The sequence below is a fragment of the Rhodococcus sp. T9N genome (assembly GCF_024436645.1).
GTDB lineage: Bacteria > Actinomycetota > Actinomycetes > Mycobacteriales > Mycobacteriaceae > Rhodococcus_F > Rhodococcus_F qingshengii.
The window spans coordinates 56,237-112,959 of record NZ_JAMSKS010000009.1; the positions used below are offsets into that span (position 1 = coordinate 56,237).

Below are 56,723 nucleotides of genomic sequence, written 5' to 3' on the forward strand. Positions count from 1 at the left end.
GACGTCCTCGGAACTCGCGCACGGTTTCGTCAACGCTTTGCCGTACCGATCGAATCCGGTCGATCGGCCACCGCGGCGACCAGGCTTGCCGCGGTCATCGATCCCTTCATTCTGCGCAGAACCAAAGACACAGTGGCCAAGGATCTTCCGCCCAAGCAGTTCTCCACGGTCTCGTGCACTCTGACGTCGGAACAGGCGCGCATCTACCGGTCGGCAGTTGCCGATGCGTTCGACTCCGGATTGGGCACGGGAATTGCCCGGCGTGGCAACATCCTTGCGCTTCTGACCACTCTCAAGCAGGTATGCAATCACCCGGCGCAGGTCACCGGCGATACGGACGACCTCTACGGAAGATTCGGAAAGCTCGACCGCGCAACGGAAATGATCGCCGAGATCGTCGACGACGGCGATCGCGCGCTGATATTCACGCAGTACCGGACGATGGGCGAGATGCTCTCGCGACACCTGGGAGCCGAACTGGGTATCGGTGCCGTGCCTTTCCTCCACGGCGGCCTGAACACCGACAAACGAGACGCGATGGTCGACGCGTTCCAGAACGAGACGGATTCACCACCGGTTCTGATTCTGAGCTTGCGCGCCGCCGGCTTCGGCCTCAACCTCACGCGCGCAAGTCATGTCGTGCACTACGACCGGTGGTGGAACCCAGCCGTCGAGGATCAAGCAACCGACCGGGCACACCGCATCGGCCAGAAACGCACCGTCAACGTCCACACCTTGGTGACGGGCGGTACCGTGGAGGATCACATAGCAGCGATACACGAGTCCAAACGAGCTGTGGCCGATGCTGTCTCCGGGAACGTCGAGGCCGCGCTGGCCGATCTCCCCGACGCCGAACTGCGTGAACTTCTCGAACTCGACGGCGCGGTGATCATCTGATGGCCAACGAATTCGGCGTCACCGCTTGGGGTCGAGCGTGGCTGCGCACGGTGGAGCGGACAGCGGCATCCGGTCCGAACCCGTCCCTGCCGACGGCTCGCACCCTGGCACGCAACGGTTCCGTGGAGTTCACCGTCGTCTCGTCGGGGACCGTCGTCGCCGAGGTGAGCACCAAGGCAAAAACTTCGTCAGTGACGATTGGTGTCCCGCTCTGGACCAAATCCGAGATCGCTGCAGTGAAGAGCCTTCTCCGTTCGGCTGGAAAGGCGAACAGATCCGTCTCCACCGGCGAACTGCCGGACAGCGTCGTCACCGAACTGCAGGCTCGAAATATCGCAGTAGCCGTTGATCTTTCGGAGTGCACTTCCAGCTGCGACTGCTCAGGTCGACGCTCGCCGTGCGTTCACCATCTCGCCGCGATCTACGCCCTCGCCGGGCGAATCGACGAGGAACCTGCACTTGCGGTGACGTTACGGAGTGCACCGGTCAAGGCTGGAAAGAAGTCGACATCCACACATTCGCCGGAGTGGATCCCTTTGAGTGATATCGACATTCGCTCGTTCTACGGGGACTGACCTTCTCAGTCGGTACCGAGCGGATCGATGGTCAGGGCGAGCGTCGCGATCAGCACACCCATAACGCCCATCGCCGCAGTGTCGAAGACCCTTCCACGCACCGCGAGCAACCCCACACGGTTCTCGGGAACGAACCACCGAGCGGCAGCTCCGATGATGACGGCAACACCGAAGACGAGGGCGCCGCGGCGCCACCGGTCGGCCAGCACGAGAACCACGGCCGCCGCGATCACGGCGAGGACCGCGAGCATGGGCAGATTCTTCTTCGCGAGGCCGACCAGTGAGGACATCGGACTCAGACTCCGGCCAGAACCCGCTCGGCGCGCTCGACCACGTTGGTGATCAGGAACGCGCGGGTCAGCGGTCCGACACCACCGGGGTTGGGTGAGACGAAGCCGGCGACCTCGTTGACGTCGGCTGCGACGTCGCCGCGCAGGCCGTCGTCGGTGCGACTGACGCCGACGTCGAGGACCGCTGCCCCGGGCTTGACCATGTCTGCGGTGATGAGGCCGGGAACGCCGGCGGCAGCGACGATGATGTCGGCGCGGCGAACCTCGGCCGCGAGATCGCGGGTACCGGTGTGGCAGAGCGTGACCGTCGCGTTCTCGCTACGACGCGTCAGCAGCAATCCGATCGGGCGACCGACTGTGACGCCTCGTCCGACTACCACCACGTGTGCGCCTGCAATAGGGACCTCGTAGCGGCGCAGGAGATGCAGGATTCCACGCGGGGTGCACGGCAGCGGGGCTTCCTTGCCCAACACCAGTCGACCGAGGTTGACCGGGTGCAAGCCGTCGGCGTCCTTGTCGGGGTCGATGCGCTCGAGGGCTGCGTTCTCGTCAAGGTGCTTGGGAAGCGGCAACTGCACGATGTAGCCGGTGCACTCGGGATTGGCATTGAGCTCGTCGATCGTCGCATTGAGCTGCTCCTGCGTGATGTCGGCAGGCAGGTCGCGTCGCAAAGAATTGATACCGACCTTGGCGCAGTCGTTGTGCTTGCCGCGCACGTAAGCCGCGGATCCGGGGTCGTCGCCCACCAGGATGGTGCCCAAGCCGGGTGTGATGCCCTCTGCCTTCAGAGCGCTCACCCGCACCTTCAGGTCTTCGAAGATTTCGTCGCGGGTAGCTTTGCCGTCGAGGATCGTTGCAGTCACGGCGACCATTGTTCCAGGTTAGGGTCGATGAGTGACAACGGCTCCGGAACTACGCGGCCCGAGGGTGCTCCTCTCCCCCGTCGCGCCCGATCATCACGCCCGTCTGCGGGCAATTCACCTGCACCCGGACGTCGTGCACTGGTGGCAAAATCCCGACGACGACTGGCCTGCAGCGCCGGAGGCTGGCACCACGCGCTACAGCATCTTCCACGGCGACCACCTGATCGGCTTCATCCAGTGGTATGAGGCGGAGGACAACCCCGACTTCCGCCACGCCGGGCTCGACTTGTTCCTCGATCCCGACTTCCACGGCCGAGGGTTCGGTCGCGAATCGATTCGCGTGCTGTGTGCCCACCTGATCGACGACCTCGCATTCCACCGTCTGGTCATCGACCCGGAAGTCGACAACTCCGTCGCCATCGCGTGCTACCGATCGGTGGGGTTCAAAGACGTCGGGGTGATGCGCGAGTATTCGCGAGATCGCCATGGTGTGTGGAAGGACGGACTGCTGATGGATCTGCTCGCACGGGAATTCATCCGCTGATCGACTGGGACGAGTTCGAAAGGACCGACATCATGTTGCTGGACAAGGAATTCACGGCCACCCTGCAGAAGAGCGACGCCAAGGGCGGGTGGACTTATGTGATCTGGCCGGAGTCCGCCGAGTTCTTCGGCACCCGCGGCCTGGTCAAGGTACGCGGGACGATCGACGGACATCCGTTCCAGAGTTCGTTCATGGCGTTGGGAGACGGTAACCACAAGCTGCCGGTCAAAGCCGATCTTCGCAAAGCCATCGGCAAGGAGACCGGCGAGCTGGTGACGGTGCGCCTCGAGGAGCGCTTGGAGAGCTAGGCGCTGCTACTTCATGTCGACGACAAGACCGTGCGCCGACGCGTACGCCACCGCCTGCATCAACTCGATCTGCGCGTTTCCGACGGACGCGGACGTCCACAGGCTCGGATCGATCCGCGCACCGCGCAGATCTGCACCTTCGAGTTTGAGTCCACCCGTACGAGCACCGGACAGATCCGCCGACGCCAGCACCGCGCCCCGCATGTCGGCCCGAACCAGGTTCGCTTCACGGAATCGGCATGAGGTGAAGTCGATCTTCCTCAGGTCCGCCCCACCGAGTGAGGTCAACGAGAAGTCGACTTCGTCGAGCGTCAACGGCCGGATGCGGCAACCGTCGAACGTCGACCCGAGCAGACTGCAGTTTCGGAACGTGCTGTGCCACAGGCTGGTCCGAGCAAAATTGCACGAGCGAAACGCAGTTCCCGTGTGCACGGACTCCCCCAGATCGGTGCCGGTGAAATCACAGTCCGTGAACACCACCGACTCCGTCGTGAGTCCCGTGAGATCGGCATCTCGGAAATTGCAATTGGTGAAAGTGCGCTGACGCCACTTCTGCCCGGCCAGCCGCGCGTCTGAATAATCTTCGCCGACGACATCGTCGGATTCTTCGGGGAGCATGCCGTCCATACTGCCCCGCCGCACCGACACCGGTTCGATCGCCTAGGTCTCGCAGGCCACGCCGTCACCGTCACGATCAAGCTTGGACGAATAGCCGGGATCGCCGCGGTAGATCGGGGCAGCACCGGCCGCTCGCACGGCTGCACAGTTGGCGTAATACACCCCCGCGTCAGGCACCTTGGCCGGCGGCGGAACGTACGCCGGTTCCGTTGTCTTCGGCGGTGTGTACGCCGGAGCGGGCGGAACATACGGCGTAGTCGTGGTCTCCGGGACCTGCGGAACCAGCGGCACTATTGCCACGGTGGTTGTCGTCGGTGGCGGCACGATCGTTGTCGTCGTCGGCAAGAGGGACGAAGTCGTGGTCTTCGTCGTCGACGGGACCGTGCTCTTGGTTGTCGTCGCTGCAGCTGTCGTCGAAGAGGTCGCAGCAGGCGTCGTCGATTCTTCCGACTTGCCCGCTCCCGTCGCCGCGGCGATGGCAACCAGCCCCACGACTGCCGCGCCGGCGATCCACGGCCACTTACGCCGCGTCTTGCCTTCCTCGGCGCTAGTGTCCGGCACCGCCGATCCGGGTGCGCCGAAGACCTGCGTGGGAGTGCCGAAAGCCTGAGTGGGTGCGTCGACGCCCTTGGGCCGTGTCTGCGCGGTCCACTGCTGGCCGTCCCAGTAACGGTCGATCGTGGGGTCGAAGGGGTCGGGGTTCCAACCGGCGGGAGGGTTCATCAAAATGTCCGTTCTGCGAAGAGTGCCGGAAATAGATTCGCACGGACTGGCCGGTTTGTTACCAATTCGCCCACACTTCCCGACCGGGTCTTCTCACGGACGTGGGCACCGATACGTCGCCCGGTACAGTTCCTCGAGTGTTCCGAGTGATGTTCCACGAGCCCCGCATCCCACCCAACACCGGAAACGCGATCCGCATGGTCGCAGGCACCGGTTGCGAACTCCACCTGGTCGGCCCTCTCGGGTTCGACTTGTCGGAGCCGAAGCTCAAGCGCGCAGGCTTGGACTACCACGACCTGGCGACTGTCACGGTCCACGAAAACCTGACCGCTGCCTGGGAAGCCGTCACCCCCGCTCGCGTGTTCGCCTTCACCGCGCACGCGACCACGTCGTATGCCGATATCGCCTACCAACCCGGCGACGTCCTGCTGTTCGGGCCCGAACCCACCGGACTGTCCGAAGAAGTATTGGCGGACGAACACGTCACCGAGCGCCTGCGTATCCCGATGCTGCCCGGACGCCGGTCCCTCAACCTGTCCAACGCTGCCGCCCTCGTGACGTACGAGGCCTGGCGTCAGCACGGGTTCAAGGGCGCTGTCTGATCGACGTCAGTAGACGTCCCGGACATAGCGCTTCTCCGCCGAAAGAGCCTTCACGTATGCCTCGGCACTGCGAGGAGCCAGTTTTCCGTGTTGAGCGACCACCCCGTTGAGGGCACTGTCGACGTCCTTGGCCATCCGGTTGGCATCGCCGCAGACGTAGAAGTGCGCTCCCTTCTGCAACCACTCCCACAGCAGCGCACCCCGCTCACGCATCCGGTCCTGCACGTAGACCTTGTCGGCTTGATCCCGGGAAAACGCGAGGTCGAGTTCGGTGAGGAATCCGTCTTTCCGCAATTCTTCGATTTCTTCGCGGTAGTAGAAGTCGGTCGCGGCGTGCTGTTCTCCGAAGAACAGCCAGTTCGGGCCCGTGTGCCCCAATGCCCGCCGCTCATGCAGGAAGGCACGGAACGGTGCAATGCCAGTCCCCGGACCGACCATGATCATCGGGGTCTCGGGATCGGAAGGTGGCCGGAAGTGGGTCGACTTCTGCACGTAGATACCGATGTCGTCATCGTGAGCGTGGTCGGCGAGGTAAGTCGAGCACACTCCACGCCGTGGGACACCCGCAACGTTGTATCGCACCGCGGACACCGTCAACTGCACTTCGCGTGGGTTCTCCTTCGGACTGGAAGATATCGAATACAGCCGCGGCTGAATCGGTTTGAGCAGCGAGAGCCATTCGTCGGTCGAGGCACGAACGGGCGACTGCGCGAGAATGTCGACGGACTGTCGTCCCCACGACCAGTCTTTGAACGTGGAGACATTCTCCGGCTTCAACAACTCGGCCAGGTCCGAATCGCGGGTTCGTTGATGCACGAATCGAATCATGTCGGTCGAGATTCGAGTGATCTCCAGGCGCTCGGTGAGCGCGGTACGCAGCGTCATTTCCCCGTACTGCCCCAGTTCGACGGTCTCGTCACCGTCGAGGCCAGTAAGGGTGAGCCACTCGTCGACGAACGGAGAGCTGTTTCGGGGCCAGACTCCGAGAGCGTCGCCGGCTTCGTAACTGACCGTGTCACCTGGAAGGTGAAAGCCCAACTGCCGCACGTCTTTGGAAGAACCCGGACGGTTGAGCACGACATTGCGCGTCAAGGCTGTGGTCAGTGGCGCCTTCTTGTTGTATCGCAGCGGCGGCGACATCGCCGGTGAAATCGGCGCGGCTGCAACGGTTGTCCCAGAATTCTTCTTTGCAACGAGGACGTCGGTCGTCTCGCCGGCCACCGAGCTCCGAAGCTCAGCCGTGACCGCCTCCAGCCATCCAGCAGCGGTGTCCTCGAAATCGGGCTCGCAGTCGGCGCGATCGACGATACGACTGGCTCCCAGTTCGGCAAGGCGGGCGTCGAGCTTTCGTCCGTGTCCACAGAAGTCGGCATAGTTCGAGTCGCCGAAAGCGATGACTGCATAACGTGTCTCGGACATGCGGGGCGCCGTGTCAGCAGACAACGCATCCCAGAAACCGCTGCCGTTGTCCGGGGATTCGCCGTCACCGGAGGTACTGGTGATCAGCAGGACCTCTCTGGTAGCTGCCAGGTCGGCGGCGGGGAACTCGTCCATCGCGTGCATCACCACGGGTAAGCCGATTCCCCCGAGACGAGTGGCGCACTCAGCAGCGAATTCTTCCGCGTTTCCGGTCTGCGATGCCCAGAGCACCACGATCGGCGCGCGCTCGGATCCAATACTCGGACTCGATGACAACGCAAGCCCGTCGGTGTCAGGAAGTGAGATCCGCGAGTACAGGCCGGCCAGAACACCGTCGACCCACATCCGCTTTTCGGCATCGAAGGGTGCCGTCGACGGCAAGGTAGGTACCCCGGCAGTGCGATCGGCGTCCGCACGCAACGCAGCGAGAAGGCCGGCCAGGTAGCTCTGTTGGAGCGCATCGAATACCACTGCAGGTGTTCCTGTTTGACCGAGGACGCCCGCGAGGACATCGGTTCGCGACAAAGCCCGATCAGCTGGCGCGGGAGCCACCAGCGCCGCCTCGGCGAGCACTGTTTCAGGTGTGTTCACGGCGACCTTCGTCATAGTGACAGCGCAGGCTTTGAACTCCGGTTGCTGCGAGGCAGGGTCGATGGCGTCGTTGGTGACGGCGTTGATGGACAGATATTCACCGAAGGCGTCGTTCCAGTGAAATGGGGCAAAGCAGTTCCCCGGACGCACTCGGTCGGTGACAACAGCCGGAAGCACAGCGCGACCGCGACGTGAGGCAACCTCGATCGCATCCTGGTCGACGATGCCGAGCCTGGCGGCGTCGTCGGGATGGATCTCGACGAAGGGACCTGGGTTGAGCTTGTTCAACTTGGCCACCTTGCCGGTCTTGGTCATGGTGTGCCACTGGTGCGCGAGACGACCGGTGTTGAGCAGGAAGGGGTAGTCGTCGTCGGGCATTTCGGCGGGAAGCATGTGCGGCCGTGCGAAGAACATCGCACGGCCAGTGGCGGTGGGAAATGCGAGCCGCGGAGTGCTGCCGTCCTCGCGGATCAGGAGCCTTTGACTGACACCGTCATTGACGTATCGGATGGGATGACGGTCCTGATCACTGTCTGGCGGGCATGGCCACTGGATCGATGTCTTGCGGAGGCGCTCGTAGGTGACGCCGCGTAAGTCGTAGCCGGTCTTCGGATTCCAGAACTGCTTGATCTCTTCGAACACCTCTTCGGCACAGGTGTAGGTGAACGCTTCGGCGTACCCCATCTCGCAGGCGATCCGGGCGATGATCTGCCAATCAGGCAGCGCCTGCCCGACCGGATCCAGTGCCTGCTGAAAGAGCGTCAGGTTGCGTTCGGAATTGATCATCACTCCGTCGGACTCTGTCCACAGCGAAGCAGGCAGCAGAACATCGGCGTATTCGTTGGTCTCGGTGCCCAGGAAAGCATCCTGGGTGATGACGAGGTCGGCCTTCTCCAAGCCGTCGATGACGGTCTTGCGGTTGGCTACCGTTGCAACGGGATTGGTGCAGATGATCCAGCACGCTTTGATGTCGCCCGCCGCCATTCGGGAGAACATGTCGATGGTGCCACCGCCGATGTCGGTGCGCAGCGAGCCCTGCGGGATCCCCCATCGCTCCTCGACGAAGTCGCGATCGGCGTCGACCATCACGGCGCGCTGACCTGGCAAACCTGGCCCCATGTAGCCCATTTCGCGCCCACCCATGGCGTTCGGCTGACCGGTCAACGAGAACGGACCGCTGCCGGGCTTGCAGATCGCACCGGTCGCAAGGTGAAGGTTGCAGATGGCGTTGGTGTTCCACGTGCCGTGGGTGCTCTGGTTCAGCCCCATTGTCCAACAGCTCATCCAGTTGGCGGCCTCACCGATCCACTGCGCTGCAGTGCGGATGTCGGCCTCGGGGATACCGGTGATCTCACTGACCTTCTCCGGGGTGTACTCCGCGAGGAAACTGGGCATCACCTCCCAGCCTTCGGTGAAGTCGGCGATGAAGTCCGGATCTGTGTGGCCGTTCACGACGAGCAGGTGGAGTAGTCCGTTGAGTAGCGCGAGATCGGTGCCGGGAGCGATCTGCAGGAACAAGTTCGCCTTGTCGGCGGTGGCGGTGCGTCGAGGATCGACGACGATCAACTTCGCGCCTGCCTTGATCCGCTCCTGCATCCGCAGAAAGAGGATCGGATGGCAGTCCGCCATGTTCGCGCCGGTCACGAAGAACACGTCGGCGTGTTCGAAGTCCTGATAGGAACCGGGCGGTCCGTCGGCCCCGAGTGACTGCTTGTAGCCGGTGCCGGCACTCGCCATGCACAAACGGGAATTCGATTCGATCTGATTGGTCCCGATGAAGCCCTTGGCCAGTTTGTTCGACAGGTACTGAGCTTCGAGTGACATCTGCCCGGACACGTACAACGCAAACGCGTCGGGACCGTGCTCGTCGACTATTGCCCGCAGGCGCTGGGCGGTGTCAGTGATGACTGCGGCCATGTCCGCCGCTTCGATCGCATCACCTCGGCGCGGACGGCGATATGCAGATTCCATGCGCCCCGGGCCGGCGAGCATGTCTGCGGTCGTGGTGCCTTTGGTGCACAGACGCCCGAAGTTGGTGGGATGTGTCTTCAGACCGGAAGACTTCGCAGCCTTCCGACGCCCCGTCTCGGGATCGGTGATGATGTCGAGGACAAGACCACAGCCCACCCCGCAGTATGCGCAGAGTGTGTCGACACTGGTGGTGGTGAGTTGAGCGCCCATCGATTCATGCATCCCTTCGACCGAGGATCAAGGTCGACTTCTATCTTCGGATGCAGTTGTTTCGGGAGTTCATGCCCGATGTTGCGTATCAATCACTCTTTCCTCACCGCGACCTTCGGACCGATGTGCGGTCCTGGGACCAGCGGTCGTCGACGTGCAGCTGTACGCGAATGCCCAGTTCTACGCTCTGCCGCCGAATCGAGCGATGTAGTGCCAAACCTTCTTGACGTCCTGCGGATCGAAGGATGCACCCCGTGCGAGCCCCAGGACGGCAGGCGTCAGCCGCCTGCCGTGCGCAATTTCTCGGGCAAGGTCGATCACGGCCGCTCCCCGGTATTCGGGATGTTCGGCTATCTCGTCGACATCGACCGCGTATCCCTCGTGCCACAGCACCGGGCACGTGAGCGAGTGGGCGATCTCTTCGATCCGTGTGCCCCGGTAACTCGGATCCAGAACGAGCGCCTCGACGTCCGTCCCGATGTCGACGACGCCGTGAACGTGCGCCTCGATGTAGTGGTCGAGCGGATCGTCGAGCTCGGCAGCCCGTGCGGCGCCGACCAAGCTCATCGCTTCGGCCGTTCCGAAATGATCAGGCTCGAAGACGCTGTCGGGAAAGCAGAAAGTGGTGCGGTCGAGCGTGTGCTCGGCAAGCCGGAAGTAGGACGAGCCGAACCGAGGGGATGCCCCGTAGGGATCGGCGGAGAAGTTCAACGATCCGTACTTCGGCCGTTCCGAGGGCTCTCGCTCGTCGTAAGCTCCGCCGAATATCCGACTCTCCCAACGCCAACGATCGCCGCCGTGATGCGCCGTCAGTCCGCCGTTGCTCGTTCGAGACTCGAACTGGGTCACAAAGGTGCCTTGACGTGCGATCGAGGCCAGTGTCAGACCACGTTCAGACGGGAGGTCCGGATGAAAGTGCAACGTCACCCGGTGATTTCGATCCAACGGGCCGCCCTTCGAGAGACCGCTCACGTGCGCAATCGCGGCAGACCAAGGAGTGGAATCAACAGGCATTCGCCCATTATCCGGATATGGAAGCAGCGCCGGTGAAGAAATCGACCAGTGAATACGGTGCGCCTTCACCGAGGCAGAGATCAAGGATCACGTGCGAGTCCGCGGCCTCGGATGCGCTGCGCACGAACATCGCTTCTTCGTACTCGGCGAGTGCCCCTTCGATGTCGTCGGGGTGCGCGGCGATCGCCTTTCCCAGTTCGGCGCCGTCGAACATGGCCAAGTTCGCACCCTCACCGGACGGGGCCATCAGGTGCGCCGCGTCACCGAGGAGCGTCACCCCAGGCCCTCGATCCCATCGGTGCTCGTCGGGAAGTGCATGGATCGCGCGCGGAATCGGAGCGGTTTCGCCATCGGTGATCAGCGCCGTGAGTTCCGGTGCCCAACAGTCGAACTCGGCCGCGACCCGCGCTGTCGCAGCGGCGGCGTCGGTGAAATCGATACCGGCAAACCACTCCGCCGGACGGTTCAGCTGAACGTAGGTGTGCACGATGTCTCCCGCCTCTCGATGCGCGGCGATCGCTTTTCCTGGTGCGGGCGCGTACATCGCCCCGTCCCCGACGGCTTCGGCTGCAGCCGAATGCTTCTCGTCGACGTCGTAGAGGTAGGTCTCGACGAACGTGGTGCCGACGTATTCCGGCTTCGCATCGGAGAGCAGCGGCCGGATCTTCGACCAGGCACCGTCTGCACCGACGAGAAGGTCGGTGGTCACTGTCGAACCGTCGACGAAGGTCAACTCGTGGCGATCATCTCCGAGCGAGCGCACAGTGTCGACTTTGCGTCCCCATTCGATCGTGTAGTCCGGAAGGGAATCAATCAGGATTCGACGGAGGTCGCCGCGCAGCACCTCGGGACGTGTTCCCGTGCCGTCGTCGGGTTCGTCGAGGAGCACGGCGGCGTGTTGATCGAGTACGCGCGACGCGGCGCCGCCCGCGTGGATGATCGCGCGGAACTCGTCGGTAAGGCCGGCGGCGTCGAGCGCGGCCTGACCGTTGTGTTCGTGGATGTCGAGTTGACCGCCCTGCGTGCGAGCTTCTGCCGACAGTTCCGCCTCGTAGATCTTCGACCGAATTCCATGAACGTGAAGGACACGTGCGAGGGTCAGACCGCCGAGGCCCGCCCCGATGATCGTTATCGAGTTGCTCATGTTTGTTTCCTTTCAGGCTTCAATTGGAACGTCGTTCCAATGACATCTTGGAACGGCGTTCCAGATATGTCAAGATGGTTCGCATGGCGACCAGGAATCAGCGGACCGAACGACGTACGGATGCGCTCTCGAAGGAGCGAATCGTCGAGGCTGCGATCGAGATCCTCGACGACGAGGGCGAAGCCGCGCTGACATTTCGCGCACTCTCCGCACGCCTGGCAACAGGTAGCGGGGCGATTTACTGGCACGTTGCCAACAAGAGCGAACTGCTCGCCGCGGCGACCGACGACGTCATCGCCCGCGTGACAACCGGTGCAACCGAAGGCGCAGCCCCACGGGAGGCGATCCGGACCATCACCCTCGGCGTGTTCGACGCGATCGACGCGCACCCGTGGGTCGGCACCCAACTCTCTCGCGAGCCATGGCAATCAGCGGTGATGCAGATCTTCGAAAGTCTCGGCGAGCAACTCCAGGCGCTCGGCGTTCCCGAATCGGCACAGTTCGACTGCGCGTCCGCGCTCCTGAACTACGTGCTCGGTCTCGCCGGACAGTACGCCGCGGGCGCCCGTCTGCTCCCCCGTGAGACAGATCGGTCCGCTTTCCTCGCGGGCGTCGCCACGCGATGGGAAGAACTCGACTCTGCGAAGTACCCGTTCCTCAATCAGGTGACGGCGCAGTTGCGCGACCACGACGACCGAGAACAGTTTCTGGCAGGCATCGAGCTCATCCTCGCGGGGATCGACACCGTCCGATAGCGGCCGTAGCCGTCAGCGTGAATGAACAGCGGTGTTGGATCCGAGCGCTATGTCGAGGAAATCTCTTGCCGCACCGCGCAATCCGCGATCGGGATCCCAGACGGCTTGGAGTCGACGCGGCATCCGCAAGCCGTCGACGTTGACCGCGACCAGTCGGCCGTCCGTCAGGTCGGCGGCAACTGCCAGCGACGACAGAACAGCCGGGGCGTTGCCTGCCACCACCGCAGCCTTGACAGCGGTACACGAGGTGAGCTCGAGCAGCGGCGGCACACAATCGGGAACAGCATTCTCGAGCGTCAGGCGCGTACCGGACCCTGACTCGCGCTGAATCAGCGGTGTGCGTGCGAGTTCCTCGACCGGAACGGGCACACCATTCGCCCAGTCGTGTCCCGGCGGCACAACCACGACGAGGTGATCACGCGCTACTTCGCACGACGCAAGCGCCGACGGCACATCCGGCCCTTCGACAAATCCGATATCGGCCTGGCCGGCCTGAACTTGAGCAGAGACGTCCGAGGAATTGTGCAAGCTCACCGACGCCACGACGTTGGGGAACTTGTGCCGCATCGCGACCGTCCATCCGGGAACCAGATACTCGGCGATGGTCATGCTGGCGGCAACCGTGACGGCAGCATCACGTTCACCGCGAAGTGCGGCAACTCCCGATGCCATTTCCTCGGCACTGACGAGGATGTGACTTGCCCACTCGAGAATCAGACCGCCCTCGGCGGTGGGACGAACACCGGTCGCCGCTCGATCGAACACCTTGATTCCGAGTTGGCGTTCGACCGAACGCACCCGGGCGCTGACCGCCTGCTGACTGAGTCCGTGCTCCCGGCCGGCAGCACCCATGCTGCCCAGACGCCCTACGGAAAGGAGGACGTCGAGGGCACTGAGTTCCGGCACCCGAGGAGACAACGACATAGTCCCAAGATTAGACCCACAAGGCGAGTTTGTGGGCATTCAAGAACAACCGGTCTACCGGTACGGACCGGATGAGACGACAGTGAAATACATGACCACCACAACGAGTTCCACCTTCGCCCACATCACTCCGAACTGGTTCGCGGCAGCGATGGGAACGGGAATCGTGTCGGTGGCCGCCGCTTCGCTCGAACCGGAGATCGAGGGCTTGAAACTGGTCTCCGAGATCTTCTGGGTTCTGGCGGTTCTCGTACTGTGCGCCTTGATCGGAGCATTTGCCACCCATTGGTCACAACATCGATGTCAGGCCCTCGCCTACCTGCACAGCCCCGCGATGTTCCCCTTCTACGGCGCCGTCGCAATGGCACTGCTGACCGTGGGATCCGCAACCGGCATCACCGGCCCGGACTTCCTCGGCCACGACGTGGCGATCACCGTGTCGCTGACACTGTGGACACTCGGCACGGCACTCGGCCTGGTCACCTACGTCGTGATGATGATTCGACTCGTTCGAGATGCCGGGATGGCGACGGCAATGCCGTTCTGGCTCATGCCCGTCGTACCTCCGATGGTCTCGTCCACCACCGGCGCAGCGGTCAGCACCCACATGCCCGAAGGCGCTCCACGCATCGCGGTACTGGTTTTCTGCTACATCCTGTTCGCTCTGGCGCTGACCGCCGCCATCGGCATTCTGGTAGCCGTCGCCAGGCAGTTCGCACGCAACCGTTCGGCCGGCGTCGACGTGATCCCGTTCAATGCCATTCCCTCACTGTGGATTCCGTTGGGCGTGATCGGACAGTCGATCGCGGCATCCAACCTGTTGGCCGCCGCCTCACGGCATGCACTCAGCCCCGAGCATGCCGACACCCTGCACGAATTCGGGATCGCCTACGGAACCGTCGTCGGAATCATCGGCGTGATCGCGTTTGTCACCGTCACCGTCGTCACCATCCACGCACTGCGCCGCGGCTTGGACTTCTCGCTCGGCTGGTGGAGCTTCACCTTCCCCATCGGAGCATGTGCCGTCGGAGCGAATGCCTTCGGAGTCGCCACCGATTCCACCCTGATCCTGGGAATCGCACTTGCCCTGCTGACCGTACTGATCCCCATCTGGGCAACCGTCGCGGTCAGGACCGTCCGGTCGATCCGCAGTGGAGTTCTACCGGCGGCTGCATGAATTCGCACCGATGAGTTTTGGCTCGCCGTACGGTCTGTACTCACGTAGACCATTGTCGAGAGCAGGAGTACACGGTGAGTCAGTTATTGCGAGTGCAGAATTTCGGCGTTTCGAGTGACGGAATAGCCTGCGGTCCGGACCAGAGCTTCGAGAGCCCGTTCGGCCTGGACCACGGTGAAATGTTTGCGTGGGCAGGAGCTACGGCCAGCTGGCCCAATCGCACCGATCCCGGCGGCAGCCGAGGCCTCGACGACTATTTCACGCGGGACTTCTCCAATAACATCGGCGCCGAAATCATGGGCCGCAACAAATTCTCACCGTACCGCGGCCCTTGGGAGAATCTCGAGTGGCAGGGCTGGTGGGGCGACGAGCCACCGTTCCACACCCCGGTTTTTGTCTTGACCCACCACGTGCGGCCGTCGTTCACGCTATCGGACACGACATTCCACTTCGTCGACGCCGACCCCGCGACGGCCCTCGCGCAGGCACGTGAGGCAGCGCAGGGCAAGGACGTTCGACTCGGCGGCGGAGTCAGCACTATCCGTGAATTCCTCGACGCCGATCTGGTCGACACGATGCACATCGCTGTCTCCCCGATCGAATTCGGATCCGGTCTACGACTGTGGGAGACACCTGACGAGTTACTCGACCGCTTCAACCTCGACGTTGTGCCGAGCCCGAGCGGCGTGACGCACCACCTGTTCTGGCGGAAGTGACGTGTTGGGGCAGCTCCGTAAACGGGAGCTGCCCCAACAGTTACGCGCTATTCGCCGGTCTCGACCTGGCGCCCCGACTGGTACCACGCCATCGTTCCACCGGCCACCGAAACGGCATTGATGCCGCGAGCCTGCAGATACTCAGCGGCTTGCAAGCTCCGACCACCGACGGCGCAGATGATGTACACCGTTTCCGCGTCCGGAATTTCACCCACGCGAGAGACGAATTCGCTGAGCGGAATGAGCGTCGCACCGGGAACTCGGACCTGAGCGAACTCGTCGGCCTCACGGACGTCGATCAACGGCTCACCCGCTGCCAAAGCCGTGTCCAGTGCATTCAAATCGACTTCCAACATTTCTTCTGCGCCTGCCTTCGTGTTCGCTGCTGTCCGAATAGACGGTACCCGCGCGTTTTCGTGCAGCTCCCTTTACGATCTGACAATGACCAATACGGTTCCCGAAAAGTCCGGTTTTTGGAGTCGCCCCACCGTGTGGAAAGTGCTCCTGCTGATCGTCGTCTACCTGGCGTTCTATCTTGCTGTCGGGCAGGTTACCTCCAGGGTTTTTGCAGACCAGATCGACACGGACAATGTCGTGGCAAGCGCCTCCAGCATCCTCCTCGGCGTCGCATTGCCCATCGCGATCGGCGGGATCGCCCTGCTGGTTTTCACGACAAAGGTCGGCTGGCTGCGCGGCGTCTTCGGCCCACAACCCATTCGTGGGCGCGGTTGGATGTGGATCGGTCCGATCATCGTGGTCGCCGCCATTGTTGCGCATCTGGCGGGAACCGATTGGAGCGCCTGGACCACCGGCGAGGTAATCGCCCTGCTGGTGCTCGGTGCGTGCGTCGGCCTGACCGAGGAATTGGCCACCCGTGGCCTGGCAGTGAAGATGCTGCGCGACGCCGGCCACCGCGAGCGCTTTGTCGCCGTCGTGTCTTCACTGGTGTTTGCACTCATGCACACGGTCAACCTGATCGCCGGGATGAAGCCGTCGACCGTCCTTGTCACCGTGGTCTACACCTTCGGTTTCGGTATGTGCATGTACCTGACAATGCGTGTGACGGGCACGATCTGGGCCGCAATCGTGTTACACGGCCTCACCGACCCCACCACAATTCTCTCGACCGGCGGGCTGGACACTTCGGTGACCACGGAAGTGAGCGGCGCCGCCGCCATCACCTCTCTACTGACGGTCCTCTTGGTCGTCTTCGGGGTGATCGCCGTCTTCCTCATCCGAGATCGAATCGGCGAAGAACGGCACACACCCGTCTCGGCCTGACCGACCGCGACCGTACAAGACATACTTGTGCCCATGCCTTCTCGAACCAAGTACTCGTTCGCCGTCGTGACTGCATCGTGTGTGCTGGCACTCTCCGGTGCCGTCACTCATGCCACCGCGGGGGTTCCGACAACTCCCGAAGTCGCGACCACCGAATCCATCGCGTCGGAATCGATCAGCGATCTGTATGCAGCCAAGGGTGTGCATGAAGTGGCTGCCGATTCAGTTCCCGGGTACCAACTGTTCTACCCAGCCGACTTGTCGTCTGATGGCAATCGGCATCCCGTCATCACCTTCGGCAACGGCAGCTACGCGACTTACGAGGAGTACGAAGCGCTCCTGCAACATCTCGCTTCTTGGGGTTTTGTCGTGGTGGTGGCCGACAGCAGCGTGACCGGCGACGGTACCGAGATTCTGGGTGCCGCCCAGTACGTCGTCGATCAGAACACCAACGCTGACAGCATTTTTCACCAGAGGATAGACACCGAAAACATTGCCTCGGTCGGCCACTCCCAGGGGGCAGGCGGCGCGATCAACGCTGCAACTCAGTCGGCGAATCTGATCACCGCCACAGCGGTGCTCGATTTGCCGGACCCGTGGTGGGCCTCGCGACCTGTCGACGTGATCGACGTGGCCCAGTTGACCGGACCGACGTTCTTCATGACCGGCGCCGACGACCCGGTCTCCACCGCCGATCCGCAAGCTGAGTACTTCGACAAAACCGCCGGACCGGCGGTCCGCGGCAGACTGCTTGGCGTCGGCCACAATTGGGCCGCAGATGGCGAAGGATTCCGGGGCTACCTCACCGCGTGGCTGAGATTCACCCTGAGCGGCGACCAGACTGCCGCACGTGCATTTGTCGGCGACTCGGCGGAAATCCTCACCGATCCCCGTTGGGACCGGCAAGCGATCAAGGGTTTGTGATGACGATCTTGCCGTAGGCCTGCCCGGATTTCTGCTGCTCGAAAGCGTCAGCGAGGCGGTCGAGGCTGTAGGAAGAATCTATGACGGGACGAAGCGCCAGGCTCTCCAGCCCGGCGACCATCTCCTCCTGATGTGCACGACTGCCCACCAGAACACCTTCGATGGTGACCTGTTTGGTCAGTAGCGAAGTCAGGTCGATCGACGACGAGGGGCCGTTCATGATGCCAAGCGCGCAGATTCGCCCGCCTGGTCGGACTGCCGCCAGAGATTGGCCGAGGGTGGACGGCCCGCCGACGTCGAGGACGAGGTCGATTCCGCCGCTGAGCCGCATCGCCTCCGATCCCCAGTCCGGGCGCTCGCGGTAGTTGACCACGTGATCGGCACCGAGTTCGGCCAATCGAGCCATCTTGTCGGGTGCCGACGAGGTTGCGATCACCTGGGCTCCAACAGCTTTGGCCAGCTGGACGGCAAACAACGCTACCGTGCTGGTCCCAGGGATCAACACCGACGACCCTGGGATGATCGGGACTCCGGCAAATAGTGCGCGCCACGCTGACAAACCTGCGGTGGGCAAGGTAGCGGCTTCCTCGTAGGTGTAGTTTCGCGGCATCACTGTCACAGCAGATACCGGCACGGTGACGGTGTCGCGGGCGAACCCGTCGACACCGTCACCCGGCGAATTTCCGAATCCGTCGAAATCCGGTGTGCCGCTCCGCCAATGCGGCAAATAGGTGCTCATCACGCGATCTCCGACGCTGAACTGCGTTACGCCGTCTCCGACCGCAACGACCTCCCCGGCAGCATCGGACAACAGGATCCGCGGACCGTCGGTCGCTATCTCTCCGGTCGCCACGAGGTAGTCATGGTGGTTGAGCGAATTAGCGTGGATCGCGATCGTCACCTCACCCGCACCCGGGCCCGGAGTCTCGATCGTCCTCGATTCGAGGTTGTTCAATCCTCCAGGCGGGAGTACGTACACGGCGCGGTTGGTCATGGTGTGGATCCTCGCACGAATGGTGATCGGGTGACGTTCGAAAAGGGTTCTGCTGCTCAGAGGAGAGAAGCGGTGAACCCTCCGTCGAGAACCAGGCTGCTGCCGTTGCACCACGACGACTGGTCGCTCGCAAAGAACACTGCGGCGGCGGCAACTTCCTCGGTCCGGCCATAGCGCGTCTGCTTCGTGACCATCAAGTCGTCGAATCCCCCGGACTCGAGGCCGAGGGCATTCTCGAAATCCTGCTGGTGACTCTTGACCAGGTCGGTATCGATGAATCCGGGCAGCAATGCATTCGCGCGGATTCCGTGGAAGCGAAGTTCGGCTGACAGGGTTTCGGTGAGATTGCGAACTGCTGCTTTGGCTGCGGCATAGCTGCCGATCAAAGGCGAGCCGGTGGTCGACGAGATCGACGAGATGTTCACGATCGAACCGCCACCGGATGCGACGAGAGCGGGCAGCGAATGACGCACTGTCAAGAACACTCCATCGAGGTTGACCGACATCACTTTCCGCCAGTCCTCGAACGAGGTCTCGATCAGCGGGGTCGTGGTGGCGATACCGGCGTTGGGTACTACGACGTTCAGTCCGCCGAACTCTTCGACCGCTCTGGCGACGAGATCCTTGACCTGCTGTTCGTCGGTGACATCAGTTGTGACAGCGATAGCTCCGTCGATCGAGTCCGCCACTGCCTGTGCTCCGCCACCGTTGATGTCGGAGACCACGACCCTCGCGCCCTCCGCCCCGAACGCCCGGGCAATGGCGGCGCCGATTCCGGCACCTGCGCCGGTGACAATTGCAACTTTGTTCGCGAGAAGATCGGACATGTCAGCGTTCCCCTTCAATTCTCGGTCGGGACGTAGAAAAGCAATTCGGGTCCGGTGTCGCCGGTGGTCGCGATGGCCTCGGACATGTCGAGAGTTCCGTCGCCCAAAGCACTTCCCAACGCCTGCGCGGTGCCCGCGAGATCTTCCGTGTCGAGTTGATAGATGCTCAGGTAGCGGCGCGCGGGCAATGCATCCTCGGGCAGCAACTGCACATCCGCCAGGAAGAATCTGGAGGCGGAGACAACTCCGGGCACTCGTTCGACGACCTGCGGAATATGCACGTCGTCGTACCAACGGTTGAACGCATCCTCCGAAGACGGATCGGCGGGGTGTACGTGTGCGACGAGAATCGCTGTGCTCATGAAGTTCCTCTTCGACTCGAAGTGCTTTTGGTTCAGCGCGTTTGGAAGGCGACGATATTCACGCGCAAGGCAACTGACCGCGGCTGCGTGTGGTGAATCGATCGCGCTCAAGCGACAACCCTAGGGAGCAAATGTGACCCGCACCATATGCTCGGAGGTCAGAGTTGAGCTCCACATTTGTCCTCTCGGCACAAAACTGTCTCTCGGCACTAACACGGTGGCCAGAATCAGGCGTTAACGGAAGTCTCGCGATTTGGCCGTTACTCGCAGATCCATCAGCTGCATCCGGTCTGCCACGACGGTGACAGCGCCTTCTGCATTCTGCACCTTCCCTCGAATAAGCAACGCCGGCGCCGTATTTGCCAATTTTCGGTACTTTGCCCACAACCCCACCGAACACACGACGTTGACCATGCCGGTTTCGTCCTCGAGGTTGATGAACGTGACGCCCGCAGCTGTGGCCGGACGCTGCCGGTGTGTGACTGCTCCCCCCACCAGCACACGGTCACCGTCCGGGATGTCGAGAAGTCTCGACGCCGGCACCACGCCGAGCGCGTCGAGCTGTGGGCGGAGGAATTGTGTCGGGTACGTGTCGGGAGATACTCCTGTCGCCCAGACATCCGCCGCCGCCAATTCGACGTCGCTCATGCCGGGCAGGGTGGGAGCTGTGACCGACGCACCGATACCGGGCAAGCGGTCGGGGCGCTCCCCCGCCGCAGCGCCCGCTGCCCACAGCGCTTCTCTACGCGAGATACCGAAGCTGGCTAGCGCACCGGCGGTCGCCAGCGATTCAGCTTGTGCGGTAGTCAGTTCCACCCGCCCGGTCAGATCGAGAAACGACGTGAACGGTCCACCGAGGTCGCGCTGTTCGACAATTTTCTCGGCGAGTGCATCGCCGATGTTGCGCACTTCCCCCAGCCCCAGCCGAACCTCGAATCCACCTGCCTCGACGGTGGCATGCGCGAGGCTGACATTGATGTCTGCACCGTGTACCTGCACTCCGTGCCGGCGCGCATCGGCAACCAAGGACTGCGGCGAGTAGAAACCCATGGGCTGCGCGCGCAGAAGTCCGGCGCAGAACGCAGCGGGATGATGAAGTTTGAACCACGAGGAGTAGAAGACCAGCGCGGCAAAACTCTGTGAATGGCTTTCCGGGAAACCGAAATTAGCGAATGCATACAGCTTCTCGTAGATCCGGTCGGCAACCTCGTCACCGATGCCGTGTAGGTCTCGCATGCCCTGATAGAACCTCGCGCGCAGTTGTTCCATCTTCTCGGTGGAGCGTTTCGATCCCATTGCCCGACGCAATTGATCGGCCTCGGACGGCGTGAAGCCCGCAACGTCGACGGCCATCTGCATCAACTGTTCCTGGAACAGCGGAACCCCCAACGTGCGTTCGAGTGCCTTCTCGAGCGACGGATGGTCGTAGGACACAGGTTCGAGTTTGTTGCGCCGACGAATGTACGGATGCACTGATCCGCCTTGGATCGGCCCCGGACGGATGAGCGCGACCTCGACTACCAGGTCGTAGAAGTTTCGAGGCTTCAGACGCGGCAGTGTCGCCATCTGCGCACGTGATTCCACTTGGAACACACCCACCGAATCTGCCCGCTGCAACATCTCGTACACCGCTGTTTCCGACAGATCGAGTTGCGCCAAATCGACTGTGATGCCTTTGTGTTCGGCCACCAGATCCATCATGTAGTGCAAAGCTGAGAGCATGCCGAGGCCGAGCAGATCGAACTTGACCAGCCCAGCGGCAGCGCAATCGTCCTTGTCCCATTGCAGGACACTGCGATTGGCCATCCGCGCCCACTCCACCGGGCAGACGTCGGCGATGGGACGATCGCAGATGACCATGCCGCCCGAGTGGATACCGAGGTGCCGCGGATAGCCTTCGATCTGCGCCGCCAGTTCGAGTACCGGACGCGGAATATCGGTATCCGCATTCTTGTCGATACCACCCCACCGGCCGACCTGCTTACTCCACGCATCTTGCTGGCCCTGCGAAAAGCCCAGCGCCCGAGCCATGTCCCGCACCGACGACTTTCCTCGATAGGTGATGACATTGGCTACCTGCGCGGCATACGTACGCCCGTACTTCGCGTACACGTGCTGGATCGCCTCTTCCCGGCGATCCGACTCGATGTCCACGTCGATATCCGGCGGGCCGTCACGTTCGGGCGCAAGAAACCTCTCGAACAGCAGTTTGTTGCGAACCGGATCGACATTGGTGATGCCGATCGCGTAACACACCGCCGAGTTCGCAGCGGAACCTCTTCCCTGACAGAGGATGTCGTTGTTCTTGCAGAACGACACGATGTCATGCACCACCAGGAAATATCCGGGAAAGTTCAATCCCTCGATGATGGCAAGTTCATGTTCGAGCTGTTTGTATGCCTTCGGTGCACCTTCCGGCGGTCCGTAGCGTTCCAGCGCCCCCACCATGGTGAGCTCACGCAACCACGACGCCTCGGTATGCCCGGCTGGCACGTCGAACGGTGGCAATTTGGGCGCGATGAGCTTGAGATCGAAAGCGCACTCACGACCAAGATCGGCGGCACCACTGACAGCCTCGGGATAGAGCGAGAACAGTGCCGCCATCTCCGCGCCGGACCGCAGGTGCGCTCCGCCGGTAGGGGCCAACCATCCTGCTGCCTCGTCCAAGCTTTGACGCGACCGTACAGCCGCCATTGCCATGGCGAGGCGTCGACGCGGAGGAGCGGCGAAGTGCGCGGCGGTGGTCGCCACCGTACGTAGTCCATGCTCTCTCGCCAATTCGGCCAGAACGGCATTGCGCTCGTCGTCCTCCGCCAACCCATGATGAGTGAGTTCCACCGACACTCGCTCCGCCCCGAAACGCTCGACCAGATCCCCCAAGGCATCCGCCGCTGCTTCGCGACCACCCGACGTCAAGGCTTGCCGCACATGACCTTTCCGGCACCCGGTCAGGATCTGCCAGTGGCCACCGGCCGCTTCGGTCAGCACGTCGTAGTCGTACTGCAGTTTGCCCTTCTCGCCGCCCGCCAGATGCGCGGCGGCGATCTCCCGCGAGAGCCGGCGATACCCTTCCTGCCCACGGGCAAGTACCAGGAGGTGCGTTCCACCGGGATCTGCCGTGCCGGTTCTGGGTACCGAATCCAGAGACAACTCGGCCCCGAACACGGTGCGCATTCCCCATTCACGTGCGGCTTCCGCAAACCTCACCACGCCGTAGAAGCCGTCGTGATCGGTGACGGCGATAGCTTCGAGCCCGAGACGCACTGCTTCCTCGACCAGCTCTTCCGGCGGTGATGCACCGTCGAGGAAACTGAAGGCCGAGTGAGCGTGCAGTTCTGCGTAAGGAACTACACCGACACCACGGGTGAGCTCGCCCGCGTGGTACTCGCCGCGCTTTCTTGACCAGGCGGGGCTGTCGCTTCCATCGCCCGGAAACAAATCCTCATGTTCCACACGGCCGGGTCGTCCGGAAAGCACCCGTTCCATCTCGGACCACGTCGGCGGCCCATTTCCCCAACCCACACTGACCTCGCACCTGATCGAGTCGGCCGTCAGGGACGACCGACTGCTCGAGGATGCCGAAAGGGAAGACGCACCACATGCATCGAACTGATGTTCGATGCAGATTCAGTCTGACAGGTCACTCACCCACAGTCAACAGAGCGAATCTCAACCCTCACCGTCTCGTCACATTCAGATGTACGCATGTCTGCACTCCGTTCACTTTCGCCCCAGATCATTAGCGGCGTTCATAATCTCCATCCATACTGTTTCCAGGAGTACTACTCGTATGTCGTTCTCGCGCAACACACGTAGGTTGACGGCCGTCGCCGGCGCCGTCGCCGTTCTGGCCGCTGCCGGCTGCAGCAGCAGCGCCGACGAGGCCACCGGCTCGAACGGCGCGACCGTCGATCGCGCCGCGACCGGCGAACTGTCCTCGAACGGTGGCGCTCGTCGCATCGACGGTGATCAGTCGGCCGCAGTGCGCGACGCCGTCAATGCCTCCGGCGCGAAGAACGTCATCCTCCTGATCGGGGACGGCATGGGCGACTCGGAGATCACCGCCGCACGCAACTACGCCGAAGGCGCTGCGGGCAGCTTCCCCGGCCTCGACGCCCTGCCGATCACCGGCCAGTACACGCACTACGCACTGACCAAGGACGGCAAGCCCGACTACGTCACCGACTCCGCAGCCAGCGGATCGGCATGGTCCACCGGCACCAAGACCTACAACGGCGCGATTTCGGTCGACATCAAGGGGCAGGCCCAGTCGACCGTCCTCGAGATCGCCAAGGCGAACGGCAAGGCCACCGGCAACGTCTCCACCGCCGAGGTGCAGGACGCCACCCCCGCAGTGCAGGTCGCGCACGTCAGTGGCCGCAAGTGCTACGGACCGGAGGCGACGTCCAAGTCCTGCCCGGAGAACGCCCTCGAGAACGGCGGCAAGGGATCGATCAGCGAACAACTCCTCGACACCCGCGCCGACGTCACCTTTGCCGGCGGCGCCAAGTCCTTCGCCGAGACTGCGAAAGCCGGTGACTGGCAGGGCAAGACACTCAATGAGCAGGCCGCCGCCCGTGGCTACCAGCTGGTGAAGAACGCCGCCGAGATGAACGAGGTCGGCAAGGCCGATCAGGATGCACCCGTGCTCGGCTTGTTCGCCGACGGCAACATGCCCGTCCGCTGGGAAGGATCCGTCGCCACCCGCGACGGTTACCTGCAGCCCGCCGAAACCTGCGTCGACAACCCCAAGCGAACCTCCGACGTACCGAAGCTCGCGGACATGACTCAGAAGGCCATCGACCTACTGAAGGTCAACGACAACGGATTCTTCCTCCAGGTCGAAGGTGCCTCGATCGACAAGCAGGATCACGCAGCCAACGCATGCGGTCAGATCGGTGAAACCGTCGACCTCGACGAAGCTGTGCAGAAGGCACTCGAATTTGCGAAGACCGACGGAGAAACCCTGGTCATCGTCACAGCCGACCACGCTCACACCAGCCAGATCGTCACCAATGTCAGCGCCGACGACATCGCCACCATCGCCAAGGACCAGAACATCCCGGTCGAGCGCGCCCAGGAAATCGTCTACCCCGGCCTGACCCACAAGCTGACCACCAAGGACGGCTCGGAGATGACGATCAGCTACGGAACGTCCGAGGATCCGGCCGTCGAGTCCGAAGGACACACCGGAACTCAGTTGCGCGTAGCAGCTTTCGGCCCGCATGCGGCCAACGTCAGCGGTCTCACGGACCAGACCGACCTGTTCTTCACGATGACCGACGCGCTGGGACTCGACCGTTCCAAGGTCGCAGCTCACTGACCTGACAACACCCGACCCGGTAAAAGCCTGGGTCCAGTCACACCAGAGCAGCCAAGGCGCGCACCCGATCTTCGGGTGCGCGCTTCGGGCAACTGGTGCACTTACCTTCACCGGGCACCTCGTAAATCAGGCAGCACGACGCGCGCTGCGTGAATCTGCGTCGCCCGGATGCCACCGGTGTCAACGGATTAGAAACGCGCACAACACTTTCATTGCGGCCGACATCGACGAAACGCGGAACCGGAATGCCCGGGTTCTCACCGCGGAGAACATCGATCAGGCCGGCAGCAAATGCACTTCCGCGTTCCCTCGCGCTACCGGCGGCGTCGAGGCTGCGATTGGCGATGGAGTCCGTCGCGATCGCCCACAGCGCCTGCTGCCGAACGCCGGACACCTCGGCGAGTACCTCGATCACGGGACTGAGTGAGCGGAACATCGCGTGGCCCAACTCCGCCACACTCCGCGAGATCGGAATGACCGATCCGGCAGCAAACCCGCCCAGATAGCCGTTGTCACGCAAGAAGATCCGCCCACCGTCCAACGATGGATCGGCCGCGAACCCGGTGACCATCCCGGTTCCGATCGGAATGCCGGTCAGCGTCGAGCTGGCCGAGTACCACCACAACGTGCCGTTCACTCGACTGTCCGCACTCCCCCATCGCTCTGCCGTATCGGCGACACGTGCTGCCAACCACTGGGGGTCGGTCATCAACACCGCGGGCACCGTATCCGGATACGCGCTCAGGTTGTCGAAGAACGGCACAGCTACTGCCATACGGGCGTAGATCCCGGCCACCGATTCCGTCATGCCAGCCCCAATATCTCCATCCGCGGACGTACTCCGCGTTCGACTCGCGCCCTGATGCCGAAAACCTCGGCCAACAACGGCTCGTCCAACACCTCGACCGTAGACCCACACGCGCGGAGTTCACCTTCGGTGAGCACGGCAAGGTTGTCGCAGTACTCGACTGCCAACCGTAGATCGTGCATCGTGACCACAACTGCGAGCCCCGCCGACGCAAGTTCGGTAAGCAGTTCCATCACGATCAACTGGTGACGAAGATCGAGATGATTGGTCGGCTCGTCCAACAACAGAACCTTGGGCTCCTGAGCCAATGCGCGAGCTATCGAGACACGTTGCCGCTCACCACCCGACAGGGTCGATACGTCTCGTCCGGCAAGCTCGACCAAACCGACCTGCTCGATGCACCGGTCCACGATGGCGGTATCGCGCTCCGTGCTTCGGTCCAACCAGCTGCGGTGCGGAGTTCGTCCGAGCGCGATCGATTCACGAACCGACAGTCCTGCCGAGACAGTGGGTTCTTGAACACTTGCCGAGACAGTTCGGGCGATGTCCTTACGCGAGAGCGTCGTCGAGTCGACTTGATCGATCAGAACTGCGCCACCTGTCGGCGTCAAAGCGTTGTAGCAGCAGCGCAGCGCCGTCGTCTTGCCACTGCCGTTCGGCCCGACCAAGCCCAATATTTCACCGGACTTGACTGCGAAAGTGATGCCGCGCAACACTTCGCGATTTCCGAGCCGCGCCCGGGTCTCGACGAGTTCGAGCAGGGGCGCAGTTTCGGAGTCTTTCGGGAGTGTCACTGTTCTGGTCTGTGTCACTGTTCTGGCCTGTGTCACTGTTCTGGCCTGTGTCACTGTTCGAGCCTCCGATACTGCCGGTAGAGCATCCAGACGAAGATCGGTGCACCCACGAGGGCCGTGATCACTCCGACCGGAACTTCAGTGGATTGTGCCACCGAGCGCGCAGCGGTATCCGCGGCAACCATCGCGACGGCGCCCAGCAGGGCTGCAGCAGGGAGCAGTCGAATTGCTCTGGTGCCGACGATGAAGCCGGCCAGATGCGGGATCAGCAGACCGATGAAACCGATTCCACCGGCAACGCTGACTGCTGCGCCCGCGAGTACGGAGACCGCGAGCAAGGACAAGACACGGAACCGTCGGACGTTCATACCGAGTGCAGCGGCCCCGTCGTCACCGGTCTGCAAAACGTCCATCCATCGCGAACTGAACAGAAGGGCTGTGCCGACGACGGCGAGTGCGATCGTCGGGAAGATCAGCGTCGACCATCGTGCATCACCGAATCCGCCGGCAATCCAGTGCATCACCGACGTCACGTGCCGATCATCGGCCAATACCAGGATGCAAAAGGTGATGAGCGCCGAGAATATCTGGGCGAGCGCGACACCCACCAAAATGATCGCGGTCGGCTGCGGATACCGGCCGCCGATCAGCAGTGCGAGAAACAACGGGATCATCGCCCCGGCGAATGCTGCGACCGGAATCGTGAAAACCCCGAGGAGGCCGGCGCCGAAACCCAGCACCGACACGAGCACCACCATGAATCCCGCGCCCGACGAGACTCCGAGCAGATACGGATCGGCAAGCGGATTACGGGTGACAGCTTGAGCAACTGCACCTGCCATGGCCAACGAAGCACCCACTACCGCGGCAGTGAGTGCACGTGGCAGGCGGGAGTCGATCACGATCGACTCCCGCGCCGCGGTCCACCACGTCTCGAAAGTCCCTGGCGCCAAACGGGCTCCGACTATCGCCCAGACGTCACCGACGGGAATGCGAACCGATCCCAAGGAGACGGCCAACCCCAGGACGATCGCCAAGGCGACCGCCAAGCCGACAAGCAGGGCGCCGTACCCGTAACGCGTGCGGGTCACTTCGCCGCGTCAGCGCCTGGATGGAAGGCTGTTGCGATGGTCTGTGCCGAACGCACCAACCGTGAACTCTCGAACAGGTCAGCGAGAGGAACCACGACGAACCGGTTCTGCTGCACAGCAGGGGTGGTCGCCATCAACGGCTGGGCACGGAGGAAGTCGATCTTCTGCTCGGCTGTCTTGTCGCCGTAGTCGATGACCACGATTGCCTGGGGTGCACGCTCGGCAACAGCTTCCCACGATGCGTCGATGTAGGGCTTTGTCCCTTCGGCGAAGATGTTCGAGACGCCGGAGTATTCCGCGACCAATTGACCGACGCCGACTCCGCCGATGGTCGTCGGAACCTGGTCACCGCTGTCGTAGAAGAAGGTCGGTACCGGCGCCGCGTCTCCGACCGAAGCGCGGACGGAATCGAGACCATCGCTGATCTGCTCTGCGACCTCGCGGGCGGAATCTTCGACGCCCAGGACTCGACCGAGTTGCGTGTAGTCGTTCTCGAGCAATCCGATGTCGGGGAAACCGGTGCCACAGTATTCCGAGAAGAGGAAGGTGTTGATTCCGCGCTCGCCGAAAGCGTCTCGGGAACGGCCTTGCTTCTCGTTGAAGGCACTGGTCATTCCTCCGACCACGAAGTCCGGATCGACGTCGAGGACCTGCTCCATGCTGGGGAACGTATCGGAAAGGCTGGGAATCTTGTTGAATACATCGGCGGTCTCGGCAGTTGGCGGGTTGTCGCTGTACGCCCGCCCGACAATCCGATCACCCGCGCCGATCTCGATGAGGGCTTCGGTGACGTGTCCGTTCAAAGACACGATGCGCTGCGGCGGCGAATCGAAGGTCATCTCGCGATCGCAGTTGGTCACGGATACCGGCTGTGCGAAGGATTCCGCAGCAGACGCCGACTCTGATTCCTGACCTTTGGAACAACCTGCCGAAACCAAGGCGACCGCGATGAGAACAGCGGCGGCGCGGGACGGGGAGAACTGAAGTGACACGGGGACCTCGTAAGGGCTCTGAGCCACGAATGAGAATCCGACAGACAACTCCGCCCGCACGCTGATCCTCGGCCAGAGCTCCTGCTGGACTTCCTTTTCGTAGACCACGACGAATGGATGTCGCACACCGCGCGGCGGGTAATCGGGCTTGCCGACACTCGGTGACTACCGAGAATCGACCTACCGTTGCGGGTCAGCGCCGGATTCGGACCGGCTTCCCCCACACGCGTGGCTTGCAAGTGCTTCGAGCAGTATGCATGACGTTTCCGATTCAAGACCAAACGCCCACTACAGTCGATCTGGCCAGACGCCCCCACACACCGGAGTTGATACATGACACGCTGGGCCCAAACCGTCGTCGCCCGGAAATGGTGGGTACTGAGCCTCGCGGTTCTGATAGTTCTCATCAGTGGGGTGTGGGGACTCGGAGTGTTCGGCAAGCTCAGCCAGGGCGGCTTCATCGATCCGGGCAGCGACTCCGCGAAGGTCGCCGACATCATCGAAGACAATCTCGGACCGCAGACCCCGGACATCATCGCGATCTACTCGCCCACGGACGGCAAGACTCTGGACGACATCGGGCCGGCAGTGACAGCCGCCGTCGACCAATTCAAAACCGAAGTGCCGACCGCTTCGGTGAAATCGTATTGGGGAACAGACGCCGCAGCGAAGGCCAGCCTGCTCTCGAACGACGGATCCATGGCGGCCGTTGCGATCACGTTGGCACCGGACTCGGGCGTCACGCCCGCCACTTTCGCCGATCTCCTGCCGAAGCTCGAAGTCGAAGGTGCCGAGGCACAATTCGCGGGTAACACCGTCGTCGGCGTCGCATTCAACACCAAGCTCGAGAAGGACCTGGTGGTCGCCGAAGCCATCGCCATTCCGATCACTCTGGTGCTGTTGGTCTTTATCTTCGGCGGCATCGTCGCCGCTGCCGTGCCCGTGTTCGTGGGTGTACTCAGTGTCCTGAGCGCTTTGGCCGTTCTGCGAATCCTCACGCTGATCACCGATGTGTCCTCGTTCTCGATCAACGTCGCTTCTCTTCTCGGGTTGGGACTTGCCATCGACTACGGACTGTTCGTGGTCGGTCGGTTCCGTGAAGAACTGAATTCGGGCTCGGACCCGGGAGCGGCTGCTCAGCGGACAGTTCTGACGGCGGGTCGCACCGTCATGTTCTCGGGTCTACTGCTGATCTGTGCGTTCAGCGGCATGCTCGTATTCCCCCAGGCCGTCATCCGGTCTCTGGGCTTCGGCGCGATCGCCGCAGTATTGAGCGCGGCCGTCCTGTCGCTGACCGCTGTGCCTGCGCTGCTTGCCATTCTGGGGCATCGCATCAACGCCCTGACGTGGCGCAAGGATGCGGCGCAACGCGGCGAGGAACGCTCGCGCAAGTTCTGGGGCCGCGTCGTCACGTGGGTGATGAAGCGTCCGGTCGCAGTCTCGGTGACGATCGTGGCTGTGCTGCTCGTGATGGCCTCGCCGCTGCTCGGCGCCCGGCTGGGAGAACTCTCGTACACCGCACTACCGGACAACGACCCCGCTCGCGTCGCAATGGACACGTTGGTCAACGACTTCCCGCAAACCGGAAACGGCGCAACGATGATCCTTCAGGCCGAGGACGGGAACACTCTCACCCCGGCCGAAGGTGCAGCGATCGCCGAGTCCGCCGGTCGAGTCGAGGGCATCGGTCAGGCGACCGTCGTCGCGAGCACCAATCAACTCGTCGCGGTTCAGGCTCTCTACAGCGAGGGCTCTACACCCCAATCACAGAGCGCCGCAGTGACAGATCTGCGTGCGATCTCCGCTCCCGACGGAACGGTGCTGCTTGTCGGCGGCGGTCAAGCCATGGTCGACGACGGCAACAACGCCGTCCTGCACTGGCTACCGGTGATGATCCTCATCATGGTCGGATCCACCCTGATCCTGTTGTTCCTCGCGTTCGGTTCGGTGGTGCTGCCGATCAAGGCGGTGCTGATGGCAGCCCTGAGTCTCGCGACCACCTTCGGTGTCCTCACCTTCGTCTTCCAGGACGGACACGGCGTCGAACTCCTCGGGGTCAGTCAAACTCCGCTGGAGGCTACGTTTGTCGTGCTCATCCTGGCGGTGGTCTTCGGATTGTCCACGGACTACGAGGTTTTCCTGATGTCACGGATGGTCGAGGCCAAGAACGCGGGAGCGACGACAGAGGAAGCGGTCAAGTTCGGAACCGAGCGCACCGGCCGCATCGTGACGGCTGCCGCCTTACTCCTGATAGTGGTGACGGGGGCCTTCGCAATGTCAGGGCTGTCAGTGATGAAGTTCCTGGGCGTCGGCATGATCGTCGCGCTGATCGTCGACGCGACCATCATCCGCATGTTGCTCGTGCCCTCGCTCGTGAAGTTGATGGGCGAAGCGAACTGGTGGGCTCCTGTGTGGATGAAAAAGGTTCACGCGAAGGTCGGCATCGGCCACTGATCGCGACTGGATCATGTCGCTGAAGAGTGCCTGGGATCCTGCGGAGAGCCGTGTTCGACTAGGGGTCGTGGATGACTTACCTGAGAGTGTTGTGGTCGGCTCAGCAGTGTTTTCGCGTGTCGACTCGGACGATTCGTTGGCGTGCTGGACATCGATCATCGATGTCCAGGGGGTCGGTGACTCCAGGCCGGTGAGTCTGGTTATCGAGCCGGCCACCGTGCCGGAGTCTGCGGTGTGTGAGCTCGCTGCGACCGTGATGGCCCGGTTCGGTGAGTTTGCCGAAGTCGCCGCCGATTACCTGCGTCAACAGCTGCGTGGGCCACAGTTCGGCCTCCGCCACTCCGAACTCGTGGAGTTGGACGCCACGGAGTCACTGTTCGGCGAACCTGAGGCGGTGATCTGGGCTGACGGAACCTGGCTGCTGCGGTTCGCTGAGTCAAGGCTCGAGATGGCCGATCCTTTCGGGATCGGTGTTCTGTTCGAAGGAACGACTCCGTATGCGGTCGAGGACTTGTCGGGCGCTGAACCGGCCTAGGGTTTGCCGGCCTGTCCACGCCATCGCCTCGACGATGGTGCGCCGGTCTACTGGCGGACGGCGCATGGCCTTCACACCCTCGGAACAACGGCCGCCCACATCTCATCCGAAATCACGTCACGCGACGCAAGGACGAGCGCGCACCCCACTGCGCCCGAAACTCTTCAGCAACAGACCTAGTGGATTTCCCTGATCGGGCAGTCGTCCTCGAGGATGACTGCCCGATCGTCTAAATCGCTCCGCAGGGCGATGTTCTCCGAAGCTGATTTCGTCAGACTTGGAGCATGACAATTTTCGAATGGATCCTTGCAATCCCCGCTCTTGCGCTTGCCGTCGCGTTCTTGTTCTCCGGAATCATCTCCGCGGGCATCGACTTCGACGCCGAGGATGGTGTCATGACGCACTGATGTTCGTTTCCCTCTAGCCGCTGATCTTACTTTGGAGTAAGTTACCGACTATGGCCACATACATCGTCACTGGCGGTACCGGATTCCTCGGACGAGCTGCACTGCCACTCCTGCTCGAGCGTGATCAAACTGCTCAGATCCATGTGCTGGTCAGAGCCGGTTCTGTAACCAAACTCGAAGAACAGGTGTCGGCAATTCCCGGCGGCGATCGCGTGCATCCACTCATTGGAGATCTGACCGAGCCGGGGCTGGGCATCGACTCTCCCCCGCCTGCCGACCACGTCCTTCACCTCGGCGCGATCTACGACATCACCGCCGGAGACGAGCAGGCTTCGACGAATGTCGAGGGCACACGCTCCGTGGCCGACCTTGCCGCACAGCTGGGAGCCACCCTTCATCACGTGTCATCAGTCGCAGTTGCGGGCGACTACCCGGGAACCTTCAGCGAAACCGATTTCGATTGCGGTCAAGGCTTTCCCACTCCGTACCACCGAACCAAGTTCGAGGCCGAGAAGCTCGTTCGAGAACGAGAAGGCCTCACCTGGCGTGTTTATCGACCGTCTGCCGTGGTCGGCAACTCCGTCACCGGGGAGATGGACAAGATCGACGGTCCGTACTACTTGTTTCCAGGACTGGCGCTACTCGCGAAACTACCTGCAGCACTCCCCGTCCCGATCCCCAACCTCGGCGCAACCAATGTGGTGCCCGTCGATTACGTAGCCGCCGCCCTCGTCGAATTGATGCACGCGCCCGGCCACGACGGCGAAGCATTCCATCTCGTGAATCCGAAACCTCAACCGGTACGCGAAATCTATGCCGGACTCGCCAAGGCCGCCGGAGCGCCCCGGCCCGCACTCAGCCTGCCGGGCGTGATCGCCAAACCCTTTGTCTCGCCATTGCCGATGGATTCGGCAGAATCGGCGCGGAAGGTCTTCCTCGATCGCATCGGCATGCCTGCAGCACTACTCGACAACATGACGATGGCGCCGACATTCACCTCCGCGAGAACCGTTGCCGCCCTGGCCGGATCAGGACTGGCGGTCCCCGAGTTCGGGTCGTACTCCACTGTGTTGTGGAAGTACTGGCGCGCAAACCTCGATCCCAATCGCGCACGACGTAACAGTCCCGAAGGACCACTCGTGGGTCGGATCGTTCTGATCACCGGAGGCTCTTCCGGAATCGGCAAGGCATCGGCCATTGCCGCCGCTCAGAAGGGCGCCACCGTTCTCCTGATCGCACGCCGCACCGACGAACTCGATGCCGCAGTACAGGAGATTCGATCAGCCGGGGGCAAGGCATTCGGTTATCCCTGCGACATCACGGACGACGAATCGGTCCAGCACACGATCAAAAGCATTCTGACAGAACACGATCACGTAGATATGTTGGTAAACAACGCCGGCCGATCCATCCGGCGCGGCATTTACCACTCCACTGATCGTTTCCACGACTACGAACGAACGATGGCCGTGAACTACTTCGGCGCTGTCCGATTGGTGCTCGCCTTGTTACCGACCATGCGTTCTCGCCGCTTCGGCCACATCGTGAACATCAGCAGCGCGGGAGTCCAGGCGGCAACGCCTAGATTCTCGGCCTACGTGGCGAGCAAGGCCGCCCTCGACGGTTTCTCGGACGTAGCCGCCTCTGAAACCCTGGCGGACGGAATCACTTTCACGACCATCCACATGCCGCTGGTCGAAACACCGATGATCGCTCCGACCGGCGAATACAACAACGGCCCGATCACCAGCCCGGAAAAGGCTGCGGCAATGGTGATCCGCGCGCTGATCGACCGCCCCAAACGCATCGACGTACCACTCGGAACCCTGGGTGATCTGGGAACCCTGTTCGCACCGCACACCAAGGACCGAATTCTCAACCAGATGTACCAGGCATTCCCCGACTCTCCGGCGGCAAAGGGTCAGGTAGACAAGGAAACTCCGGCAGACGCTCCGGCAACACCGACGCGACAGCACCACTCGCGCTCGCGCATCCGCAAACTCGGCCGTCGTGCCGCCCGACTCGTGCCCGGTACGCACTGGTGACCGGTGGTGTGACTTCGCCTCGGAGCGTTTCGGCCAGCGGAACGAGTCTGCAATGCTAGTCATCAGAATCTATCCAGACCATGGTCATCCCAGTTCGCTGTGGCCGTCGAAGGAATTGATTGTCATCCCGCCGCAACGGTTCCCGCAGGCATACGTTCTCCCGAGCCAAATGGGGATCGACGACGAACTCGGAGAGAAGATACTGGCGTGGACTAATCGCTTCCAAAAGTTCTTTGTGACCGAGATCGACGGCTTCGCGAAACGACCGCGGTGGAATCCAGGGATCAACGTTTTCGACTGGTACGACGAGGGCTATCAGATCGTGGGCAAACTTCGGGCACAGTTTCCGGACGTGCACGTCAAGCCTGAATTTGCCCAGTACGTCTTTTCGGTCAACGAGCGTCGGGAAAGCATGGGGCTTGTGCCGGTCAGCCTTCCGAACGAACCCAAGGCCGGGCATATGAGCATCACTGAACTCCTGCACCCCAAGTGAGTTTCAGAGCCATGGCGATGAATGCGATCGATACTGCGGCAGTGATCGAGTTTTCCCATCCGAGGGCGAAGTAAACTGCGGAAGAATCGAAATCCACTGCCTTGCAAGAGGCTACGGGAAACGGGATCCAAGCCCATCCTGCTTCTTCGAGCAATCCGCTTCCATGCGAACTTGATCTACCAAGCTCCGATGCGGACGCTGGGAACCCCCAACGTGAGGTCACTCCGAAACTTGCGATCAATCCAATGACCCCGACTACCAGCATGAGTGCGGGAACATTGCGAGTGATAGGTGACTTGTCTCGGGGTGAAGTCATTGGAACACCGTACTTCGGCTTTCCGTCAGTTCGCTGACACTGCACATTGTTCCGAGTACGAGATGAATTAGCCGACGAACCTGCGGATCTCACTCTCGGAGGCATTGGCGCCCGTGCAGACAACAGCAACGCGCTTGTCAGCGAAGGTGTTCGGATGCGAATAGACCGCAGCAAGTGCGGCCGCACCAGCACCTTCGCTCAAAGTGTGAGCGTCGTAGAGCAACGCCCGCTGCGCGAGGGTGATGTCGTCATCCGTGACGAGCAGGAAGCCTCCTAGCCGTTCACGCAAAACACGTTGTGTCAGTGCGAACCCGGCACCGGTCGCAAGCCCCTCGACACGGGTGGTGTTCGGGCGCTCGACGCACGTGCCGGAACTCCACGAGTCATGTGCGGCTCGTGCGGCCTCAGACTGCACTGCGAACACCTCGAGGTGCGGTGCAAGCGCACTGGCGACGAGACACGCCGCCGCCGCACCGCTGCCGCCACCGACTGGGACCACCACCGCGTCCAGATCAGGTTGTTGTTCGAGGAGTTCGACGTAGGCCGTTGCAACACCGGCGAGGATTGCCGGCTCATTGGCGGCGCTCACGAGACGCAGGCCGTCACGTTCGCTGATGAAATCGGCGTGAGCACGTGCTTCGTCGAAGTTCACACCGTGCTCGATGAGCTCGGCTCCGAGCATGCGGACAGCGTGAGCCTTGACTGGATTCGCCCCAACCGGCATGACGATCACACACCGCACGCCCGCACCCGCCGCGGCATACGCCAAGGATTGAGCATGGTTTCCGGTCGAGTAGCCGACAATCCCCCGCGCCCGCGTCGCCTCATCCAGTCCTGCCACCAGGTTCAGTCCGCCGCGAACCTTGAACGCACCCGTGGGGTGCACGTTCTCGTGTTTGACGAACAATTGGCTGCACGAGCCCGCACCCAAGGTCGGGTGCGATATCAGGGGCGTGACCGGTAGATGCCGACGGACGACCTGACTGGCACGCTCGATGTCTGCCCATACGGGTGGATGTAGCTGGTTTGATGCCGTGAGATCAGATGCCGGTGCCATGTGATTCACCCTGCCAAACACCGATTCATAGATCCAATACGTGTTTTCGTCCAAAGCATCGAAATCTTCTATGATTTTGGCATGCTCGATCTAATTCGGCTGAGGGTCCTGGTCGCTGTTGCACAGGAAGGGTCGGTGACAGCCGCCGCCGATTCTCTCGGTTACGCGCAGCCCTCCATCAGTCACCACCTTCGACAGCTCGAATCGGAAGTCGGGGTTCCACTGTTCCAGAGAGCGGGTCGTGGACTGCGCCTGACGGACGCCGGCGCAGTGCTGGTTCGGCGAGCCACCGAGATCCTCGGCCACGTCGACGCAGCGGTAGCCGAAGTCCAGACGTACGCAGGACTGAGGGCCGGGCGGGTACGACTGGCCGCATTCCCGTCAGCCCTGGCGAGTTTGATTCCGCAGGCGATGGCAGCGTTCACGTCCCAGTACCCCGATGTGTCCATCAGCCTCGTTGATGCAGAACCACCCAAAGCACTTGCACTGCTTCGTAACAACGATGTCGACGTAGCTGTTGTCTTCGCGCACGAGGACACCCCTGAAGTCGGGCTCAAGCATGTCGCGCAGACGACTTTGCTGGAAGATCCGTTGTACCTGATCACCTCTACGCGGAATGCAGATGCCGCCAACGAGATCACGGACTACGCCGGTGAGACCTGGATTGCCGGTTGCCCGAGCTGCCGAGCCCACCTCCTCACCGCTTGCAATCGAGCTGGATTCATTCCGCGGATCGAGTTCGAGACCGACGACTACGTCGCCGTCCAAGCCCTGGTCGCCTCCGGAAGCGGGGTAAGCACCCTTCCGGCCCTCGCCCTCCAGGCACATCAGAACCCGAGTATCCGCGCACACCGCATTCCCGGCGAGCGACGCACTGTCTCCGTCGCAGCCTACGGCAAACCTCCACTTGCTCCCGCGATCGACGCGTTCGTCAGAACTCTGACAGCGATATCCGAATCCATGCGTGAGCGCGTCGAATTGGATGGGCACCAAGATAACCGGTGACCTCAGGTCCGGCCGACCACCGCGACTATCAGTGCGGCAAGTTCGCTTCGAGCATCGTCGGGCGAGAGCGCTCCCGCTACCGCCGCATGCGAGAGTGCCTCTGCAGCACCGAATATTGCGGTCATCGAAGGTTGCGCAAGTCCTCCGCCCGCACCAAAGGGAGTCAGCACCTCCCGACATCGTTCGGAATAGGCGTGTTCCGATTCACGCTTGACCCGCTCCAGCTCGGGCGAACCCTCAAGCGCTGCAAGCACACCCGTCAGTTCACGCCCCTGCGCCAGCGAACATCCGACGTAGGAGTCGGCGATGGCATTCGCGCGTCCGTTCAGAGACTCATCCGCGGCATCGAGATACTCCTCGAGCATCACCGTCTGACGATCGTCGAATTCCTTGAAGAGCGCTGCCAACAACGCGGCGCGAGAGGCGAAATGGCTGTATACAACTGGCTTTGCAACGCCGGCACGTTCAGCCAACCGACCAAGGGTCAGCGCGTCCGCACCCTCCTCTCGCACCAATGCCCACGACACCTCCACGAGTTGTTCGTACCTGCCGGCTCGCGACAGTCTCGTACGTGCCATCGGACACCTCCTTGCGTTATATACCAATAGTAACCTACTCTTAGTACATAAGCGCACCATCTACCGAAGGACGCTCATGACCACACTCGTCGTAGTCTCCCACCCCGATCCCCAGTCACTTACCCAGCATGTCGCCCGTTCTACCGCCGACGCGATCCGCGACCTGGGCGGCGACGTCGACTTCGCGGACCTACATGCCGAGAGTTTCGATCCCCGATTCGCCGAAGCCGATGTGAACCTGTTCCGCGGCAAAGGGACTCCCCCGGCCGACGTTGTAGCCGAGCAGGACCGAATCGATCGTGCAGACGATCTGATTCTCGTGTTTCCGATGTACTGGTGGTCGATGCCCGCACTACTCAAAGGTTGGATCGATCGAGTCTTCGTCAGCGGATGGGCGTACGAATTCACCCCGGGAAGCGAATTCGTGAAGAAACTGGACCGACTCACCGTCCACCTGATTCCAGTCGCAGGTGACGACGCCGAGAGTTTCGACCGACACGGCGTGTACGAGGCCTTCCGGACACAGATCGAACGCGGAATCATCGAATATTGCGGTGCCACACTGGGATCGACAACCTTCGTTCACGAGTCGGACACGAAGAGCCGAGACGTCCTCGCCGCAGAAATCCACGACCTCAGCGAAAGCATCGCGTCCCGTGTCGCCTACCCTGCGACCGCGACTTCCCGTTGACGGTCAAAAACGGTCAACTGGCGCTTGACCGGCCCGTGGCCGCCCAGTAGCGAAGCGTGTCTCCCGAATGGCCGAGGTTGCGCGACAACTGATCAGCTGGGCGCACGCTATCGAGAAGTCCCCCACACCCTTCGATAACATTACGCGAACCCGCGTTCGTTTCGTCGCAGGTAATCAGGACGCGACTGAGCCCCCACCGGGTCGCCGGCATACGTGAGCACTTCCCGCAGAGCAGCCGACGCTATCCCTTTCCGCCGTTCCGACGGCCGAATCCCGTAGCCGATATGACCACCAAGATCAGCCAAGAACTCATTCAAGCTGTGTCGCAACTGGATAGCACCGAGATACCTGCCGTCTCGCACGATCCACCAGTTGGTTGCCGGGACAATGTCGGGCCCCGGCAACGCCTCGGGCTGCGCCAACAACTCCTGCACCCAGTGCCCGAACCCATCGCGGGAGGCAAGGTCGAGATCCAGACGTTGCGCAACTCCCAACGCCGAACCGGGCTGATCCGCCTGCGGTCCACCCCACTCGTCACGCGACTCCAACCAGGACACCCACAAGGCCTCGTCAGGCGCAACCAAATCGACTGTCATAGCAGCGATGCTACGTCGCACCCGCAATGGTCGAGACTTCGGCTCAATCCATCGCAAAAGCACATAGTGTCGATGTATGAGTGGACGATTCACAGCTGGGGTCTTTATCGTCGTCGTCAGTGTCGTCGCCGTTGCGTTGGTTTGGACCGGCGTTCGAGACTATGAATCTTTCACTCCACCGGTCGCGACGGCGGTCGATCGGGCAGACTGCCTCGCCCCTGATATCACCGCCGCGCTCGTAGCCCCCGAGGCACGCGACAGCAGCATCGCACTTCGCCCCGAGGGAAGTGGTTACCCGCCTCCTGATTTCAGCCCCGTTGCCGTTGTTCGATGCGAACGCGGAGAAACGTCCGACGGTGGGTTGACCATCGACTCCATACGCCTTGAGGGGGACATCCACGCGGTGGACGATGCATTCCGCGAACAGTCTCGTCGATTTCCTGCCAACGTCCGGGCCGACTGCGCGTACCGTCTCGTCCCGCCAGCCGGTTTGTGGCTGGTAGACGAAGCAGGAGCAGCCATACGCCCTACCTGGCCGACCGCGCCCTGCGGACTGCAAGAGAAACCACACGCAGCCCTGAGCCAACTACATGAGATCAGCCGCGCGCAGCATCCGGTCGACGGCATCTCCTCCGATGACGCCGGAACCTGCGCGGAGTCGATCGGACAACCGTTCGCGACGACCACTGAAGCTGACATGAGTCGCATGGCAGAACACGAAGACACTCACGCGCGCCCACTGACGGAAACAGCTTTGGCTACACCGATTTCCGACGTCGGCAGACTACTGGTGTGCCGCTATTCCACCGAACCGCCGCTGCCCGAGTCCCGAATCCGCTTGTCACGCCAGCAGAGTACTGATCTGATGGAGGTTGCATCCACCGCGCCACCTGCAGGCCCATGCGATCTCGTCGCCCATCACATCGCTTCGATCGACGTACTTCGTCCCGACGGATCGGGCGGCACGCGGATGGCAGTCGAACTCGACGGATGCCAACGCGTAAACCTCCTCGGACAACGTCAATTACCGCCCGCAGTCATTGCGCTCCTGTTGCAGTAGCGATGACCCACACCCGAGTTCATCGAGACTGATCGTAGAAAACCGACGATGAAATCACAGGTCTCGAATCGACGCGACGACAACCGGCCTGACCGGCTTGGGCGCCGCGCCGCAACTCGGTGGACGCGGCGCGAGTTCGGAGACTGCAGTCTCCACGGCCCATCGCCGGCCGTCCACATGTGCGACGACGCATGTCCCGTCACTCGCCTGCTCGATGACAGCCAAGTCGTCGATTCCGCAGGTTATTTGCTGTCGCACAGCAATTTCCGAAGCCTGCCCCGCAGGAGACCAACAACTTCGTCCACGCAGGCCTGGCAAATGCACCTGATCTCGGGAAGCCACCTCCACGGCCGTGACACTCTCACTTGCCGACAGACGGCCGTACGTATTGCCGCTCGGCAACAGGATCATCGACGGCGCAAATCGGTGCCCGCCGGTATGCGAACACTCCCACACCTGGGGTCCGAAGGACGACATCAGCGCTGCGGCGATCGGCCTGCCGAATACAGCGCAGCACTGGTCGCGCTTGCCGTGCGCGCAGACCAATACGACTGGCTCGGTCACTTGCTCGCCCAGTCCTGGTGGCGGCCCATCCAACAAGAAGAAATCGACGTCGAGTAATTCCATCGGCGAATCGATGTGCAACCTTTCACACCATGAGTCGCTCGGATCGGAGCGCGCAAGCAGGACGGTGTGTCCATCAGTCATCGGATCGGTACGCCCGGGTCGCCGAACGAACATGATTCGTACGTTCGCTGCATCGGCTCGGCCGCTCAGCTCGGCGGCAAGGTCCTCCCCCAAGGCCGTACCGTCCAACACGTCACGACCCCACGCGGCATTGAATTCGAGGCATACCCAGCCCCGCACGACGGCAGCGCTGCCTGCCAGCGGTTCATCGACAGCAGACAGTGCGGAACAGGTTTCGGCTTCGATCACGAGGCCCATTGTGTCAGCCTCGCTGGGTGTCGATTCGCAAGTCCCTGTGGCCCAGTGACGCGGCAGCTCAATAGAACTTCTTGCCCTCCGCAAGCTGGTTCACGAACTTCTCGATCCGCCTGGCTCGCGTCTCCGGACGCTTTGCCTCCTGCAGTCGGTACGCGATGGTGAATCGGTTGGTGGAATTGAGCGTCGCGTAGAACTCACGAGCCTTCGGGTTTTCCGCGAGCGCATCGAGAAAGTCTTTGGGGACCTCGGCCTTGGCTGATCCCTCGTACGCGCGATCCCATCGACCGTCGGCCTTGGCCTTCTCGATCTCGGCGATGCCGGAAGGCTCGAGAAGTCCCGCAGCGTCGAGGCGGGCGACTATCTCGACGTTGCGTTTGGACCACGGACTCCGCGCGGTGCGTCGCGAAAACTTCTGTACGAAGAAATCGTCGTCGATTCGCCGTGCGAGGCTGTCGATCCAGCCGAAGCACAGGGCAACGTCCAACGCTTGGTCGTAGTCGATCGAACTGTGCGACGAGGTCTTCTTGGCCATTTTCAGCCAAAGGCCGGGGACCACCTCGTGGTTCTCGGACAGCCATCGACGGAACTCTTCTCCGTCAGCGAAGTATTCGGTGCCGAGTTCGACTGCCATCAGTGCTCCTCATTTTCGCGATACCCATACTCTGACAAAACCCTGCGACAAATATCCGAGAGTTCCGAGTGCGAGCACCCATTTGGCAATACTGACGGTCGAAGCGGCGCGAACCCTCGAGTCGGTGATCCTGTCGCGATGATCGAGGAAATGGAGTCCGACCACGTTCTCGACGTAGTCGCCGGCCGCCGACAGTACCGGCACTACGGCAAGGGCGCGCCGAGTTGCCGGGGAAAGGGGAACCCGCTCCCCGAGCCTCGTGCCCGCTGACCGCAAAGCCATCGCGTAGATCGCGGGATGTACGAAGTCGGGGTAGTAGTGACTACGAAATCGTGCCGTGGCCTCGTCGTCCATGGAGTCCAAGATCTCGACGTACCGGCGAGCGGAGAACGCCGTCTGCACTTCCAATACTTTGGGAGCCACCGGCCCGAGTAGGCGAGCAATATTCGCTTGTGAGACAACAAAAGCGGTGGTCCACAGTGCCATCGCCTTCGCAGGTCCAGTTGGTGCCATGTCGTCGATCATTTCACTCTTGAATCGACGCCGACGACAAGTGCAACCAGTTTGTCGATATCGATACGAGGCTCTGTGCTCTGGGAAATCGCGGCCAGACGGATCGGCGAAGCTATTGCCGCGAGAACAGTGTCTGGATCAGTACTGTCCGGGACCTCGCCGCGCTCGATTCCGCGGTTGATCATGACTGCTGCCGCATCGAATCGGGTCCGCCAGAACTGTGCGCGCGCAGCCAGGACTTCCGCGTCATCAGTAGGCATCACACCCGTGCGGGCCAGTGCCAATCCGGTGTCTGTCGCGAGCCAATCTTGCAGACGTCGAGCAAAAGTTCGAAGATCACCGACGAGTGTTCCGGTGTCGGGTATCGACAAACCTGCATCGGTGAACTCTCGGAGTGCATCGACGACCAGCAAGTCGACCGTCGCCCATCGACGGTAGATCGACGTTGGATGAACGTCGGCTTCGACCGCTATCGCGGCGATCGTCACCGACTGCGGTCCCAGTTCAGCGACCTTCCGCACAGTCGCTTCGATCACGGCCGTTCGGACCGCTCGACCCCTTTGCTTCATAGCCTCATTGTGCCAATCGCGACACCCAGACATATCGCAACTACTACTTGCGATATGTTCGATACTCGAGCAGTTTTCTTCACCAGTGAGGTGGCAATTGACATGGTTGTGTTCTTCGAAGTGCTTTTTGTTCTCGCGTCGGTCGCGATGGCATGGTTTGCCATGTACGTCATTTACCGCCTGATCACGGACGACCGACAATGACGTCTGCCTTGGATCTGATCGCCGGTGAATGAGGTTGTAAAAAGCGGGCATTCCGTATCGATCATCGGTCCGATAGCGGGGAGCGCGCATGTCGCCCAAGTCCAACCCGACTGTTCTGTTCATCCACGGACTTTGGATGCACCCGACCACCTGGGACCCCTGGGCGCAGGTTTTCAGCGCGCAGGGATACCCCACGATGGCGCCGGGGTGGCCAGGGGACGCGTCGACCGTGGGTGAGACGCGTGAACACCCGGAAGACATCGCGGGACACGGCATCGAGGACGTGACGGATCACTACGCCAAGGTGATAGCCGATCTCGACGAACCACCGATCGTGGTGGGGCATTCGTTCGGAGGTTTGATCGCGCAGAAACTTCTGGGCCAGAAGCTGGCGACCGCGGCAATTGCCATCGACCCGGCTCAGCCCAAAGGGGTGTTGAAACTTCCCCTCGTTCAACTGGGCAGTGTTTTCCCGGTCCTGTCCAACCCCGGGAACTACCGGAAGGCGTACTCACACAACAGAGAGTCGTTCCACAAGTCCTTCGCCAGTGCCGTGTCCAAGGACGAGTCCGACGCATTGTTCGAGCAGTATGCGATTCCCGCCCCTGGTCGGCCGTTGTTCGAGGCAGCACTCGCCAACTTCGCGCCCCACAGCCCCGCTGCAGTAGATTTCAACGCCCGCCGCGGGCCACTCCTGATGATCGGCGGCGGCAAGGATCGCACAGTCCCGAAAGCCAGTTCGGACAGCTCGTTCAAGAAGTACGCCAAGGCCCCGACGATCAACGAATACAAGGTCTTCGGCGATCGAGGTCACTCGCTGACCATCGACCACGGCTGGCGTGAGATCGCGGACTACAGCCTTGCCTGGCTCGACAAGCAGGGCATGAGCCCGCCGCAAGGCAAGCACGAAAGTCAGTCTCAGCCGAAAGCTTGAAAACGACGGCGGTACACCTGCGGCGAGATTCCGAGATGCGTCGAAAATGCTCGTCGTAGGGATTCCGAACTGCCGAATCCCGCCAATTGCGCGGCTTCGGTCACCGAGTGGCCGGCATCGAGGAGCGCTTTCGCGGAGTCGAAACGGATCAACTCGACGTATTTGGCCGGCGTCGTACCGAGTTCTTCCCGAAAGAGCCTCGTCAGATGCCGTGGGCTCAGGTGCGCCAGGGCAGCCAGTTCGTCGACCGAGTACTCCCCCGCCGGATCGGCGGCCACCGCCTCGACCACTGCGCGAAGCGCGGGCACCCGGGGCCGCGGCCCGCTCAACGACGGCGAGAACTGTGACTGCCCACCTGGACGTTGGAGAAATACCACCAGAAGCTGTGCGACACGTCGGGCCATTTCTGCACCATGATCTCGCTCGAGCAATGCGAGCGCGAGGTCGATCCCGGCGGTCACACCCGCAGACGAGAACACCGTGCCGTCCTGGATGAAAATGGCGTCGGGAACTACCGTGATCTGCGGATAGGCGCGCGCCAGCGTTGCCGTGTGTTGCCAATGCGTCGTTGCGCGGCGTCCATCGAGCAGTCCACTCGCCGCCAGGATGAATGTCCCGGTACAGATCGAGGCAACCCGACCCGAACGTCTCGCAAGATCGCTCGCTGCCTCACGCAATTCCGGACTCACCGGCATCGACGGGAACACGTCGCCACCCATGACCAGCAACGTGTCGAAGGAACCGGAATCTGCGACGTCACAGTCGACCGGAATGCGCATGCCGGTCGACGAGTCGACATCGTGTCCACCCACCGAGCAGATCACCAACTCGTAGTTCGCTCCGCCGCGATTGGCCTCTGCGAACACCTCGCTCGGACCTGCGACGTCGAGCAGTTTGACGCCGTCGAACACCAGGACGGCAACTCGATGCACTGCGGTCACGATCGCTCCCCTTCGTCCTGATCTGTGGACAGTATGGCCGAGATCAGGGTGCGCCCGCGTGCGTGCTCGACCGACACTGGGACAGACCGAGAAATTCGCAGCAGCGACGAGCAGAGCAGGTACCGATGAACACGATCATTGCCGGTGTGAAAATCCCCGATTCGAAGATGGCTGCCGACGCCACCGAACTCGTCCGAGATACGGCGTCCGAGTTACTGTTTCACCACTCGCGACGCGTCTTCCTCTTCGGATCGCTGCAAGGCGCGCGTTTGGGACTGCACGCCGACCCTGAATTGCTCTACGTCGGCGCCATGTTTCACGACCTGGGGCTCACCGAGAAATTCCGGGACAGTACGGCGCGATTCGAATTGGACAGCGCGGACGAAGCGCGGCGATTCCTCACCGGCTACGAAGTCGACGAAACCGACATCCGCAAAGTGTGGGAAGGCATCGCTCTACATACGACGCCCGAGGTCCCCTCGCGGCTGGAGCCCGAAATCGCCTTGGTGACAGCGGGTGTGGAGACCGATGTACTCGGAATCGGATACAGCGAACTCGACCAGGCCGACATCGACGCCGTCACCGCGGCCCACCCCCGTCCGGATTTCAAGAATCAGATCTTGAAGGCCTTCACCGACGGCTTCAAGCACCGTCCCGAAAGCACGTTCGGGACGGTGAACGCTGACGTACTCGAACATTTCGTGCCGGGATTTCGGCACATCGATTTTGTCGAGGTCATCCAGAACTCGGCTTGGCCCCAATAGAATTCGCAGTCATTTGGCCGCCTCACTCATCGCAGCGGCATCTTCTGCCCCGAACTTTTCCTCGAGGGTCTCCGGCGAATAGTCGAGGTCGATCTCGGCGACGTCGCGCCCGCGTGCAGACTCGATCGCCGAAAGTCGGCGCTGCGCACGGTCTGCGGCATACTCGAGGAACTCCTGATTGTCCAAACCGAACGGCTGCACCTCGAATTGATCGTTGACCCAGTTGATCATTCCGAGGGCCATGGGCATGAGTTCACCCATCCGCTGCTGGACGACGTCCCAGTTGTGATCGTCGGCGGCGACGTGCCTTCGGCAGGTGAACGTCCCCCAAGCCATGTGCCGTCGTTCGTCGTCACCGATCTTTCGCACCAATTGCTGCATGCCAGGGAGGATTCCGCGCGTCGCACAAACTTTCTGCCAGGCGTAGTAACCCGTCAGCGCCAGACTGCCCTCGATGACGTGGTTGTACGTGACGCTGGCACGCACCTGGTTGACCGGGCTGGGGTCGGTCTCGAGAATGCGTAGCGACGACGGCAGCTCCTCGTAGAACAGTTGCCGGTAGTACGGATTGTCAGCGACGTAGGAATGCAGGTCACTGGTCAATCCCACTTCGTCCATCCACAGCCGAAACACCTGGGTGTGCTTGGCTTCCTCGAAACAGAACTGCGTCAAGTACATCTCGTCGCCGAATCGTCCCTCGGTCGACATTGCTTTCATGAACGGTTGAATGTCTTCGGTGACGGCTTCTTCACCGGCGATGAACTGCGCACACAGGAAGGTGGCGCTGCGCTGTTGTTCGCTGGTCAGCTCCTGCCAGTCACGGGCATCCTGCGAAAAATCGAGGTCGGTTGGGTTCCAGAATTTGGCGTTTCCCTTGGTGAACAATCGGAGTGGGAACGAATCCCAGTTCAACCCTCCCGACCGAAGAGAACTGAAACCTTCTCGCCCCGGCGAGGTGACAGTCATGACATTCCTTCTTCCCGAACCGAAGACAGATGCCCCACCAGCATGCCCGCAGAACTGAAACGTGAATCAGTTTTGACGAAATTCGATCTATTCCTTCAGGGAAACCCCCTTGGTCTCCATCACTGCGAAGAGCTTGGCGTTCATCTGAGCTGCCAGATCCGGCCGATACGAGCCGATGTTGAGCGGATTGGCGAGATTGTTCAGTTCCAAGGGGTCGGCTTGTAAGTCGTACAGTTCGTATTGCGGCGCAGCAACTCCCGCAGGATCGAAGTACATCGTGTACTTCCAGCGACTCTCGCGTATGCACCGAATGTGGTTGGGCTGCGTGACGATGTTCTGACCGTCGGGCGTCGCACAGTTCTGATCGTCGTAGGTGAACAGAATCGTGTCCTGAACCTGCGTGCTGGGACTTTGCGGATAAGCGGCAGCGTCGACGATGACCGGTGTCAGATCGGTACCCAGGAAGTTCCACGATTGACGCGCAGGCGCTTGGGCGAGCGTGGCGAGAGTGGGCATCACGTCGATCAACGACGCCAGGGCGTCGGTGCGAACGGGTTCGGGAAACAGCAAGGGGTTGCTGATGACCAGTGGAACGCGCAGTGTTTCCTCGTAGGCGTTGAACACTTTCTGCCGCAAACCTCCGTGGCTCATCCCCATCTCCCCGTGATCGGACATCCGAACGATCACCGTGTCGTCCAGCATCTGTGGAGTGGCTTCGATCGCGTCGAGCACGCTGCCGATGTGTTCGTCGACCACCCTGTGCATATAGGCGTAGAAGTTGATGTAGTTACGCGCCTGATCGGGTCCGAGCAGCGGCCCGAGCCCGGCTGCCAACAGCAGTTCCGACTGAACCTGGGCTGTCGGTTTGTGATTGAGCGCCAGGATCTCGTCGAAGGTGGGCGGCAAGTCGATACCCTGCTCGAAGGCGCCTGGCGCGTCCGATCCGTAGTTGTCGCACGTGCCGTTCATCGCGTTCCACGTCTGGGGGTACGCGAGGACATCGTGCGGGTTCACGAACGAGACGATCAGCGCCCAAGGCTGTCCGGATGCGACTGCGGGTCCGGAGAGAAACTCGACAGCTTCCTCGGCGACACGGCGATCATGGTCTGCGCACCCGCCACCGAAGTGATCCGGATTGGTGTCCTGGCCCGCGTCCGGCGGAATCCACCCCTCGAAGCCGAATCCTGCCACGTCCGCGCTTGTCGGATCACCACCCTCGACGCCTTTGCTCAGATGCCATTTCCCCCGGTACTGGACGTTGTAGCCGGCCGACGCCAGCAGCTTTGCCATGTTCTGTTCGGAGACCTGCAACTGTGGCTCGGTGGGTGAGACAGTGCCACCTTCGGTGAGCGTTCTGGTGACCCCGTGCTGCGCGGGGTAGAGGCCGGTGAAGAACGTACTGCGACTGGGCGAGCACATCGCGGTGTTGCACACTGCCTGGTCGAAACTCAGCCCGTGATCGGCAATCCTCTTGCGGTTGGGCAGATTCTGTTCAGCCCAGCCTTGTGGCCAGTACATCGGCCGGCGTTCCTGATCGGTGATGATGACAACGATGTTGGGTTTCTGCGGAAACCGATCGGCGGGTGCTGCTTGTACCGGCACCGCGCTCACCGCGCCGGCCGCGACGTCTGCCACTCCCGCGAGGACAAGGGCACCGACGCCACCGAGGAACGTCCGGCGCGGCAATGAATGACAATGCGGGGCTGGAACGTTCTCTGGGTTCACGGGCGTCGTCCTCTCGGAGGCGTTGTCGCCCCAGAGTTGACCGAATCACTCTTCGCTACACATGCGCGAGCAAACTGCCCGTGCGCTGATCAGTTCGATAACCCGATCCGCACAGCGCAGCGGATCCGGTGTCCGGCCGATACCGAGGGTGTCGACTATCGAAATCGTCCTTCGCACATCAGCCTCCTCGACACCCCACGACCAACCGAAGTCGTGATTCCAGAGCAGAACTGCGTTCTTCCCCGGATGGTTTCGGGCATGAACGGGGAGAACGATCACCGCATCCGTGCTCGGACCCTGCGGCCATCGAACTGTCTCACCGTGAACGGATCGTGCTACCGCGTCGACGTATTCGTGTGCGGACCAGTCGTTGCCGTTGGTATGCATGGAAGTACATTCGGTGCCACACACGTTTCGGATGGGTTCGTGGCATCACCGATCGAGTATTGCGCTTTCAGGAAATGAACGGCAACACAACGGATTCGAATTGGCGATGACCGTCGCGGTGGACACTGTGGCCGGTACGGAAAGAGACCAATTCGCAGCGTGCGACGGTGGCTGCAACAGCGTCGAGGCGAACAGGATCCACCATCCCGCCCAGACCTCCACGCAGGAACAACACGTCAGCCTCGATGAGCGGCAACCGATCCCACCACTGCGGATCCGGTCGGCGGAACTGCTCGAGCGCGGACCGCGTCATCGAGCGATCGAACGTCAACGCGGCTCGCGGATGCCGCACCAAACTTGTTGTGGCATGCCACAGTTCTGGGACACTCGGCAATTTCCTCGCGAACACCTGTTCCGGGTCACCCGCACGTAGTGGTAACGGCGCTTCCTCGATGACCAACTTCCGCACCGCAGTGGGACGTTTCTGCGCGATCAACGACGCCGCGTGCCCGCCGAGCGAGTGGCCGACCAGGTCCACCTGCTCGAGTTCGAGATGATCACACACGTCCATGACGTCGTCCGCGAACTCCTCGAACAGATACGACGACGCACGAGCGCTCCGGCCGTGGCCGCGAAGGTCGACCGAGACAACTCGCCGGTTGCGTGATCGCAAGGTCCGCGCGAACTTGTCCCAGGTACCGCTGTCGCCGCCCATCCCGTGCACGAGGACTACCGGAGGCAGATCGGCCACACTGGGATGCGAGCCGGAATCGCGGTAGCTGATCTGGACCCCGCCGGCACTTCGTACGTTAGCGACACTCACGAGTTCCCAGGATAGACCCGTCCTCGCGGATTGCTGACGCGGTCAGCCGAGGCTGCAACTCCCCTGGTCGCGTGACCTCGTCGTAGCGACCGAGTCCGATCCTCGCGATGTTTCGCAGCGACTCGCTTGCATCGGCGAAGTAGCCGCAATGCCCTCGAACGGCTCCGGTACCGAAAACAATGGCTCCGTGCTGCGCCCGAACTGGAGACGGGCCGTGGCCGATGCGGCCGATCTTGACGCGTGGGAAATAGCGGATCCAGTCCGACGGACCAAGCGCAGCCCAGAGATTTCCGGCAAAGCACAGGTCTTCGCGCGAACTGGTCCCCATCCCCGGACTACCCAGCACCACGCAATCGTCCACTCGCGCCGACGGGAGAGCGAGTCCGCACACCACGGCCCCGTAGCTGTGTCCGACGAGCGTCACATGCGCCGATCGCGGCAAGATACGAGTCAACCGCGCCAGATCTATCGCACCAAGTTCTGCAAGTGTCCGGGAGAACGACTCGAGAAATCCCCACGGCGTCCGATAACCGACCCACACGATCACCGCGACGCGGTCGTTCGGCCCGAGCGTTCGGAGCATCCTTCCCAGTGTCCATCCGCTCGCGCGTGGTCCTGTCGGACGGTTCTCGTCGAAGTAGTTTCCCAGTCCGTTGTCGTTGCCCGGCACGAAGATCATGATGTGCTCGGCTGTGGCGACATCGCCGAACACCTCCACGATCCGGCCTTCGCCGGTCTCGTCGTACGCCAGAAGTTGTGCGTCGCGTAGCTCCATCGGCTCGTAGTGAAGTCGATCGGTTCCGGAAACGTCAGCTCGACCCGCCGTTTTCATGACACTCCTCGCGAAGAGTTGCAACGACGAGAATCATTGCAACAGTGAGTTTTTGAATGTCATCAACGCTAGGCGCCCGATGGCGTCAGTGCGATGGCGCCAGCGCCCCTACTGTTCGTACAGTCGACTCGACCATGTCCGGTACAGCTGGCTGTACCTACGAGCTCATTCGTACACGCCCTCCACCGACCATCCACCGCCTTCACAGATCATCAGCAACGCCCGCGATTCCTCCAACAGCACCTGAGCCCGCGCGGCCGTGCGCGCCGAGGCTGCGTCCCACCATCGCTCGTCCACCGGCCAGGGCCCGGCCCATCCCTGCACTGCCCATTCCTTGCTCCCCCACTTCAGCCTTCCCGGCTGCGAGCTGAAGACACCGCGCTCAGTGACGTACACGGCGTTGCCGGCTACATCCTCCAGCCATACCTTGGGATTGTCGACGAAGATCGACCCCGGAGACGGCTGCGGCAGACGACCAGGCCACGGGGCTGTCGGATCATGAGCAGCTACCCGCTCGTCACCCAAGGGCAACAGGGTAATTCGCTCCGAGGGCCCTCGACCACCGCTCAGGACACCGACCTGAACCGATTCGCCGCCCAGAAGACCTTGCACGCGCACCAATGCTCGCCTGGCCCGCTCCTCCTCGTCGCCGACACCGCCCCACAGCCCCAACTGCAAAGCGCCGGCACTGACCACCTCCACCGGTTCCAGACGCAACACCGCTATGCCTGCGGTCGGCCGGGTCTCACTGCGCCCGGTGAGCCAGCCGTCCAGTTGCCATCGCACTCGATCGGCCGTTCCCTCCGGTGTCAGAGGTTCGGCGCAACGCCAAGTCCGAGAAAGATTTTCACCGTTGCCCGTGCTGGCCGAAATCGACAGGCGGGTACACGCCACTGCGGCAGCCGACAATTTGTCGTGCAGGAGACTCGCCAAGGCGCGCCCGGCAAACGCTGCGGCATCCACCCGCTCGATCGACGGATCGTAATGCTGCTCCACTTCCAGATCCGGCGGAAGCGTCCGCGCCGACGGTGGCCGCTCGGGTTCACCGCGCGCCGCACGATGCGCGAGCACCGCATCGGCCCCGAAACGCGAAGCGACGTCCACTGCCGGTAAATCCGCGAAAGCACCGATGGTTCTGATCCCGAGCCTGCGCAGCAGATCCACCAACTCCCCGCGATGCGGCGCAGACAGACTGGGCTCGGCCGCCAACTCCGGCATGGGTAGCGGCGCCAGAAACCGTGCCCCCTCCCCCGGCGGCACCAGCGCTGCCCGGCGCGCGGCAATGACCGCTGTGGACAGTTGATCCGCCACACCCACCTGACTCTCGACGCCCGCAGCAGATGCCTGATCCACCAATCGTTCCGCCGCGGCTTCCTCCGAACCGAAGTACCGACTGACACCTCGCGCACTGAGCACCAACAAACCAGGACGAAGTACCTCGACGCCCGGTGCCACCGCATCGATGGCCGCGGCCACCGGCTCGAACAATCTGGCGTCGCGTTCCGGATCTGCCATCGCCACATACAGTTCCGGGCAGCGGGCCTGCGACTCGCGTCGGCGCAGGCCTCGTCGCACTCCCTCCGCGCGGGCCGTCGCCGAACATGCGATCACCCGATTACCCGAGGTGACCGCGACAGGATGCGTGGCAGGAAGATCGGCAAGCGCTGCCGCTGCCACCGCCGGCCAGTCCGGGCACCACAACGCCAGAACTCTGCTCACAGTGACACCACCCGCGACGACACCACCCGCGACGACACCACCTGCTCCGACACGGCCTCGACCGGCCGGGAAGGTACCCACTCGACCCGCCCGGCTGCACTACAGATGTCCAGACGCGTGGTCCGGGGCTGGAACGAGCGCCCCCGAGCACGAACCGCGAGGCTCAGGGAACTGAGCCGACCACGCCCCAACTCACGGCCCTGACCGAACCCACCGTAACCATGAACCCGAGCGTCCAACCGAACTTCGGCCCCGTCCCAGTGACCTTCGGTGACAACAAGAGTCGAGCCCTTGCTCCGGGCGCGCGCCACCACCGCTCGCGCACGCGACGGGGATACCGACGCACCCGCCAATCCCAGAATCACCAGATCCATACCGTCGAGCAGCACAGCAGCGATCTCGACCGGATCCGGCCCAGGCGCCGGAATGAGCGCCAGACGTTCCAGTTGCGCACCCATCTCGTACGCCGCCAGCAATCCCAGTCGAGGTTGCCCGATGACTGCCACATGCCCCCCGGACGCCGTCACGGACGCGACCAATCCCAAGAGCAAGGAAGCAGCGCCCTCGACGGACACCACGGTTCCGCGCACCAAACCGCCCTGCGGTAGCAATGCCCCGATACCTTCCGGCACTGGGAGAACACCAGCCTTGTGCGCGCGGTCCACGACCGGTATTTCCCGGTCGGCAACACTCTCGAAGGCTGCTGCACTTGTCCCGGAAACACCAGCCACGGAAACACTCGGTCCCGAAAACGACGTATCGCCGCGAGAGGGAATGGACGCGATCTGTCGGCGGAGCTGTGCCAGCCGATCCTGACGGGACAACCCCGCCGCATCTGCCGACAGCTCCACCAACTCGGTCACCTCGGTCATCCCCATCCTCCGGAACACCGGAAAAACTCACTCGGCAGCAATCCATAACCAGCCGGCAAACCGCGGGGAAGTCGGGTCTGACATGCATCCAACGAACAGCAATTTCGAACATATTTTCGAACTGTTTTCAGTAAACCGTGTCACCCCCGACACGTCAAGCAGAGCAAAAAACCCAGTTCACAGGAGCCTCGAGCGTCACAGTGGCATCAATCCATTAACCTTGAGATGTGACAGCTCAGGAGCAGACCGGGAGGGGCATCGGGCCCGAATACCTGCTGGCGGGGCGGTACCGACTCCGCTCCAAGATCGGCGACGGAGGCATGGGCGCCGTCTGGCTGGCCCTCGACACCCTCCTCAGCCGTGACGTCGCGGTGAAACAGGTCACAAGCACGGAAGGCCTCGACACCGAAACGGCCGAAGAGGTCCGTGAACGTACATTGCGCGAAGGCAGGAACGCCGCAAAGCTCACCCACCCCCACTCCATCGCCATGTACGACGTCGCGATCGAGTCCGGTGAACCGTGGTTGGTCATGGAGTACTTCCCCGCCCGCAGCCTCGCCCAGGCGATGAACTTGGCCGACACGTTGCCACCGCTGGAGGTCGCGCAGATCGGCGCGCAGATCGCTGCGGCGCTCACCGAGGCGCACGCCGCCGGCATCGTCCACCGCGACATCAAGCCCGGCAACATCCTGATCGCCGACCGAGGCAAGTCTCTCGGCACCGTCAAGATCAGTGACTTCGGCATCGCCCGCGCAAAGAGCGACGTATCCGACACCCAGGACGAGGTCATCACCGGCACTCCCGCGTACTTTGCACCCGAAGTTGCCCGCGGCGACGATCCCACCGAGGCCAGTGACGTCTTCTCACTCGGGTCGACGCTCTACACGGTGATCGAGGGTCAACCGCCCTTCGGCATCGACTCGGACGCCATCGCTCTACTGCATCGTGTCGCCAAGGCCGAGATCTACCGACCCACCAAGTCCGGACCGCTCACCGACGTTCTCCTTCAGCTCCTCGAGCCGGACCCCACCCGTCGGCCGACGATGGCTCAGGCACGCGACGCGCTCGCTGCAGCCGCGACGGGCGGTGGCACGATCGAGCAGTTGATCGACGCTCCCGTCTACTCGTCCGAAGGCGCCGTGCCGGCGTGGGCTCACCGCACCACACAACTCGCCGACCCACACCGCCGCAATCGCCTGACCGGCTCCACGATCACCGGACTGCCTGCAGTGCAACAGAACACGCCACTGCGGAACGTTCCCAGCCCCATGGACATGTTCTCCTGGCCGCCGCGGATACCGACCGGCCCCGCCGATGCCAGCACCCGCGACAAGGTAGTGGCTTGGGCTCCCCTCGCCATGACAGGCATGGTTGCCGTCATCATCTTGGCCGCACTGATCGTCGTCATCCTGGTATTCACGGCCTGACCGGACGCTCTACGCGGGCAGAATGTTTGCGTTGAGGTGAAACACGTTGTCCGGGTCGTACTTCGCCTTGACGGCGGACAATCGCGCGTACTTCGCCGCACCGTAGGACGCTCGCACTCGGTCCTCGTCGACATCGGTCATGAAGTTGACGTACCCGCCTTGATTGGACGAGAACGGACGCAAGGCTTCCCAGGTCTCACGCACCCACGATCGATCCAATTCCAGTGTCCCGGCATCGGTGGCCGTAGCCGTCATGTTGCACACGTAATGTGGTGTGCGAGAACCACCGAACGCAGTGTCGTCCTCGCCGACGGAGGTGAAAGCTCCCTGCAGCGGAAAGATCGGCATGAAGGACATCGGCGACGATTTCTTGCCCGCTTGCTCGGTCAGAACATCGATCACGTCGTCGGAGAAATCCACCAGGTCCAAGGCCTTCTCATAGGCGTATGCACCCCATGGTTCCGATTCGTCGAGCATCGACTGTAAACCGATGTACGGGAGCGGGGTGACGAACTCGAACAGCGTCGGCACGCCCTCTCGAATCGGCGCAATCGCGTTCGAGTGTTCCTCTTCCGATCCGAAACCGGCTACCAGCAACGCGTATCCGGGCAGCAGGTGAAACTGATCCGGAACAAACGGTGCCGGAGGCGCGGACAAACCGACGGCAACCATCGCTCCGGCATTTCTCGGCAGGGCAGGCACCACTTCGCGGCACAGACGAAGCGCTGCGGGTCCGTCCTCCATCCCCCAGAAGAACAGTCCCAGATGCACTTCCGGACCGATCTCGCTCAGACGGTACTCGAACTCGGTGACCACTCCGAAGTTTCCGCCGCCGCCGCGCAGCGCCCAGAACAAGTCGCTGTGATCGTTCTCGGAGGCCCGCACGATCGAACCGTCGGCGAGCACCACCTCTGCCGACACCAGATTGTCGATCGCCAGGCCGAGCGTGCGCGTCAACCACCCCATGCCGCCGCCGAGGGTCAGGCCACCGACGCCGGTATCACTGATCACTCCACCGGTCACTGCCAATCCGTGTTCCTGCGTCGCGGCGTCGAGGTCGGCAATCGTCGCACCACCACCGACCCTGGCTCGCTTCGCGGACGGGGCGACACTGACTACGTTGATCGCACTGAGATCGATCATCACACCGCCTTCACACACCGAGGTACCTCGGTAGGAATGCCCACCGCCTCTGACCGAAACCTCCAACGAATGGGCTCTGGCAAATGCAAGTGCCACAGACACATCCGACGCCGACCGGCACCTGGCGATCACCGCCGGACGATGATCGATCTGCCCGTTCCAGATCGACCTGGCGTCGTCGTACTCCGGATCTCGGGGGCTGAACACAGAACCCGTGATCGCCGATTTCAGTGGCGCGAACTCGACCGTCGTCATCATGCACCGCCCTCGTCGGGTGTCGCGGTGAGAAGCAGGTACTCCCACTCCATCACGAACGGCTCGCTTCCGCTGCCGTACTTCTTTGCCAACTCGAGCAGATCGCGATCGAGCGCCTGCGTGCGGTCAGGATCGTCGGCGATGTTCCGGTACACCGCGATGGTCGGGCCGTAATTCTTCTTGAAGAAATCGCGGAAATCTTCCGGCCCGCTGAATGTGTCCACACGAAGTACGTCTTTCCTTGCGGCAACATCGCCGAGCAGATCACGAACATGGTTCTCGTCGCCCCACAAAGGCGCCGGCTGCGAACCAGGAGGCGGGGGCGGTGCATACGGCTTCATCGTTTTGAACATCTCGCCGATGAACCCCGTCGGAGTCCAACTCAGCACTCCGATCTTTCCGCCGGGTCGGCATACTCGCAAAAGTTCGTCCGCGGCGCGCCGATGATGCGGGGCAAACATCACACCGACGCACGAGAGCACTACGTCGAACTCGTTGTCGCCGAACGGAAGAGCCTCGGCATCGGCCTCCTGCCAATCGAGTTCGACACCCGCGAGCGCCGCGGCCTCCCGTCCTGCCACGAACAGTTCGGGAGCCAGGTCGGTGGCGATCACCTGCGCACCCAGCGCAGCCGCCGGAATGGCGGCGTTGCCGGACCCCGCCGCGACGTCGAGCACCCGATCTCCTTTCTGCACGCCGCATTCACGCACCAATACAGGTCCGAGTTCCGCGATGACCTGCGTCGCCACCGCCGGATAGTTACCAAGCCCCCACATTGCCCGGTGCTTGGCCTTCAGCTCCCGGTCCAACCCGAGAGTCCCCGTTGATTCACTCATTACCGTTCTCCTTCAATAATTTTCGTACTCGGAGCCCGACAGCGTTCATGCCGTTACTCCGACGCTACGACGACGGTTCGCTCCTCTCCAGTACGAAATCTGTACCGGAGCACCCCGGAGGCCTACGATCGAGAGATGGGGTCCTCGTACCACCAGTTCTGCCCCGTCGCCAAGGCGATGGAGCTACTCGACGAGCGGTGGACACTGCTTCTCCTCCGCGAACTGATCATGGGAAGCGAACATTTCAACGATCTCCGCCGCGG

The 56,723-nt window shown here is 62.3% G+C and carries 57 protein-coding genes and 1 riboswitch (2 of these 58 running past the window's edge); of the genes, 23 read left to right on the forward strand and 34 right to left on the reverse strand.

Annotated features, from left to right (window positions below; all coding sequences use genetic code 11):
- Positions 1-897 carry the final stretch of a DEAD/DEAH box helicase gene (locus tag M1L53_RS16410; protein ID WP_232319071.1) on the forward strand. The gene continues 933 nt to the left of window position 1, outside the view, so the window shows 897 of its 1,830 coding nt (coding positions 934-1,830); its start codon lies off the left edge, out of view; the stop codon is at positions 895-897.
- Entirely contained in the window at positions 897-1,472 is a 576-nt protein-coding gene (locus M1L53_RS16415; RefSeq protein ID WP_007727398.1) for a hypothetical protein, read from the forward strand. Before M1L53_RS16410 ends, M1L53_RS16415 begins: the two co-directional genes overlap by 1 nt.
- Before the next feature lie 5 nt (positions 1,473-1,477).
- On the opposite strand, the gene M1L53_RS16420 is transcribed toward M1L53_RS16415, so the two are convergent.
- Both M1L53_RS16420 and M1L53_RS16425 read right to left on the reverse strand, forming a co-directional pair.
- Complete coding sequence (locus M1L53_RS16420) at positions 1,478-1,762, reverse strand: DUF3017 domain-containing protein (RefSeq protein ID WP_003940740.1); 285 nt, start codon at positions 1,760-1,762, stop codon at positions 1,478-1,480.
- A 5-nt stretch (positions 1,763-1,767) separates the two neighbouring features.
- Positions 1,768-2,625, reverse strand: a complete 858-nt coding sequence (locus tag M1L53_RS16425; protein ID WP_007727401.1) for a bifunctional methylenetetrahydrofolate dehydrogenase/methenyltetrahydrofolate cyclohydrolase — start codon at positions 2,623-2,625, stop codon at positions 1,768-1,770.
- A gap of 31 nt (positions 2,626-2,656) precedes the next feature.
- On the opposite strand from M1L53_RS16425, the gene M1L53_RS16430 reads away from it, so the two are divergent.
- Together M1L53_RS16430 and M1L53_RS16435 are read left to right on the forward strand one after the other, a co-directional pair.
- Positions 2,657-3,169: a GNAT family N-acetyltransferase gene (locus M1L53_RS16430; RefSeq protein ID WP_063836256.1), complete on the forward strand. Its 513-nt coding sequence runs from the start codon at positions 2,657-2,659 to the stop codon at positions 3,167-3,169.
- 32 nt (positions 3,170-3,201) lie between these two features.
- Positions 3,202-3,477, forward strand: coding sequence for a DUF1905 domain-containing protein (locus M1L53_RS16435; protein ID WP_007727403.1), 276 nt, complete (start codon positions 3,202-3,204; stop codon positions 3,475-3,477).
- A 6-nt stretch (positions 3,478-3,483) separates the two neighbouring features.
- Here the strand turns inward: M1L53_RS16435 and M1L53_RS16440 are convergent, their stop codons facing one another.
- Together M1L53_RS16440 and M1L53_RS16445 are read right to left on the reverse strand one after the other, a co-directional pair.
- Positions 3,484-4,104 carry a pentapeptide repeat-containing protein gene (locus M1L53_RS16440; RefSeq protein WP_003940770.1) on the reverse strand — a complete coding sequence of 207 codons (621 nt, stop codon included), beginning with the start codon at positions 4,102-4,104 and terminating at the stop codon, positions 3,484-3,486.
- A 33-nt stretch (positions 4,105-4,137) separates the two neighbouring features.
- Positions 4,138-4,818, reverse strand: a complete 681-nt coding sequence (locus tag M1L53_RS16445; protein ID WP_007727407.1) for an excalibur calcium-binding domain-containing protein — start codon at positions 4,816-4,818, stop codon at positions 4,138-4,140.
- A 137-nt stretch (positions 4,819-4,955) separates the two neighbouring features.
- Here M1L53_RS16445 and M1L53_RS16450 point away from each other — a divergent pair, with 137 nt between their 5' ends.
- Positions 4,956-5,420 carry a tRNA (cytidine(34)-2'-O)-methyltransferase gene (locus M1L53_RS16450; RefSeq protein WP_007727408.1) on the forward strand — a complete coding sequence of 155 codons (465 nt, stop codon included), beginning with the start codon at positions 4,956-4,958 and terminating at the stop codon, positions 5,418-5,420.
- Positions 5,421-5,426: 6 nt separating this feature from the next.
- Here M1L53_RS16450 and M1L53_RS16455 read toward each other — a convergent pair whose 3' ends face one another.
- From M1L53_RS16455 to M1L53_RS16465, 3 genes are all read right to left on the reverse strand, one after another.
- Positions 5,427-9,611, reverse strand: a complete 4,185-nt coding sequence (locus M1L53_RS16455; RefSeq protein WP_054188178.1) for a bifunctional nitrate reductase/sulfite reductase flavoprotein subunit alpha — start codon at positions 9,609-9,611, stop codon at positions 5,427-5,429.
- A 180-nt stretch (positions 9,612-9,791) separates the two neighbouring features.
- A complete protein-coding gene (locus M1L53_RS16460) occupies positions 9,792-10,625 on the reverse strand; it encodes a DUF3626 domain-containing protein (protein ID WP_054188142.1) in 834 nt (277 codons plus the stop codon).
- Positions 10,626-10,632: 7 nt separating this feature from the next.
- Positions 10,633-11,769, reverse strand: a complete 1,137-nt coding sequence (locus M1L53_RS16465) for an NAD(P)/FAD-dependent oxidoreductase (protein ID WP_042923478.1) — start codon at positions 11,767-11,769, stop codon at positions 10,633-10,635.
- 74 nt (positions 11,770-11,843) lie between these two features.
- On the opposite strand from M1L53_RS16465, the gene M1L53_RS16470 reads away from it, so the two are divergent.
- Positions 11,844-12,524, forward strand: a complete 681-nt coding sequence (locus tag M1L53_RS16470) for a TetR/AcrR family transcriptional regulator (RefSeq protein WP_007727412.1) — start codon at positions 11,844-11,846, stop codon at positions 12,522-12,524.
- Positions 12,525-12,536: 12 nt separating this feature from the next.
- Here the strand turns inward: M1L53_RS16470 and M1L53_RS16475 are convergent, their stop codons facing one another.
- Positions 12,537-13,448: a LysR family transcriptional regulator gene (locus M1L53_RS16475; RefSeq protein WP_030535095.1), complete on the reverse strand. Its 912-nt coding sequence runs from the start codon at positions 13,446-13,448 to the stop codon at positions 12,537-12,539.
- Between the two features lie 91 nt (positions 13,449-13,539).
- On the opposite strand from M1L53_RS16475, the gene M1L53_RS16480 reads away from it, so the two are divergent.
- Together M1L53_RS16480 and M1L53_RS16485 are read left to right on the forward strand one after the other, a co-directional pair.
- Positions 13,540-14,625 carry a TDT family transporter gene (locus tag M1L53_RS16480; RefSeq protein WP_232319070.1) on the forward strand — a complete coding sequence of 362 codons (1,086 nt, stop codon included), beginning with the start codon at positions 13,540-13,542 and terminating at the stop codon, positions 14,623-14,625.
- A 74-nt stretch (positions 14,626-14,699) separates the two neighbouring features.
- The gene (locus M1L53_RS16485) at positions 14,700-15,341 is read left to right on the forward strand and encodes a dihydrofolate reductase family protein (protein WP_003940771.1); all 642 of its coding nucleotides are present in this window, start codon (positions 14,700-14,702) and stop codon (positions 15,339-15,341) included.
- 47 nt (positions 15,342-15,388) lie between these two features.
- Here M1L53_RS16485 and M1L53_RS16490 read toward each other — a convergent pair whose 3' ends face one another.
- On the reverse strand, positions 15,389-15,697 hold the full coding sequence (locus tag M1L53_RS16490) for a rhodanese-like domain-containing protein (RefSeq protein WP_003940684.1): 309 nt from the start codon (positions 15,695-15,697) through the stop codon (positions 15,389-15,391).
- Between the two features lie 85 nt (positions 15,698-15,782).
- On the opposite strand from M1L53_RS16490, the gene M1L53_RS16495 reads away from it, so the two are divergent.
- Positions 15,783-16,622, forward strand: coding sequence for a CPBP family intramembrane glutamic endopeptidase (locus tag M1L53_RS16495; protein ID WP_003941033.1), 840 nt, complete (start codon positions 15,783-15,785; stop codon positions 16,620-16,622).
- A 33-nt stretch (positions 16,623-16,655) separates the two neighbouring features.
- On the forward strand, positions 16,656-17,546 hold the full coding sequence (locus tag M1L53_RS16500) for an alpha/beta hydrolase (RefSeq protein WP_054188141.1): 891 nt from the start codon (positions 16,656-16,658) through the stop codon (positions 17,544-17,546).
- Here M1L53_RS16500 and M1L53_RS16505 read toward each other — a convergent pair.
- From M1L53_RS16505 to M1L53_RS16520, 4 genes are all read right to left on the reverse strand, one after another.
- Complete coding sequence (locus M1L53_RS16505) at positions 17,533-18,540, reverse strand: NAD(P)-dependent alcohol dehydrogenase (protein ID WP_042923467.1); 1,008 nt, start codon at positions 18,538-18,540, stop codon at positions 17,533-17,535. The genes M1L53_RS16500 and M1L53_RS16505 overlap by 14 nt on opposite strands.
- A gap of 56 nt (positions 18,541-18,596) precedes the next feature.
- The gene (locus M1L53_RS16510; protein WP_030535097.1) at positions 18,597-19,367 is read right to left on the reverse strand and encodes a glucose 1-dehydrogenase; all 771 of its coding nucleotides are present in this window, start codon (positions 19,365-19,367) and stop codon (positions 18,597-18,599) included.
- Between the two features lie 14 nt (positions 19,368-19,381).
- A complete protein-coding gene (locus M1L53_RS16515; RefSeq protein WP_007727425.1) occupies positions 19,382-19,729 on the reverse strand; it encodes a hypothetical protein in 348 nt (115 codons plus the stop codon).
- Between the two features lie 234 nt (positions 19,730-19,963).
- Entirely contained in the window at positions 19,964-23,251 is a 3,288-nt protein-coding gene (locus M1L53_RS16520; protein WP_030535098.1) for an error-prone DNA polymerase, read from the reverse strand.
- A gap of 268 nt (positions 23,252-23,519) precedes the next feature.
- On the opposite strand from M1L53_RS16520, the gene phoA reads away from it, so the two are divergent.
- Positions 23,520-25,052: an alkaline phosphatase gene (phoA, locus tag M1L53_RS16525; RefSeq protein WP_030535099.1), complete on the forward strand. Its 1,533-nt coding sequence runs from the start codon at positions 23,520-23,522 to the stop codon at positions 25,050-25,052.
- Positions 25,053-25,089: 37 nt separating this feature from the next.
- Here the strand turns inward: phoA and M1L53_RS16530 are convergent, their stop codons facing one another.
- The 4 genes from M1L53_RS16530 to M1L53_RS16545 are packed head-to-tail and all read right to left on the reverse strand — an operon-like array spanning position 25,090 to position 28,737.
- Positions 25,090-25,860, reverse strand: coding sequence for a (2Fe-2S)-binding protein (locus M1L53_RS16530; RefSeq protein WP_030535100.1), 771 nt, complete (start codon positions 25,858-25,860; stop codon positions 25,090-25,092).
- Positions 25,857-26,654, reverse strand: coding sequence for an ABC transporter ATP-binding protein (locus tag M1L53_RS16535; protein ID WP_083197714.1), 798 nt, complete (start codon positions 26,652-26,654; stop codon positions 25,857-25,859). The genes M1L53_RS16530 and M1L53_RS16535 overlap by 4 nt, the downstream gene beginning before the upstream one ends.
- Positions 26,655-26,704: 50 nt before the next feature.
- Positions 26,705-27,745 (reverse strand): iron ABC transporter permease, encoded by a 1,041-nt coding sequence (locus M1L53_RS16540; protein WP_054188140.1) that lies wholly within the window; start codon positions 27,743-27,745, stop codon positions 26,705-26,707.
- Positions 27,742-28,737: an ABC transporter substrate-binding protein gene (locus M1L53_RS16545; protein ID WP_054188177.1), complete on the reverse strand. Its 996-nt coding sequence runs from the start codon at positions 28,735-28,737 to the stop codon at positions 27,742-27,744. Before M1L53_RS16545 ends, M1L53_RS16540 begins: the two co-directional genes overlap by 4 nt.
- A 115-nt stretch (positions 28,738-28,852) precedes the next feature.
- A riboswitch (cobalamin riboswitch) is annotated at positions 28,853-28,999 on the reverse strand.
- Between the two features lie 71 nt (positions 29,000-29,070).
- On the opposite strand from M1L53_RS16545, the gene M1L53_RS16550 reads away from it, so the two are divergent.
- From M1L53_RS16550 to M1L53_RS16570, 5 genes are all read left to right on the forward strand, one after another.
- The gene (locus M1L53_RS16550) at positions 29,071-31,191 is read left to right on the forward strand and encodes an MMPL family transporter (protein ID WP_007727439.1); all 2,121 of its coding nucleotides are present in this window, start codon (positions 29,071-29,073) and stop codon (positions 31,189-31,191) included.
- Between the two features lie 67 nt (positions 31,192-31,258).
- Entirely contained in the window at positions 31,259-31,726 is a 468-nt protein-coding gene (locus M1L53_RS16555; RefSeq protein ID WP_231915037.1) for a hypothetical protein, read from the forward strand.
- Positions 31,727-32,010: 284 nt separating this feature from the next.
- A complete protein-coding gene (locus M1L53_RS16560; RefSeq protein WP_003940840.1) occupies positions 32,011-32,133 on the forward strand; it encodes a hypothetical protein in 123 nt (40 codons plus the stop codon).
- Between the two features lie 50 nt (positions 32,134-32,183).
- A complete protein-coding gene (locus M1L53_RS16565; RefSeq protein WP_054188139.1) occupies positions 32,184-34,178 on the forward strand; it encodes an SDR family oxidoreductase in 1,995 nt (664 codons plus the stop codon).
- A gap of 52 nt (positions 34,179-34,230) precedes the next feature.
- On the forward strand, positions 34,231-34,671 hold the full coding sequence (locus M1L53_RS16570) for a hypothetical protein (RefSeq protein ID WP_232319069.1): 441 nt from the start codon (positions 34,231-34,233) through the stop codon (positions 34,669-34,671).
- 383 nt (positions 34,672-35,054) lie between these two features.
- On the opposite strand, the gene M1L53_RS16575 is transcribed toward M1L53_RS16570, so the two are convergent.
- Positions 35,055-36,044 (reverse strand): threonine/serine dehydratase, encoded by a 990-nt coding sequence (locus M1L53_RS16575; protein ID WP_083471221.1) that lies wholly within the window; start codon positions 36,042-36,044, stop codon positions 35,055-35,057.
- 81 nt (positions 36,045-36,125) lie between these two features.
- Between M1L53_RS16575 and M1L53_RS16580 the strand changes: the two genes are divergently transcribed.
- Entirely contained in the window at positions 36,126-37,049 is a 924-nt protein-coding gene (locus tag M1L53_RS16580) for a LysR family transcriptional regulator (RefSeq protein WP_054188138.1), read from the forward strand.
- A gap of 2 nt (positions 37,050-37,051) precedes the next feature.
- On the opposite strand, the gene M1L53_RS16585 is transcribed toward M1L53_RS16580, so the two are convergent.
- A complete protein-coding gene (locus tag M1L53_RS16585) occupies positions 37,052-37,627 on the reverse strand; it encodes a TetR/AcrR family transcriptional regulator (RefSeq protein ID WP_042449699.1) in 576 nt (191 codons plus the stop codon).
- Positions 37,628-37,703: 76 nt separating this feature from the next.
- Between M1L53_RS16585 and M1L53_RS16590 the strand changes: the two genes are divergently transcribed.
- A complete protein-coding gene (locus M1L53_RS16590) occupies positions 37,704-38,318 on the forward strand; it encodes an NAD(P)H-dependent oxidoreductase (protein WP_042923456.1) in 615 nt (204 codons plus the stop codon).
- Positions 38,319-38,458: 140 nt separating this feature from the next.
- On the opposite strand, the gene M1L53_RS16595 is transcribed toward M1L53_RS16590, so the two are convergent.
- Positions 38,459-38,914, reverse strand: a complete 456-nt coding sequence (locus M1L53_RS16595) for a GNAT family N-acetyltransferase (RefSeq protein ID WP_232319068.1) — start codon at positions 38,912-38,914, stop codon at positions 38,459-38,461.
- Between the two features lie 76 nt (positions 38,915-38,990).
- Here M1L53_RS16595 and M1L53_RS16600 point away from each other — a divergent pair, with 76 nt between their 5' ends.
- A complete protein-coding gene (locus M1L53_RS16600; protein ID WP_003940911.1) occupies positions 38,991-39,974 on the forward strand; it encodes a hypothetical protein in 984 nt (327 codons plus the stop codon).
- A gap of 54 nt (positions 39,975-40,028) precedes the next feature.
- On the opposite strand, the gene M1L53_RS16605 is transcribed toward M1L53_RS16600, so the two are convergent.
- Genes M1L53_RS16605 through M1L53_RS16620 form a run of 4 tightly spaced genes read right to left on the reverse strand, consistent with a single transcriptional unit; the run spans position 40,029 to position 42,632 of the window.
- Positions 40,029-40,919 (reverse strand): sucrase ferredoxin, encoded by an 891-nt coding sequence (locus tag M1L53_RS16605; RefSeq protein ID WP_054188137.1) that lies wholly within the window; start codon positions 40,917-40,919, stop codon positions 40,029-40,031.
- A gap of 58 nt (positions 40,920-40,977) precedes the next feature.
- Positions 40,978-41,550 carry a YdeI family protein gene (locus M1L53_RS16610; protein WP_054188136.1) on the reverse strand — a complete coding sequence of 191 codons (573 nt, stop codon included), beginning with the start codon at positions 41,548-41,550 and terminating at the stop codon, positions 40,978-40,980.
- A 9-nt stretch (positions 41,551-41,559) separates the two neighbouring features.
- Positions 41,560-42,063: a hypothetical protein gene (locus M1L53_RS16615; RefSeq protein ID WP_030535111.1), complete on the reverse strand. Its 504-nt coding sequence runs from the start codon at positions 42,061-42,063 to the stop codon at positions 41,560-41,562.
- A gap of 8 nt (positions 42,064-42,071) precedes the next feature.
- Positions 42,072-42,632, reverse strand: a complete 561-nt coding sequence (locus M1L53_RS16620; protein ID WP_037129117.1) for a TetR-like C-terminal domain-containing protein — start codon at positions 42,630-42,632, stop codon at positions 42,072-42,074.
- A gap of 292 nt (positions 42,633-42,924) precedes the next feature.
- On the opposite strand from M1L53_RS16620, the gene M1L53_RS16625 reads away from it, so the two are divergent.
- Positions 42,925-43,770 carry an alpha/beta hydrolase gene (locus M1L53_RS16625; protein WP_054188135.1) on the forward strand — a complete coding sequence of 282 codons (846 nt, stop codon included), beginning with the start codon at positions 42,925-42,927 and terminating at the stop codon, positions 43,768-43,770.
- Here the strand turns inward: M1L53_RS16625 and M1L53_RS16630 are convergent.
- Entirely contained in the window at positions 43,755-44,711 is a 957-nt protein-coding gene (locus M1L53_RS16630) for a GlxA family transcriptional regulator (RefSeq protein ID WP_007727480.1), read from the reverse strand. The genes M1L53_RS16625 and M1L53_RS16630 overlap by 16 nt on opposite strands.
- Positions 44,712-44,836: 125 nt before the next feature.
- Between M1L53_RS16630 and M1L53_RS16635 the strand changes: the two genes are divergently transcribed.
- Complete coding sequence (locus M1L53_RS16635; protein WP_007727481.1) at positions 44,837-45,475, forward strand: HD domain-containing protein; 639 nt, start codon at positions 44,837-44,839, stop codon at positions 45,473-45,475.
- Positions 45,476-45,484: 9 nt separating this feature from the next.
- On the opposite strand, the gene M1L53_RS16640 is transcribed toward M1L53_RS16635, so the two are convergent.
- The 7 genes from M1L53_RS16640 to M1L53_RS16670 form a co-directional block, all read right to left on the reverse strand.
- A complete protein-coding gene (locus M1L53_RS16640; protein WP_003940790.1) occupies positions 45,485-46,441 on the reverse strand; it encodes a R2-like ligand-binding oxidase in 957 nt (318 codons plus the stop codon).
- Between the two features lie 87 nt (positions 46,442-46,528).
- Entirely contained in the window at positions 46,529-48,166 is a 1,638-nt protein-coding gene (locus M1L53_RS16645; RefSeq protein WP_042923441.1) for a sulfatase-like hydrolase/transferase, read from the reverse strand.
- 45 nt (positions 48,167-48,211) lie between these two features.
- Positions 48,212-48,553, reverse strand: a complete 342-nt coding sequence (locus M1L53_RS16650; protein WP_042923438.1) for a DUF6292 family protein — start codon at positions 48,551-48,553, stop codon at positions 48,212-48,214.
- Between the two features lie 67 nt (positions 48,554-48,620).
- Positions 48,621-49,376, reverse strand: a complete 756-nt coding sequence (locus M1L53_RS16655; protein ID WP_042923436.1) for an alpha/beta fold hydrolase — start codon at positions 49,374-49,376, stop codon at positions 48,621-48,623.
- Positions 49,363-50,208: an alpha/beta hydrolase gene (locus M1L53_RS16660; RefSeq protein WP_054188134.1), complete on the reverse strand. Its 846-nt coding sequence runs from the start codon at positions 50,206-50,208 to the stop codon at positions 49,363-49,365. The genes M1L53_RS16655 and M1L53_RS16660 overlap by 14 nt, the downstream gene beginning before the upstream one ends.
- A 165-nt stretch (positions 50,209-50,373) precedes the next feature.
- Positions 50,374-51,927: a DNA polymerase Y family protein gene (locus M1L53_RS16665; protein WP_003940966.1), complete on the reverse strand. Its 1,554-nt coding sequence runs from the start codon at positions 51,925-51,927 to the stop codon at positions 50,374-50,376.
- Complete coding sequence (locus tag M1L53_RS16670; protein ID WP_054188133.1) at positions 51,924-52,799, reverse strand: hypothetical protein; 876 nt, start codon at positions 52,797-52,799, stop codon at positions 51,924-51,926. The genes M1L53_RS16665 and M1L53_RS16670 overlap by 4 nt, the downstream gene beginning before the upstream one ends.
- Before the next feature lie 227 nt (positions 52,800-53,026).
- On the opposite strand from M1L53_RS16670, the gene M1L53_RS16675 reads away from it, so the two are divergent.
- The gene (locus tag M1L53_RS16675; protein ID WP_054188132.1) at positions 53,027-54,226 is read left to right on the forward strand and encodes a serine/threonine-protein kinase; all 1,200 of its coding nucleotides are present in this window, start codon (positions 53,027-53,029) and stop codon (positions 54,224-54,226) included.
- Between the two features lie 9 nt (positions 54,227-54,235).
- Here the strand turns inward: M1L53_RS16675 and M1L53_RS16680 are convergent, their stop codons facing one another.
- Positions 54,236-55,627: an FAD-binding oxidoreductase gene (locus tag M1L53_RS16680; RefSeq protein WP_003940869.1), complete on the reverse strand. Its 1,392-nt coding sequence runs from the start codon at positions 55,625-55,627 to the stop codon at positions 54,236-54,238.
- Positions 55,624-56,460 (reverse strand): class I SAM-dependent methyltransferase, encoded by an 837-nt coding sequence (locus tag M1L53_RS16685; protein WP_054188131.1) that lies wholly within the window; start codon positions 56,458-56,460, stop codon positions 55,624-55,626. The genes M1L53_RS16680 and M1L53_RS16685 overlap by 4 nt, the downstream gene beginning before the upstream one ends.
- Positions 56,461-56,595: 135 nt before the next feature.
- Between M1L53_RS16685 and M1L53_RS16690 the strand changes: the two genes are divergently transcribed.
- On the forward strand, positions 56,596-56,723 hold the 5' end (the start) of the coding sequence (locus M1L53_RS16690; RefSeq protein WP_054188130.1) for a helix-turn-helix domain-containing protein. 550 nt of this gene lie beyond the right edge of the window; the window shows 128 of its 678 coding nt (coding positions 1-128); its start codon is at positions 56,596-56,598; its stop codon lies off the right edge, out of view.

Bases quoted from the DNA above. Each gene is read 5' to 3' on its own strand.
- M1L53_RS16415 (WP_007727398.1), top strand. From the start codon at position 897: ATGGCCAACGAATTCGGCGTCACCGCTTGGGGTCGAGCGTGGCTGCGC.
- M1L53_RS16420 (WP_003940740.1), bottom strand. From the start codon at position 1,762: ATGTCCTCACTGGTCGGCCTCGCGAAGAAGAATCTGCCCATGCTCGCG.
- M1L53_RS16435 (WP_007727403.1), top strand. From the start codon at position 3,202: ATGTTGCTGGACAAGGAATTCACGGCCACCCTGCAGAAGAGCGACGCC.
- M1L53_RS16440 (WP_003940770.1), bottom strand. From the start codon at position 4,104: ATGGACGGCATGCTCCCCGAAGAATCCGACGATGTCGTCGGCGAAGAT.
- M1L53_RS16445 (WP_007727407.1), bottom strand. From the start codon at position 4,818: ATGAACCCTCCCGCCGGTTGGAACCCCGACCCCTTCGACCCCACGATC.
- M1L53_RS16455 (WP_054188178.1), bottom strand. From the start codon at position 9,611: ATGGGCGCTCAACTCACCACCACCAGTGTCGACACACTCTGCGCATAC.
- M1L53_RS16460 (WP_054188142.1), bottom strand. From the start codon at position 10,625: ATGCCTGTTGATTCCACTCCTTGGTCTGCCGCGATTGCGCACGTGAGC.
- M1L53_RS16465 (WP_042923478.1), bottom strand. From the start codon at position 11,769: ATGAGCAACTCGATAACGATCATCGGGGCGGGCCTCGGCGGTCTGACC.
- M1L53_RS16470 (WP_007727412.1), top strand. From the start codon at position 11,844: ATGGTTCGCATGGCGACCAGGAATCAGCGGACCGAACGACGTACGGAT.
- M1L53_RS16475 (WP_030535095.1), bottom strand. From the start codon at position 13,448: ATGTCGTTGTCTCCTCGGGTGCCGGAACTCAGTGCCCTCGACGTCCTC.
- M1L53_RS16480 (WP_232319070.1), top strand. From the start codon at position 13,540: ATGACCACCACAACGAGTTCCACCTTCGCCCACATCACTCCGAACTGG.
- M1L53_RS16490 (WP_003940684.1), bottom strand. From the start codon at position 15,697: ATGTTGGAAGTCGATTTGAATGCACTGGACACGGCTTTGGCAGCGGGT.
- M1L53_RS16495 (WP_003941033.1), top strand. From the start codon at position 15,783: ATGACCAATACGGTTCCCGAAAAGTCCGGTTTTTGGAGTCGCCCCACC.
- M1L53_RS16500 (WP_054188141.1), top strand. From the start codon at position 16,656: ATGCCTTCTCGAACCAAGTACTCGTTCGCCGTCGTGACTGCATCGTGT.
- M1L53_RS16505 (WP_042923467.1), bottom strand. From the start codon at position 18,540: ATGACCAACCGCGCCGTGTACGTACTCCCGCCTGGAGGATTGAACAAC.
- M1L53_RS16510 (WP_030535097.1), bottom strand. From the start codon at position 19,367: ATGTCCGATCTTCTCGCGAACAAAGTTGCAATTGTCACCGGCGCAGGT.
- M1L53_RS16515 (WP_007727425.1), bottom strand. From the start codon at position 19,729: ATGAGCACAGCGATTCTCGTCGCACACGTACACCCCGCCGATCCGTCT.
- phoA (WP_030535099.1), top strand. From the start codon at position 23,520: ATGTCGTTCTCGCGCAACACACGTAGGTTGACGGCCGTCGCCGGCGCC.
- M1L53_RS16530 (WP_030535100.1), bottom strand. From the start codon at position 25,860: ATGACGGAATCGGTGGCCGGGATCTACGCCCGTATGGCAGTAGCTGTG.
- M1L53_RS16550 (WP_007727439.1), top strand. From the start codon at position 29,071: ATGACACGCTGGGCCCAAACCGTCGTCGCCCGGAAATGGTGGGTACTG.
- M1L53_RS16560 (WP_003940840.1), top strand. From the start codon at position 32,011: ATGACAATTTTCGAATGGATCCTTGCAATCCCCGCTCTTGCGCTTGCC.
- M1L53_RS16565 (WP_054188139.1), top strand. From the start codon at position 32,184: ATGGCCACATACATCGTCACTGGCGGTACCGGATTCCTCGGACGAGCT.
- M1L53_RS16570 (WP_232319069.1), top strand. From the start codon at position 34,231: ATGCTAGTCATCAGAATCTATCCAGACCATGGTCATCCCAGTTCGCTG.
- M1L53_RS16575 (WP_083471221.1), bottom strand. From the start codon at position 36,044: ATGGCACCGGCATCTGATCTCACGGCATCAAACCAGCTACATCCACCC.
- M1L53_RS16580 (WP_054188138.1), top strand. From the start codon at position 36,126: ATGCTCGATCTAATTCGGCTGAGGGTCCTGGTCGCTGTTGCACAGGAA.
- M1L53_RS16585 (WP_042449699.1), bottom strand. From the start codon at position 37,627: ATGGCACGTACGAGACTGTCGCGAGCCGGCAGGTACGAACAACTCGTG.
- M1L53_RS16590 (WP_042923456.1), top strand. From the start codon at position 37,704: ATGACCACACTCGTCGTAGTCTCCCACCCCGATCCCCAGTCACTTACC.
- M1L53_RS16595 (WP_232319068.1), bottom strand. From the start codon at position 38,914: ATGACAGTCGATTTGGTTGCGCCTGACGAGGCCTTGTGGGTGTCCTGG.
- M1L53_RS16600 (WP_003940911.1), top strand. From the start codon at position 38,991: ATGAGTGGACGATTCACAGCTGGGGTCTTTATCGTCGTCGTCAGTGTC.
- M1L53_RS16605 (WP_054188137.1), bottom strand. From the start codon at position 40,919: ATGGGCCTCGTGATCGAAGCCGAAACCTGTTCCGCACTGTCTGCTGTC.
- M1L53_RS16610 (WP_054188136.1), bottom strand. From the start codon at position 41,550: ATGGCAGTCGAACTCGGCACCGAATACTTCGCTGACGGAGAAGAGTTC.
- M1L53_RS16615 (WP_030535111.1), bottom strand. From the start codon at position 42,063: ATGGCACCAACTGGACCTGCGAAGGCGATGGCACTGTGGACCACCGCT.
- M1L53_RS16620 (WP_037129117.1), bottom strand. From the start codon at position 42,632: ATGAAGCAAAGGGGTCGAGCGGTCCGAACGGCCGTGATCGAAGCGACT.
- M1L53_RS16625 (WP_054188135.1), top strand. From the start codon at position 42,925: ATGTCGCCCAAGTCCAACCCGACTGTTCTGTTCATCCACGGACTTTGG.
- M1L53_RS16635 (WP_007727481.1), top strand. From the start codon at position 44,837: ATGAACACGATCATTGCCGGTGTGAAAATCCCCGATTCGAAGATGGCT.
- M1L53_RS16640 (WP_003940790.1), bottom strand. From the start codon at position 46,441: ATGACTGTCACCTCGCCGGGGCGAGAAGGTTTCAGTTCTCTTCGGTCG.
- M1L53_RS16650 (WP_042923438.1), bottom strand. From the start codon at position 48,553: ATGCATACCAACGGCAACGACTGGTCCGCACACGAATACGTCGACGCG.
- M1L53_RS16660 (WP_054188134.1), bottom strand. From the start codon at position 50,208: ATGAAAACGGCGGGTCGAGCTGACGTTTCCGGAACCGATCGACTTCAC.
- M1L53_RS16670 (WP_054188133.1), bottom strand. From the start codon at position 52,799: ATGACCGAGGTGACCGAGTTGGTGGAGCTGTCGGCAGATGCGGCGGGG.
- M1L53_RS16680 (WP_003940869.1), bottom strand. From the start codon at position 55,627: ATGATGACGACGGTCGAGTTCGCGCCACTGAAATCGGCGATCACGGGT.
- M1L53_RS16685 (WP_054188131.1), bottom strand. From the start codon at position 56,460: ATGAGTGAATCAACGGGGACTCTCGGGTTGGACCGGGAGCTGAAGGCC.